This is a genomic window from Dyella sp. S184 (genome assembly GCF_009766065.1).
Lineage (GTDB): Bacteria > Pseudomonadota > Gammaproteobacteria > Xanthomonadales > Rhodanobacteraceae > Rhodanobacter.
This window is the reverse complement of the sequence record NZ_LMUE01000005.1, coordinates 1-57,671: the sequence shown is the minus strand read 5'-3', so window position 1 is coordinate 57,671 and position 57,671 is coordinate 1. Positions and strand designations below refer to the sequence as shown.

Annotated in this window: 47 protein-coding genes (1 of these 47 running past the window's edge); 17 read left to right on the top strand and 30 right to left on the bottom strand. The window is 64.2% G+C overall.

Annotated features, from left to right (window positions below):
* From tkt to GSQ75_RS10160, 7 genes are all read right to left on the bottom strand, one after another.
* Positions 1 to 1,535: the 5' portion of a transketolase gene (tkt, locus tag GSQ75_RS10190; RefSeq protein WP_158754646.1), read on the bottom strand. It extends 514 nt beyond the left edge of the window; 1,535 of the gene's 2,049 nt are visible here — the first part of the coding sequence; the start codon lies at positions 1,533 to 1,535; its stop codon lies off the left edge, out of view.
* A gap of 37 nt (positions 1,536 to 1,572) precedes the next feature.
* Positions 1,573 to 3,219 (bottom strand): phosphoglucomutase (alpha-D-glucose-1,6-bisphosphate-dependent), encoded by a 1,647-nt coding sequence (gene pgm / locus GSQ75_RS10185; protein WP_158754644.1) that lies wholly within the window; start codon positions 3,217 to 3,219, stop codon positions 1,573 to 1,575.
* Positions 3,216 to 4,880: a glucose-6-phosphate isomerase gene (gene pgi, locus GSQ75_RS10180; protein ID WP_158754642.1), complete on the bottom strand. Its 1,665-nt coding sequence runs from the start codon at positions 4,878 to 4,880 to the stop codon at positions 3,216 to 3,218. The genes pgm and pgi overlap by 4 nt, the downstream gene beginning before the upstream one ends.
* Entirely contained in the window at positions 4,877 to 5,980 is a 1,104-nt protein-coding gene (gene tal / locus GSQ75_RS10175) for a transaldolase (protein WP_158754640.1), read from the bottom strand. Before tal ends, pgi begins: the two co-directional genes overlap by 4 nt.
* A gap of 35 nt (positions 5,981 to 6,015) precedes the next feature.
* Complete coding sequence (locus GSQ75_RS10170; RefSeq protein ID WP_158754638.1) at positions 6,016 to 6,729, bottom strand: HAD family hydrolase; 714 nt, start codon at positions 6,727 to 6,729, stop codon at positions 6,016 to 6,018.
* On the bottom strand, positions 6,723 to 8,129 hold the full coding sequence (gene zwf / locus GSQ75_RS10165; protein WP_158754636.1) for a glucose-6-phosphate dehydrogenase: 1,407 nt from the start codon (positions 8,127 to 8,129) through the stop codon (positions 6,723 to 6,725). The genes GSQ75_RS10170 and zwf overlap by 7 nt, the downstream gene beginning before the upstream one ends.
* A 202-nt stretch (positions 8,130 to 8,331) precedes the next feature.
* Entirely contained in the window at positions 8,332 to 9,867 is a 1,536-nt protein-coding gene (locus GSQ75_RS10160; protein ID WP_158754633.1) for an MDR family MFS transporter, read from the bottom strand.
* A gap of 82 nt (positions 9,868 to 9,949) precedes the next feature.
* Between GSQ75_RS10160 and GSQ75_RS10155 the strand changes: the two genes are divergently transcribed.
* Positions 9,950 to 10,687, top strand: coding sequence for a TetR/AcrR family transcriptional regulator (locus GSQ75_RS10155; RefSeq protein WP_158754632.1), 738 nt, complete (start codon positions 9,950 to 9,952; stop codon positions 10,685 to 10,687).
* A gap of 51 nt (positions 10,688 to 10,738) precedes the next feature.
* Here GSQ75_RS10155 and GSQ75_RS10150 read toward each other — a convergent pair whose 3' ends face one another.
* The 6 genes from GSQ75_RS10150 to GSQ75_RS10125 all read right to left on the bottom strand — a co-directional run bounded on the left by GSQ75_RS10150 (position 10,739) and on the right by GSQ75_RS10125 (position 22,701).
* Positions 10,739 to 11,299, bottom strand: coding sequence for a sugar O-acetyltransferase (locus GSQ75_RS10150; protein WP_158754630.1), 561 nt, complete (start codon positions 11,297 to 11,299; stop codon positions 10,739 to 10,741).
* Complete coding sequence (locus tag GSQ75_RS10145; protein WP_158754628.1) at positions 11,289 to 11,798, bottom strand: GNAT family protein; 510 nt, start codon at positions 11,796 to 11,798, stop codon at positions 11,289 to 11,291. Before GSQ75_RS10145 ends, GSQ75_RS10150 begins: the two co-directional genes overlap by 11 nt.
* Before the next feature lie 43 nt (positions 11,799 to 11,841).
* Positions 11,842 to 12,171: a DHCW motif cupin fold protein gene (locus tag GSQ75_RS10140; protein ID WP_158754626.1), complete on the bottom strand. Its 330-nt coding sequence runs from the start codon at positions 12,169 to 12,171 to the stop codon at positions 11,842 to 11,844.
* Positions 12,172 to 12,254: 83 nt separating this feature from the next.
* Positions 12,255 to 13,379, bottom strand: a complete 1,125-nt coding sequence (locus tag GSQ75_RS10135) for an SEC-C domain-containing protein (protein WP_158754623.1) — start codon at positions 13,377 to 13,379, stop codon at positions 12,255 to 12,257.
* Positions 13,380 to 13,461: 82 nt separating this feature from the next.
* Positions 13,462 to 13,986 carry an excinuclease ABC subunit C gene (locus GSQ75_RS10130; RefSeq protein ID WP_158754622.1) on the bottom strand — a complete coding sequence of 175 codons (525 nt, stop codon included), beginning with the start codon at positions 13,984 to 13,986 and terminating at the stop codon, positions 13,462 to 13,464.
* Positions 13,987 to 14,067: 81 nt separating this feature from the next.
* Entirely contained in the window at positions 14,068 to 22,701 is an 8,634-nt protein-coding gene (locus GSQ75_RS10125; protein WP_216840662.1) for a glucoamylase family protein, read from the bottom strand.
* Positions 22,702 to 22,879: 178 nt separating this feature from the next.
* Here GSQ75_RS10125 and GSQ75_RS10120 point away from each other — a divergent pair, with 178 nt between their 5' ends.
* The gene (locus GSQ75_RS10120) at positions 22,880 to 23,338 is read left to right on the top strand and encodes a GNAT family N-acetyltransferase (RefSeq protein ID WP_174236718.1); all 459 of its coding nucleotides are present in this window, start codon (positions 22,880 to 22,882) and stop codon (positions 23,336 to 23,338) included.
* Positions 23,339 to 23,344: 6 nt separating this feature from the next.
* Here the strand turns inward: GSQ75_RS10120 and GSQ75_RS10115 are convergent, their stop codons facing one another.
* On the bottom strand, positions 23,345 to 25,747 hold the full coding sequence (locus tag GSQ75_RS10115; protein WP_254058528.1) for a GGDEF and EAL domain-containing protein: 2,403 nt from the start codon (positions 25,745 to 25,747) through the stop codon (positions 23,345 to 23,347).
* 183 nt (positions 25,748 to 25,930) lie between these two features.
* Positions 25,931 to 27,073 (bottom strand): hypothetical protein, encoded by a 1,143-nt coding sequence (locus GSQ75_RS10110; protein ID WP_158754616.1) that lies wholly within the window; start codon positions 27,071 to 27,073, stop codon positions 25,931 to 25,933.
* A 118-nt stretch (positions 27,074 to 27,191) separates the two neighbouring features.
* Between GSQ75_RS10110 and GSQ75_RS10105 the strand changes: the two genes are divergently transcribed.
* Positions 27,192 to 28,478, top strand: a complete 1,287-nt coding sequence (locus GSQ75_RS10105) for an acetyl-CoA C-acetyltransferase (protein WP_158754614.1) — start codon at positions 27,192 to 27,194, stop codon at positions 28,476 to 28,478.
* Between the two features lie 49 nt (positions 28,479 to 28,527).
* Positions 28,528 to 29,079, top strand: coding sequence for an energy transducer TonB (locus GSQ75_RS10100; protein ID WP_158754613.1), 552 nt, complete (start codon positions 28,528 to 28,530; stop codon positions 29,077 to 29,079).
* Positions 29,080 to 29,082: 3 nt separating this feature from the next.
* Here GSQ75_RS10100 and GSQ75_RS10095 read toward each other — a convergent pair whose 3' ends face one another.
* The 5 genes from GSQ75_RS10095 to GSQ75_RS10075 form a co-directional block, all read right to left on the bottom strand.
* On the bottom strand, positions 29,083 to 30,975 hold the full coding sequence (locus tag GSQ75_RS10095; protein ID WP_158754611.1) for a phospholipase D-like domain-containing protein: 1,893 nt from the start codon (positions 30,973 to 30,975) through the stop codon (positions 29,083 to 29,085).
* Positions 30,976 to 30,998: 23 nt separating this feature from the next.
* Positions 30,999 to 31,565 (bottom strand): YceI family protein, encoded by a 567-nt coding sequence (locus GSQ75_RS10090; RefSeq protein WP_158754609.1) that lies wholly within the window; start codon positions 31,563 to 31,565, stop codon positions 30,999 to 31,001.
* Positions 31,562 to 32,035, bottom strand: a complete 474-nt coding sequence (locus tag GSQ75_RS10085; RefSeq protein WP_158754608.1) for a histidine phosphatase family protein — start codon at positions 32,033 to 32,035, stop codon at positions 31,562 to 31,564. The genes GSQ75_RS10090 and GSQ75_RS10085 overlap by 4 nt, the downstream gene beginning before the upstream one ends.
* A gap of 58 nt (positions 32,036 to 32,093) precedes the next feature.
* Entirely contained in the window at positions 32,094 to 32,726 is a 633-nt protein-coding gene (locus GSQ75_RS10080) for a ParA family protein (protein ID WP_158754606.1), read from the bottom strand.
* Positions 32,727 to 32,802: 76 nt separating this feature from the next.
* Entirely contained in the window at positions 32,803 to 33,810 is a 1,008-nt protein-coding gene (locus GSQ75_RS10075; protein ID WP_158754605.1) for a hypothetical protein, read from the bottom strand.
* 160 nt (positions 33,811 to 33,970) lie between these two features.
* Here GSQ75_RS10075 and GSQ75_RS10070 point away from each other — a divergent pair, with 160 nt between their 5' ends.
* Complete coding sequence (locus GSQ75_RS10070; protein WP_158754603.1) at positions 33,971 to 34,165, top strand: antitermination protein NusB; 195 nt, start codon at positions 33,971 to 33,973, stop codon at positions 34,163 to 34,165.
* A 36-nt stretch (positions 34,166 to 34,201) separates the two neighbouring features.
* On the opposite strand, the gene speE is transcribed toward GSQ75_RS10070, so the two are convergent.
* Positions 34,202 to 35,056: a polyamine aminopropyltransferase gene (speE, locus tag GSQ75_RS10065; protein WP_158754601.1), complete on the bottom strand. Its 855-nt coding sequence runs from the start codon at positions 35,054 to 35,056 to the stop codon at positions 34,202 to 34,204.
* 291 nt (positions 35,057 to 35,347) lie between these two features.
* Here speE and speA point away from each other — a divergent pair, with 291 nt between their 5' ends.
* From speA to GSQ75_RS10045, 4 genes are all read left to right on the top strand, one after another.
* On the top strand, positions 35,348 to 37,237 hold the full coding sequence (gene speA / locus GSQ75_RS10060; RefSeq protein ID WP_158754599.1) for an arginine decarboxylase: 1,890 nt from the start codon (positions 35,348 to 35,350) through the stop codon (positions 37,235 to 37,237).
* An 87-nt stretch (positions 37,238 to 37,324) separates the two neighbouring features.
* Positions 37,325 to 38,110: a 3-hydroxybutyrate dehydrogenase gene (locus GSQ75_RS10055; RefSeq protein ID WP_158754598.1), complete on the top strand. Its 786-nt coding sequence runs from the start codon at positions 37,325 to 37,327 to the stop codon at positions 38,108 to 38,110.
* A gap of 82 nt (positions 38,111 to 38,192) precedes the next feature.
* On the top strand, positions 38,193 to 38,933 hold the full coding sequence (locus tag GSQ75_RS10050) for an acetoacetate decarboxylase (RefSeq protein ID WP_158754597.1): 741 nt from the start codon (positions 38,193 to 38,195) through the stop codon (positions 38,931 to 38,933).
* A gap of 30 nt (positions 38,934 to 38,963) precedes the next feature.
* Positions 38,964 to 40,166, top strand: coding sequence for a patatin-like phospholipase family protein (locus GSQ75_RS10045; RefSeq protein ID WP_158754595.1), 1,203 nt, complete (start codon positions 38,964 to 38,966; stop codon positions 40,164 to 40,166).
* 71 nt (positions 40,167 to 40,237) lie between these two features.
* On the opposite strand, the gene GSQ75_RS10040 is transcribed toward GSQ75_RS10045, so the two are convergent.
* The 4 genes from GSQ75_RS10040 to radC form a co-directional block, all read right to left on the bottom strand.
* Positions 40,238 to 40,993 (bottom strand): SDR family NAD(P)-dependent oxidoreductase, encoded by a 756-nt coding sequence (locus GSQ75_RS10040; protein ID WP_158754593.1) that lies wholly within the window; start codon positions 40,991 to 40,993, stop codon positions 40,238 to 40,240.
* Between the two features lie 77 nt (positions 40,994 to 41,070).
* Positions 41,071 to 41,799, bottom strand: a complete 729-nt coding sequence (locus GSQ75_RS10035; protein WP_158754591.1) for an SPOR domain-containing protein — start codon at positions 41,797 to 41,799, stop codon at positions 41,071 to 41,073.
* Positions 41,799 to 43,487, bottom strand: coding sequence for an arginine--tRNA ligase (gene argS, locus GSQ75_RS10030; protein ID WP_158754590.1), 1,689 nt, complete (start codon positions 43,485 to 43,487; stop codon positions 41,799 to 41,801). Before argS ends, GSQ75_RS10035 begins: the two co-directional genes overlap by 1 nt.
* A 505-nt stretch (positions 43,488 to 43,992) precedes the next feature.
* Complete coding sequence (gene radC, locus GSQ75_RS10025; protein WP_158754588.1) at positions 43,993 to 44,664, bottom strand: DNA repair protein RadC; 672 nt, start codon at positions 44,662 to 44,664, stop codon at positions 43,993 to 43,995.
* Between the two features lie 96 nt (positions 44,665 to 44,760).
* On the opposite strand from radC, the gene coaBC reads away from it, so the two are divergent.
* From coaBC to GSQ75_RS19190, 3 genes are all read left to right on the top strand, one after another.
* Positions 44,761 to 45,966 carry a bifunctional phosphopantothenoylcysteine decarboxylase/phosphopantothenate--cysteine ligase CoaBC gene (gene coaBC / locus GSQ75_RS10020; RefSeq protein ID WP_158754586.1) on the top strand — a complete coding sequence of 402 codons (1,206 nt, stop codon included), beginning with the start codon at positions 44,761 to 44,763 and terminating at the stop codon, positions 45,964 to 45,966.
* Positions 45,963 to 46,421 (top strand): dUTP diphosphatase, encoded by a 459-nt coding sequence (gene dut, locus GSQ75_RS10015; protein ID WP_158754584.1) that lies wholly within the window; start codon positions 45,963 to 45,965, stop codon positions 46,419 to 46,421. Before coaBC ends, dut begins: the two co-directional genes overlap by 4 nt.
* 64 nt (positions 46,422 to 46,485) lie before the next feature.
* Entirely contained in the window at positions 46,486 to 48,804 is a 2,319-nt protein-coding gene (locus GSQ75_RS19190; protein ID WP_158754582.1) for a phosphomannomutase/phosphoglucomutase, read from the top strand.
* Positions 48,805 to 48,906: 102 nt separating this feature from the next.
* Here the strand turns inward: GSQ75_RS19190 and GSQ75_RS10005 are convergent, their stop codons facing one another.
* From GSQ75_RS10005 to GSQ75_RS09995, 3 genes are all read right to left on the bottom strand, one after another.
* Complete coding sequence (locus tag GSQ75_RS10005) at positions 48,907 to 49,500, bottom strand: DUF4124 domain-containing protein (protein WP_343160919.1); 594 nt, start codon at positions 49,498 to 49,500, stop codon at positions 48,907 to 48,909.
* Positions 49,501 to 49,660: 160 nt separating this feature from the next.
* Complete coding sequence (gene pyrE, locus GSQ75_RS10000) at positions 49,661 to 50,308, bottom strand: orotate phosphoribosyltransferase (RefSeq protein WP_158754567.1); 648 nt, start codon at positions 50,306 to 50,308, stop codon at positions 49,661 to 49,663.
* 22 nt (positions 50,309 to 50,330) lie between these two features.
* A complete protein-coding gene (locus tag GSQ75_RS09995; RefSeq protein ID WP_174236717.1) occupies positions 50,331 to 50,825 on the bottom strand; it encodes a GNAT family N-acetyltransferase in 495 nt (164 codons plus the stop codon).
* A 69-nt stretch (positions 50,826 to 50,894) separates the two neighbouring features.
* Here GSQ75_RS09995 and GSQ75_RS09990 point away from each other — a divergent pair, with 69 nt between their 5' ends.
* The 3 genes from GSQ75_RS09990 (at position 50,895) to GSQ75_RS09980 (ending at position 53,445) form a co-directional block, all read left to right on the top strand.
* On the top strand, positions 50,895 to 51,665 hold the full coding sequence (locus tag GSQ75_RS09990; protein WP_158754564.1) for an exodeoxyribonuclease III: 771 nt from the start codon (positions 50,895 to 50,897) through the stop codon (positions 51,663 to 51,665).
* A complete protein-coding gene (locus tag GSQ75_RS09985; protein ID WP_254058527.1) occupies positions 51,655 to 52,968 on the top strand; it encodes an MFS transporter in 1,314 nt (437 codons plus the stop codon). The genes GSQ75_RS09990 and GSQ75_RS09985 overlap by 11 nt, the downstream gene beginning before the upstream one ends.
* A gap of 174 nt (positions 52,969 to 53,142) precedes the next feature.
* On the top strand, positions 53,143 to 53,445 hold the full coding sequence (locus GSQ75_RS09980; protein WP_254058556.1) for a hypothetical protein: 303 nt from the start codon (positions 53,143 to 53,145) through the stop codon (positions 53,443 to 53,445).
* Here GSQ75_RS09980 and GSQ75_RS09975 read toward each other — a convergent pair.
* Entirely contained in the window at positions 53,391 to 54,545 is a 1,155-nt protein-coding gene (locus GSQ75_RS09975; RefSeq protein WP_158755131.1) for an anhydro-N-acetylmuramic acid kinase, read from the bottom strand. The two genes, GSQ75_RS09980 and GSQ75_RS09975, sit on opposite strands and share 55 nt — an antisense overlap.
* 11 nt (positions 54,546 to 54,556) lie before the next feature.
* Positions 54,557 to 55,999 (bottom strand): peptidoglycan DD-metalloendopeptidase family protein, encoded by a 1,443-nt coding sequence (locus GSQ75_RS09970; protein ID WP_158754559.1) that lies wholly within the window; start codon positions 55,997 to 55,999, stop codon positions 54,557 to 54,559.
* 185 nt (positions 56,000 to 56,184) lie between these two features.
* Here GSQ75_RS09970 and tyrS point away from each other — a divergent pair, with 185 nt between their 5' ends.
* Entirely contained in the window at positions 56,185 to 57,396 is a 1,212-nt protein-coding gene (gene tyrS, locus GSQ75_RS09965) for a tyrosine--tRNA ligase (RefSeq protein WP_158754557.1), read from the top strand.
* A gap of 46 nt (positions 57,397 to 57,442) precedes the next feature.
* On the top strand, positions 57,443 to 57,671 hold a 229-nt coding region (locus GSQ75_RS19030; RefSeq protein WP_216840661.1), incomplete at its 3' end, for a hypothetical protein.

Genomic DNA, 57,671 nt, shown 5'->3' with positions numbered 1-57,671 from the left:
TTCGCGTCGGCGGGGCGGATCACGGTGAGGTTGGGGATCGCGCGCAGGCTGGCCAGCTGTTCCACCGGTTCATGCGTGGGGCCGTCCTCGCCTACCGCGATGCTGTCGTGGGTGAATACATGCACCACGTGCACGCCCATCAGCGCGGCGAGGCGGATCGCCGGGCGCATGTAGTCGGAGAAGATCAGGAAGGTCGAGCCGTACGGCAGGAAGCCGCCGTGCACGGCCAGCCCATTGCTGATCGCGCCCATCGCGTGCTCACGCACGCCGAAATGCAGGTTGCGGCCGGCATAGCTCCAGCCGGCGCTATCGGAACCTTGCGTATCTTGTCCCGGCGCAGGAGCCGGGTTGAAGTCACCGAACCCTTTCAGATTGGTATGCGTCGACGAGTCGAGGTCGGCGGAACCGCCAAACAGCGCGGGTAGTTTCGCCGCAAGCGCATTCATCACCTTGCCGCTGGCGACGCGGGTGGCGAGGCCCTTGGCGTCGGCAGGGAACACGGGAATATCCGCGTCCCAACCAGCCGGCAATTCGCCGCGCAGGCGACCCTGCAGTTCTTTGGCCAGATCGGGGAACGCCTTGGCATAGGCGTCCAGACGTCCATTCCAATCGGCTTCCGCCTTGGCGCCTTGCTCGAGTGCCTCGCGGAAATGTGCCAGCGCGGGCTCCGGTTCCAGGAAATCGGGCTCGAGTGGCCAGCCGAGGTTCTGCTTGGTCTTCTTGGTGTCCTCGATACCGAGCGGCGAACCGTGCGCCTTGAAACTGTCCTGCTCGGGCGAACCGAAACCGATATGCGTGCGCACCAGAATCAGCGACGGCCGCGTGGTGTCGGCGCGGGCGGCCTCCAGCGCGGCGCTGATCGTATCCACATCATTGCCGTCGGCCACGTGGATGATCTGCCAGCCATACGCCTCGAAGCGTTTGGCGCGATCCTCGGAAAACGTGATGTCAGTGCCGGCGGCGAGGGTGACGTAGTTGTCGTCGTACAGGCAGACCAGCTTGCCGAGTTTCAGATGCCCGGCGAGCGAGGCGGCTTCGCTGGCGACGCCTTCCATCAGGTCGCCATCGCTGACGATCGCCCAGGTGCGGTGGTCGATCACGTCATGGCCGTCGCGGTTGTAACGCGCAGCCAGATGCGCCTCGCCGATCGCCATGCCGACCGCATTGGCCAAGCCTTGGCCGAGCGGTCCGGTAGTCACTTCAACACCGGACGTGTGGCCGTATTCGGGATGTCCCGGTGTCTTGCTGCCCCACTGGCGGAACTGCTTGAGGTCATCCAGCGACAGCGCGTAACCGGTCACGTGCAGCAGGCTGTACAGAAGGGCCGAGCCGTGGCCGGCGGACAGCACGAAACGATCGCGGTCGGGCCAGTGTGGATTCGCCGGGTGATGCTTCAGCTGTTTTGTCCACAGCGCATACGCCATCGGCGCGGCACCGAGCGGCAGGCCGGGATGGCCGCTGTTGGCCTTCTGCACCATGTCCACCGACAGGAAGCGAAGCGTGTTGATGCATTGCTGATCGAGCGCGCTGGACATGGTGGTTCCTTGGATGACGTAGGGTAGAAAGGGTTGTTCAGGCGAGCGCGGCGTCGACGATCTTCTGAGCTTCGGCGAGCAGGCTCTGCAGGTGGTCCGGGCTCTTGAAGCTTTCCGCGTAGATCTTGTAGATCGCCTCGGTGCCGGACGGTCGCGCGGCGAACCAGCCGCTGGCAGCCACGACCTTGATGCCGCCGATCGCCGCGCCATTGCCCGGCGCCTTGTCGAGCACCTGTTCGATCTTCTCGCCGGCGAGCTGGTCGCTCTTCAATTGATCGGGCGACAGCTTGGCCAGCTTCGCCTGTTGCGCCGGCGTGGCGGCCGCTTCGACACGATCGGCGAACGGTTCGCCGAGTTCCTTGGCCAGCTGCGTGTACAACTCACCGGGATCCTTGCCCTGGCGCGCGGTGATCTCGGCCGACAACAGTGCAGGCACCAGACCGTCCTTGTCGGTGGTCCACACCGAGCCGTCGTGGCGTAGCAGCGACGCACCCGCGCTCTCTTCGCAGCCGAAGCCGAGCGAGCCATCGAACAGGCCTTCGGAAAACCACTTGAAGCCGACCGGCACTTCATACAGCGATCGACCCAGCCGCTTCACCACGCGGTCGATCAGCGCAGTGGTGACCACGGTCTTGCCGACCGCAGCCTTGGCATTCCAGTTCGGCCGATGCTGGAACAGATAGTCGACCAGCACCGACAGGTAACGATTCGGTTCCATCAGCCCGCTGCTGCGGGTGACAATGCCGTGGCGGTCGTGGTCGGTGTCGCAGGCGAGCGCGACGTCGTATTGGTCCTTCAGCCCGATCAGCCGTTGCATCGCGTACTTCGATGAAGGATCCATGCGGATCTTGCCATCCCAGTCCACCGTCATGAACGCGAACTGCGGATCGACTTCCTTGCTGACCACGGTGAGATCGAGTTTGTAGCGATCGGCGATGGGTGCCCAGTAGTGCACGCCGGCACCACCGAGCGGATCGACGCCCATGTGTACGCCGGCGCTGCGGATCACATCGAAGTCGATGATGTTGGCAAGGTCGGCGACGTAGTGATTGAGGAAGTCGTGTTCGTGTGTCGTGGAGGCTTTGCGCGCCTGCGCGAACGGCATGCGTTTCACGTCCTTCAGGCCGCCTTCGAGCAAGGCGTTCGCGCGGTTCTGCACCCAGCCGGTGATGTCGGTGTCGGCCGGCCCGCCATTGGTCGGGTTGTACTTGAAGCCGCCGTTGTCCGGCGGATTGTGTGACGGGGTGATCACGATGCCGTCGGCCAGGCCGCTGGTGCGGCCCTTGTTGTAGACCAGGATCGCGTGCGAGATCGCCGGCGTGGGAGTGAACTCGCCGCCGGTGGCGATCATCGTTTCCACACCGTTCGCCGCCAGCACTTCCAGCGCGTTCTCGAACGCGGGTTGCGACAGCGCATGGGTATCGAAACCGATGAACAACGGACCATCGATGCCCTTGCTCTTGCGGTATTCGCAGATCGCCTGGCTGATCGCCAGGATGTGCCACTCGTTGAAGCTGCGATCGAACGAGCTGCCGCGATGGCCGGAGGTGCCGAAGGCGACGCGCTGTGCGGACACCGACGGATCAGGTTTCAGGTCGCTGTAGGCGGCCAGCAGCTTGGGAATGTCGACCAGGATCGACGCCGGCGCCGGCTTGCCGGCGAGTGGACTGATTTTCTGACTCATGCTTTTCCCGAAGTCGCACCATCGCGCAGCTGGCGATAGCGATGGATCAAGGCGTTGGTCGAACTGTCGTGGGCCAACTTAGGTTCGTCCTTCGCGGTCAGCTCGGCGATGGTGGTCTTCGCCAGCTGCTTGCCCAGCTCTACGCCCCACTGGTCGAACGAGTCGATATCCCAAATCGTGCCCTGCACGAACACGCTGTGCTCGTAAAGCGCGATCAGGGTGCCCAGCACGTGCGGTGTCAGTTTCGCCGCGAGAATGGTATTGCTGGGGCGATTGCCCTCGAACGTGCGATGCGGCACCAGCGCTTCCGGCGTACCTTCGGCGCGCACCTCTTCCGCGGTCTTGCCGAACGCCAGCGCCTCGCCCTGCGCGATCAGGTTCGCCATCAGCAGGTCGTGCTGGTCGCCGCCGCCTTGGGCAGGCAGCGGGTTCAAGGTATGGCCGAAGCCGATGAAGTCACACGGCACGATGCGCGTGCCCTGGTGGATCAGCTGGTAGAACGAGTGCTGGCCATTGGTGCCCGGCTCGCCCCAGTAGATCGGTCCGGTGTTGTAGTCCACAACCTTGCCGTTGAGTGTCACGTGCTTGCCGTTACTCTCCATCGTCAGCTGCTGCAGGTAGGCGGGGAAGCGTTTCAGGTACTGCTCGTACGGCAGCACCGCGACCGTGGCCGCATCGAGGAAGTTGTTGTTCCAGATCGCCAGCAGGCCCATCAAGGCCGGCAGGTTGGATTCCAGCGGCGCGCTACGGAAGTGCTCGTCCATCGCATGGAAGCCGGCCAGCATTTCATGGAACTGCTCCGCGCCGATCGCCAGCATGGTCGACAGGCCGATCGACGAATCCATCGAATAACGGCCACCGACCCAGTCCCAGAAGCCGAACATGTTGGCGGTGTCGATGCCGAACTTCGCCACGCCTTCGGCATTGGTGGAGACCGCGACGAAGTGCTTGGCGATGGCGCTCTCGTCACCTAGCGTCTTGAGACACCAGGCGCGTGCCGCGTGCGCATTGGTCAGCGTTTCCAGCGTGGTGAAGGTCTTCGAGCAGATGATGAACAGCGTTTCGGCCGGGTCCAGGTCGCGCACGGCTTCGGAGAAATCGGTACCGTCCACATTCGAGACGAAACGAAACGTCATGTCGCGTCGGCTGTAATCGCGCAGCGCCTCGTAAGCCATCACCGGACCGAGGTCGGAGCCGCCGATGCCGATGCTGATCACGTTGCGGATGCGCTTGCCGGTATGGCCCAGCCATGCGCCGCTGCGCACCCGTTCGGAAAACACGGCCATGCGATCCAGCACTTCGTGTACGTCCGGCTCCACATCATGGCCGTCGACCAGGATCTTTTCCGTGGTCGGTGCGCGCAGCGCCACGTGCAGCACCGCGCGACCCTCGGTGCTGTTGATCTTGTCGCCGCGGAACATCGCCTCGATCCGCTGCGGCAGTTCGCAGGCCTCGGCCAGTTCGCGCAGCAGGCGCAGCGTGTCGGCGTCGACGCGCTGCTTGGAATAATCCAGGTACAGGCCGACATCCTCGACGGTCAGCTGCTTGCCGCGTTGAGCATCCGCAGCGAACAACTCGCGCAGATGTTTAGTGCCGATCGTGGCGAAGTGCTGCTTGAGTGCCTGCCATTGCGGGAGTGTGGTGAGAGGGGCGTGGCTCATCGCAGGGCGGGTCCTTTCGATTTGTCGGCCAGTGCGCTGGTCTTGTCGGCGATCCGCTGCAATAGCTGCGTCCACGATTTGACGAAGGCCGCGGCGCCGTCGACCTGCAGCTTGAGTGCCAGCGCATCGACATCGACGCCTGCCTTGCCGATCTGCGCCAGCACGCTGTCGGCATCACCACCGTCGGTACGCATCACGCCATGCAGCTGGCCGTGGTCGGCGAACGCGAGCAGGGTTTTTTCCGGCATCGTGTCGATGGTATCCGGGGCGGCCAGCGCGCTGATGTACAGCGTGTCCGGCGAGGACGGGTCCTTGGTGCCGGTGCTGGCCAGCAGCAGGCGTTGCGGCTGTGCACCAGCAGCTTCGAGCTTCTGCCAACGGGGCGAGGCGAGCAGTTCACGATAGGCGCGGTAGGTCTGCTGGCCTACCGCGATGCCGAGCTTGTTGTGCAGCTCGGGCGGCAGTTGCGGGTTGCTGGCGACGTCCCAGCGGCTGATGAACAGCGAAGCGACCGAACCCACGCGCGAACCGAGCCCGGCGGCGATGCGCCGCTCGATGCCGCGCATGTAGGCCTCGGAGACGGCCACGTACTGTGCGCAGGAGAACAGCAGGGTCACGTTGATCGGGATGCCGAGGAAGATCGCTTCCTCGATCGCCGGGAGGCCTTCCGGCGTGCCGGGAATCTTCACGAACAGGTTGTCGCGCTGCGCCTGGCTATGGATCTGTTTGGCCGCGGCGATCGAGCCGGCGGTATCGGCTGCCAGCAATGGCGAGACTTCCATCGAGACCCAGCCATCGACGCTGTCGGTGGCGTCGAAGATCGGCCGGAACAGGTCGGCGGCGCGGCGCAGGTCTTCCAGTGCCAGCTCGGTGAAAAGCGTCTCGCCGGACAGACCGGCCAACGCCTTGGCGTGCACGCCGGCGTCGTAGGCATCACCGTCGCCAATCGCGGCATCGAAGATGCTCGGGTTCGAGGTCAGCCCGGTGACCGAGAGATCCGCGATGTAGCGCGCCAGCGTGCCGTCGTCGAGCAGGGTGCGGGTGATGTTGTCCAGCCACAGGCTCTGGCCGAGTTCGTGCAATTGCTGGGTCGCTTTCATGCTTGCTCCATGACTTCGGTTCAATTCGGTTTGTTTCAGTTTGCCGGAAGGCTGATGACGGGCGTGTCTGGCAGGAAGTCTTCCAGCTTACGCCCCCGCAGATCGCCGATGCACGCAATCGTGAGGTCCGGCGCGGGCTGCAGGTCGGCCGGCGCCGCGGCCGCGTAATGGCCTTGGCGCACGAACACCGTGGTCAGCTTGTCGCCAAGGCGCTGCTTCATCTCGGCGAGGATCTGCGGCTTGTCGTCGACCATCACGTAATGCGCAGCCGGGTAGCGCTGCTGCATCGCCACCAGCATGTGCTGCTTGTGCAGGTAGATCAGCACCTCGCCATCAAGTGCATCCCACAGTCCCGCGTGCTGGATCTTGCGCGGCTGGAACACCACGTCGCCATCGGACAGTATCGCCGTCGGGCCCAGCGTGCGCAGGTGCGCGACGGTGTCCAGCGCGTGCGGATACAGCCGCGCGGCAAACGGATACTCCAGCAGGTAGGCCGACATCTGCAGTAGCGCCGGGTTGTTGTCGAGACCGGCACGGAAGAGCTGCAGTGCACCGAGGTAGTCGGCATAGCCCAGCTCGTCACGCAGCTGCGCATAGATCGCCCAGTAGCGGTCGCGTTCGGTGGTGCCGAACGCCTGCTCGAGTTTTTCGCCGAGGTCGGTGGCAAAGCGGTCGTTGTCGAGCAGAGTGTTGTCGACATCGAGCAGGAAGACGACGAAAGCGACACCACTGGCGTTGTCGCTCAGCATGGTTCGCTCGCTTCGGCGACGGGGTCATGCCAGCCCTCGGTACTGCTGACGATCTTCGCGGCCTCGGCCGGTCCCCAGCTGCCCGGCTCGTAGAAGGTCACGTTGCCCTCATGCTGCAGTACCTGGTCGACCACGGCCCAAGCCGCCTCGACGCATTCGTCGCTGGTGAACAGCGCGTTGTCGCCACGCATCGCGTCGGCGAGCAGCCGCTCGTATGGCGGCTTCTCCACCGCGGCATGGTGATGTGCGACCAGCTCCACGGGTTCGCCCTGCATCGCCTCGCCCGGCTTCTTCACCCGCATGCCTTCGGCAATGATCACCTCGGGACTGAGCCGGAAGCGGAAGTAGTTCGATTGCGGCGGCGTGATCTCGTCGAACACCGACAGCGGCGGCGTCTTCATGTCGACGATCACCTCGGTGGTGGTGATCGGCAGGTTCTTGCCTGTACGGATGTAGAACGGCACGCCGGCCCAGCGCCAGGTGTCGATGTGCAGGCGCAGCGCGACGAACGTCTCCACGTTGGAATCCGGCGCCACGCCGTCGACCTGGCGATAGCCGTTGAACTGGCCGCGCACCACTTCCTTCGGATCGAGCGGGCGCATCGCGCGGAACAAGCGCAGCTTTTCCGCATTCAGCGAGGCGGGGTCGTTGCCGATCGGCGCATCCATCGCCAGCAGCGAGGTCACCTGCAGCAGGTGGTTCTGCAGCACGTCGCGGATCGCACCGACGCCTTCGTAGAAGCTGCCACGGCCATCCACGCCGAACTGCTCGGCCATGGTGATCTGCACGCTGTCGACATAGCGGTTGTTCCATACCGGCTCGAGCACGCTGTTGGCGAAGCGGAAATACAGCAGGTTCTGCACCGGCTCCTTGCCCAGGTAATGGTCGATGCGGAAGATCGCCGATTCCGGGAACACCTCATGCAGGGTGCGGTTGAGCGCCTGTGCCGAGGCCAGGTCGCGGCCAAAGGGTTTTTCCACCACTACCCGCGCATTGTCGGCACAGCCGGCCTGGTGCAGGTTCTTCACCACCACGCCGAACAGGCTCGGCGGAATCGCCAGGTAATGCAGCGGTGCCTTGGCGCTGCCGAGCACCTGTTTCAAGTGGGTGAACGTGGCCGGATCGTTGTAGTCGCCATCGACGTACTGCAGACGTGCCGAAAACTTCGCAAACGCGGCTTCATCGACATCGCCGCCATGTTGCTTCGCCGCCTGCGCCAGGCTGTCGTGGGCGCGCTGTCGCAGCTTTTCGACGTTCCAGCCGGAATGCGCCACGCCGATGATCGGCAGATCCAGCCCATCGCGCAGCATCATCGCCTGCAGGGCGGGGTAGATCTGCTTGTAGGCGAGGTCGCCAGTGGCGCCGAAAAAGACCAGGGCATCCGAACGGGGTATCGGCATAACGATTGCTCTCTCCATGGAGCTGGCGGACGCCGTCAAAAACACGGCGCAAGGGGTAGACGATGCAGCGGTCACTTGGTCGCCCAAGATGCCGGACATCGGGTCTACTTTCCAGCCTGCACGCAGCGAGGTTAAACCGATGCATAAGCCTCCTCGCCCGCGGCTTGACGCGACGGCCGCAGGAAGCTGCGTCCCTGGCCCGTCAACGCTTCTTCAGCGGTACATCCTCGAGCAGCCATGCCAGCGCGAAAGCCAGCACGATGATCCCGGCGGCCACCAGGTAGACCATGTGCAGCGATCCGCCGAAAGCCTGCAGGTAATCCTCGCGCAACACCGGCGGCAGCTGATGCACCGTGGTCGGTCCGAGTGTGCGGGGCAATTCGGTCCCGGCGGGAATGAGCTGGTCCAGTCGCGCATGCAAGCCGTTGGTGAAGATCGCGCCAAAGGCCGCCACGCCGATCGAGCCGCCGATCGAGCGGAACAGCGTCGCGCCGGAGGTCGCCACGCCCATGTGCTTGAAATGCACGCTGTTCTGCACGGCGAGGATAAGCACCTGCATCACCATGCCCAGCCCGAGGCCGAGCATGCCGACATAGACGTACAGCACCTCGACCGGCGTCGAGTTCTTCAGGGTGCTGAGGAGTGCCATCGCAACAAACGCAACTCCGGTTCCCGCGATCGGGAAGAGGCGATATTTTCCGATCCGGCTGATGATCCGACCGCTGATGATCGAGCTCACCATGACGCCGCCCATCAGCGGCAGCAGCTGCATGCCGGCCTGCGAAGGCGTGGAGCCCTTGACCACCTGCAGGTAGAGCGGCAGGAAGGTCACCGAACCGAACAGCGACATGCCAATCACCAGCCCGATCAGGCAGCTCAGCAGAAAGGTGCGTTCGCGGAACAGTTCGAGCGGAATGATCGGCTCGGCCGCGATGCTTTCCTCATAGATGAAGCCCACGATCGCGATCAGGCCAAATGCGAGCGTGCACCAGAGCTGCGCCGACGACCACGGCAGAATCGTGCCGCCCTGGGTCGTGAACAGCACGATGCAGGTCAGCGCCAGTGCGAGGTAGGCGGCACCCGGGTAGTCGATCTTGTGCTTCACGTGGGCGACGTGCGGCTTGAAGACCGCCCCGATCACCAGCAACGCGATGATGCCGAGCGGCAGGTTGATGTAGAAGATCCAGCGCCACGAGAAATGCTCGACCAGGAAGCCGCCGATCAGCGGCCCGACCACCGTGGCCAGTCCGAACACGCCACCGAACAAGCCTTGATAACGACCGCGCTCGGCCGGCGGTATCACATCGCCGATCGCCGCCATGGTCACCACCAGCAAGCCGCCGCCACCCAGGCCCTGCAGGGCGCGCATGAAGATGAGCTCGGCCATGTTCTGCGCCAGCCCGCACAGGGCCGAGCCGAGCAGGAACAGCACGATCGCCACCTGCAGGACGATCTTGCGGCCGAACAGATCACCCAGCTTGCCGTACAGCGGCACCACGATCGTCGATGCCAGCAGGTAGGACGTGACCACCCACGACAGACTTTCCAGACCGCCCAGCTCACCGACGATCGTCGGCAACGCGGTGGACACGATCGTCTGATCGAGCGCGGCAAGCAGCATCACCAGCAGCAATGCCGAGAACAGCAGCCGGATTGGCGGATGCTCGCGAGTCGGTGCCTGCGGCGAAGCCGAAGCCGTGTCTACGGCCTCGACGGGTGCGGAAATATCGGCGCTCATGGGTGTGCCTGGTCTTGATATTAATTAACTAGGTAATTAATATACGGGGAAGTATCCCGACCGGTCAACAGGCCAGCTCAAGATGGCAGCGCGAAATCCCGACAAGCCGGCGGCACGCGAGCCGAAAGCAGTGAAGAAACGAAGCGCCTTGCCACGTCGTCCGGGCCGACCGACCGGCGGCGCCAGCGCCGTCGATCAGCGCAACCGGCTGATCGACACCGCCTTGATGCTGTTCGCGCAGCAAGGTATCGCCGATACCACGCTCGCCGCGATTGCCAAGGCGGCCGGGGTGACGCCGGCGATGCTGCATTACTACTTCAAGACGCGTGAGCAGTTGCTCGATGTGCTGATCGATGAACGTTTCTTGCCGGTCCGGAAATCCATCGAGGAGGTGTTCGAGGCCAACGCGGACGATCCGACGGCGGCGATCACCCAGCTGGTGCAACGCTTCATGAGCATCGCGGAGGAATACCCGTGGTTTGCCTCGATCTGGATGCGCGGCGTGCTCAGCGAAGGCAGCCTGCTCAGGGATCGGATCCGCGAGCGTTTCGGCGACGCCCACCAGAAATCCGCGTTTCAATGCATCGTGCGCTGGCAGGCCGAAGGACGGTTGAATGCGAATCTGGAACCTTCACTGGTGTTCATGTCCCTGCTCGGGCTGACCATGCTGCCACTCACCGCGGTGAAGATGTGGCGCGATGACCCGCTGCGCCGCGAGCTGGGTGCCAAGGAGATCGCGCGGCATGCGCTCGCGCTGCTGATGCACGGCGTAGGGCCACAGTTGCCTGCCACGAAGAAGCTCAAGAAGCAGGTTTCCTGATCGAGGAACATGCCTCTGATTATTGGGTAGTCAGCTCGCTGGATTGTTTCTTCAGTTGTCGCCAATCGAACGAATGACCCGCGCCGGATTTCCTCCGACCAGGGTATTTGGGGGAACGTCCTTGGTGACGACCGAACCCGCAGCCACCACCGAGTTTTCGCCTACCGTCACCCCGCCGATAATCATTGCGCCGGCTGCGACCCAGACGTTTTTCTCGATCACGATGGGCTTGCCAATGGTGGTCGAGCGTCGCTGCGAAGGTTCAAGCGGATGGCCCGCCGTGATGATGCTCACGTTCGGCCCGATCATCACATCGTCCGCGATGTCGAGGCCGCCGAGGTCATAGAACGTGCAGTTCTGATTGACGAAGACATTGCGCCCGACGCGGATTTCGTCCCCGCCGGCGGTATAGAACGGCGGGATCAGCGAAAAGCTCTCGTCGACCTTTTTACCGATGAGTTCGCTGAACAAGGCCCGGATTTCGTCGGCATCGTCGAACGTCAAGCGGTTAAGTGCGGTGGTGATCGCCATCGCTCGTTTGACGTTTGCCACCATGGCCGCCGATTCCGGCGTCCTGCGGTGAATGACCTTGGTGCGATCGTCATTTGGCATTCGTTATTTCCCCGAGCTCCTTGAACATCACCAGCGCATCGACCAAGCCGAGGCGCTGGTGCCGGAAAGCCCGCGGCAGCGTGCCGACCACGCTGAAGCCAAGCTTCTTCCACAGGCGCACGGCGCGTTCGTTGGTCGATACGACCAGGTTGAACTGCATCGCGAGAAAGCCCATCGACAGCGCTTCCACTTGCGAGTGCACGCACATCACCGATGCAATGCCCTGACCTTGTGCCTCAGCGGCGACCACATAGCCACAGTTGCAGACGTGACTGCCAAGACCCGGCTGGTTGGGCTTGAGGATATAGCTGCCCAACACCTGCCCGTTCGGCGCACAGGCCACGAAGGTCGCGGCCGGAAGCTCTACCCAGGCCCGGCGCGTTTCAGCCTCGGTGCTTTGCGGTGAGTTGGCGAGTGTGTCGCCGGACTGGAAGGTCGCGTGCAGGATCGACCAGACGGCGGGCCAGTCGGTTTCCTGGAAGGGGCGGATGAGGGTCATGGGTGAAGTGAGTCTGCTCGATGAAAGGGTGTGCGCGTGGTCTTCAATCGACAATGAAAAGCTTAGCCCCGACTTCGGTGAACGACCGGTGCGGCTCCGCGTTGTCGGCGACTTGATAGCTCATGCCAGCGGTCAGGGTGAACTTGCGGCCGTCTTCCAGTTCGGTGTGAAGCTCTCCATCGACACACAGCAGTACGTGCCCCTTAACGCACCAGTGATCCGCGAAGTAGCCAGGCGTGTACTCGACCATCCGAACGCGGATGCTTCCAAGCTGCTGTGTACGCCAGTAGGCGATGCCGCTGACGCCTTTGTGTTCAGTTCGTTCGATCGTCGACCAGTCAGTCGTGCCGAACGGGATGCCTGACATCTGCATGTTGAATCCCGATGTGTTTGGCGATCAAAGTTTGACTCAAGCGCACCTGTCATAGGTAGGTACGCTTGAGGGAAAGGTTAGCTTCACGGATGAGCGCCGATCCATTCGCGCTTTACCACTGCCCATGGTGAAACGCTCCACTCGTCGGGGCGCAGGCAATCTGCCGAACGCTCGAGTTGAGGATTGGCGGAAGCGGCCATGCGGCGGATGAGCGCCTCTTGGTGTGCTTGCGACAGCCCACGCCACCAAGAGGGATTTATGTGTACGTTCTCAAAGAACTCGAACATGAATCGAACCAGTGCTGAAGAAAGGTCGGAATCTGGAATAGAGGCTAAGCTCCTTACGAAAGGAAGGCAGACGGGGTCGTCATCCGGAAGCCACACAAAGACGACATGCCCGTGTAGTCCGCCAAAGAATGATGTCACGCTTATCAAGTGAGGAATGACAGACAAGTCAGCGAGATCTTGAAGCGTCAAACCGGCGAAATCCTGCTCAGGCGCGAAACTTCCGCTGCACATAACTGGAGGCGGTGCATCGAACGAGATGACATAAGCTCGTACAGCCGAGTAGTCGCCCGAGAGTAGTGGTGCTTCAAACCTTGGCTGGTGGTGCTCGATATCATTAAGCGCAGCGGAAAGTCCCAAACCATAGGCCGCGCTGGTGGCCTGAATGCCAATCTGTTCGATGACTGGCTTGCCGCGATCCAATATCAAGTGTTGTTTTGCCGAGGCTGCTGCGGCTTTCTTCGTATAGACCTCGCGGGCGTAAGCTCGGTAGGAAAGCAAGAAACACTGATCGGGTCGACTCGAAAAGTTCTCCTGTTCGACAGGTGCAAATAACTCGTTGTCGTGCTTTGAGCAAAAACCGGTGAATGTTGAAGCCCCATTAACACCCACCAACTTCGGTGGAAGGACGCCGTCATGCTTGATGAGGTCTTCGAGTGTTGGGACGAATGCGTATACATGACCGTTCTCTGCAATCTTTGCGAGACTTCCAGACTTTGGGACGGTGTGTGCTCGAACAATGAGACCTGTGCAATCGGCATGCATTGCGGCAGGGGCAGAACAAAACTTTACGGCGAACGCCTTCTTCGATATGGCGCTTGCTTCCCATGATTTAACCGGTGATTGTGACTCACGTCCAAGGTGGCACTTTTTGAACTTGACGCCTGAGCCGCACCAACAACGGTCGTTCCTTCCGAGTTTCATCGTTGGTTCCCAAACACATAAACGCCCGAATTAAGCCGAGCCACGAAGCGGCTTCGGCTTGAATGAATTGTTAGTACTCAACTCAGTGAGTCCTAAACGAGTTCCACTGATGAGTGTCGAGTTTGAGTGCACAGTAAGGCTCGAACAAATACAGCTCAAGCGGATTCTCGATCGCGACGTATGCGACTTGCAACGAGCGTAAGTAAGCTTGGGCTTCAGCGAATGAAGTGCCAAACAGCGGGTTCAACATTGCGTCGGAGCGAGTGAGCTTGGCAACGGTTTCGTCGGGATGTTTTTTCATTGCGATTCGAAACGCCAAGCTAGCATCAAAGTGAGTCTTTCCGAATACATGTTGCCTCAGGCGGCCAATCACACCCCTTGAAATTCCGACGTAAATTGGCTTTCCGTTTTCTTGCAGGACATAGCAGCCCGGGAAATCTTGAGTAAGCTCGAACTCATTGAGTAGTGCTTTGACACCTGCGCCGGGTTGCGCAAATGCTTCCATTTGTCGCGGGTCGGCGAGTGCGGATTGCATCTTAGCCATGAGAGCGGGAAGAACAGTTATAGCTAGTTCTTCAAATGTGTGGGCGCAATCGTGAAGTGCCATTGGGTGCTAACGCTAAGTAGATTTCAATGTGCAGTGTATTCCTGCAACCTGACCCACAGCCATCAAAGGGATCAGAGACATTTACGCGCGCGGATGATTGAGCTCCACGCTGTGCTCCACCCCATCATCCACAAGCGCAATGCAGCCATCCGCCTGCGCCACACCATCCAGCCACACAGTACTCACTGTGCCGACATCGCTCTGTCGCAGGTTGATTCGGTACAGCGTGTCGTGATGGCGATAGTCCAGCGAGAACCCTTCCCACTCGGCGGGCAACACCGGTGCGAAGCGCAGGCGGGTGGCTTCCAGCCGCAGGCCGAGTAGCGACTCGACGATCAGCCGGTACATCCAGCCGGCCGAACCGGTGTACCAGCTCCAGCCACCGCGGCCCACGTGCGGCTCGACTCCGTAGACGTCGGCGCTGACCACGTAGGGCTCGACCTTGTAGACATCCATTTCAGTCGCGTCGCTGCCGTGGCTGACCGGGTTGATCATGCGCAGCAGTTCCCAGGCGCGTGCGCTGTCGCCGAGTTCGGCGAAGGCCATCGTGGCCCAGATCGCGGCGTGGGTGTACTGGCCGCCATTCTCGCGCACGCCGGGGACGTAGCCCTTGATGTAGCCGGGGTCCAGTGGCGACTTGTCGAACGGCGGATCGAGCAGTTGCACCAGGCCGGCATCGCGCCGGACCAGATGCTGGTCGAGCGAGGTCATCGCCTGTTGCTGGCGTTCGGGTGAGCCGGAATGGGACAGCACCGACCAGCTCTGCGCGATCGAGTCGATGCGGCATTCGTCGTTGCTGCTGGAACCGAGCGGTGTGCCGTCGTCGAAGTAGGCGCGGCGATACCAGGCGCCATCCCAGGCGTGCTGCTCCAGCGCGTTGCGCAGCTTGGCGACTTCGTCCTCGCAGCGCAGTGCGAAGGTTTCATCCGCATGCAGCCGGGCCACTTCGGCGAAGCGCGTCAGCACTTCGCAGGAGAAGAAACCCAGCCACACGCTTTCACCGAAGCCCTTTTCGCCGACCCGGTTCATGCCGTCGTTCCAGTCGCCGCTGCCGATCAGCGGCAGCCCGTGTGCGCCGCGTGGCAGGCTGTGCTCGATCGCGCGCATGCAATGCTGGTACAGCGTTTCGCGCAGGCCGGAATGTTGCGGCAGGTCGTAGTAGGACTCCTCGCCCGGATGCAGCGGCCGACCTTCGATATAGCCAACCTTTTCATCGAGCACGCCGGTGTCGGCGGTGGCCAGCACGTAGCGGCTGGCGGCCAGTGGCAGCCACAGGTAGTCGTCGGAACAGGTGGTGCGCACGCCGCGATCCAGCGGCGGATGCCACCAGTGCTGCACGTCGCCTTCGGGGAACTGGTGGGCAGCGCATAGCAGTACTTGCGCGCGTGCCAGTTCGGGCGCGGCATGGATCACCGCCATCGAATCCTGCAACTGGTCGCGGAAGCCGAATGCGCCGCCGGACTGGTAGTAGCCGCTGCGTGCCCACAACCGGCAGGCGATGGTCTGGTACAGCAGCCAGCCGTTGGCCAGCACATCGAGCGCTGGCTCCGGCGTGCGGACCTGCACTGCGCCCAGCGTGCGCGCCCAGTGCGCACGCACCCTGGCCAGCGCATCGGCGGCCGAGCCGTTGCCGCGGAAACGCTGCACCAGCGCGCCGGCGTCGGTGGCATTGCGGCCCAGCCCGAGCCGGAAGATCACCTGCCGCTGCTCACCGTCGTCCAGCGTGAGGTTCGACTGCAGGGCCGCGCAGGGATCGAGTCCGGTGCCGAGGCGGCCGGACAGATGCGTGCGGCCCAGTGCGGCGGGTGCGCCCATGCTGCCGTTGCGGCCGAGGAATTCGCCGCGGTCGCCGTCGATGGTGCGCGATGGATCTTCGAGGTCGAAGAACGCCACCCGGTTCGGGAACTCGCTGTTGTACGCGTTGCGCGCGAACAACGCGCCGCTGGCCGTGTCCGATTCGGTGACCACGTGCATCGCTGTCTTCTCGCGCAAATCGCCCAGCAGCCACTCGACGTAGCCGGTGACGCTGAGCTTGCGCGGCTGGCCGGAGTCGTTGCGCAACTTCAGCACCGAGAATTTCACCGAGGCATCCAGCGCCACATACACCCACAACTCGGAATGGATGCCGTCCTCGGTGTGCTCGAATACGCTGTAGCCGAAGCCGTGGCGGGTGATGTACTCGCCGTTGCCACGCGCGGGCAACGGCGTCGGCGACCACACCTGGCCGGTTTCCTCGTCGCGCAGGTACAGCGCCTCGCCGCCGGCATCGCCGACCGGATCGTTGTGCCACGGGGTCAGCCGGAATTCGTGCGCGTTTTCGGCCCAGGTATACGCGCTGCCGCTCTCGGAGATCACCGTGCCGAAGTGTGGGTTGGCCAACACGTTCGACCATGGCGCGGGCGTGCTGTCGCCATCCGCCAGCACGACCACGTATTCGCGGCCGTCGGCGGTGAAGCCGCCATGCGGATTGGCCAGCTGCAGCGTGGGCAGCGTGACTGCGACCGGCGCGAGTGCGCTGGCGATACGTTTCGGCCGGCTCGGTTCGAAGCGTGGCGCATGGGTTTCGACCAGGCGCCGGCTGATCTGCTCGGCGAGGCTGCCACGGTTGTCGGCCAGGATGATGCGCGCGCTGGCCTGCACTACCATCCGGTCCTCGCTGGACAACTGCTGCGCGGGGCGCACGAAGATGCCACCGGGGCGATCGAGCAGGCTGGCCTCGCTGCCGGAGGCGATCAGGCCCATGATCGCGTCCTGCAACTCCTGCCGGTAGCCGGCGCGATCCTCGTTCCAGATCACCAGATCGACCGCCAGCCCTTTCAGCCGCCAGTACGCATGCGCCTGCACCAGCTGGCGCACCAGCTCGATCCGTGCCGGGTCGCTGATCTGCAGCAGCACGATCGGCAGATCGCCGGAGATCGCCTGCCCCCACAGGCCGGACTGGCCGCGGCGGTTGCCGCGCAGCACGGCGGCTTCGGCGCGCAGGTTCGCGTTCGGGTAGATGATCGAGGTGGCCATGTGCTCGTACAGCTGCGCGTCGGCGAGGCTGGCGTTGAGCTGGCGCAGCAGCACCTGGCTGTGCGTCCAGGCCAGGTCGAACACGCGGTCGGCGAGATGGCGGTCGCGGTATTTGCCGATCAGCTGCACGCAGGCGTCGCGACTGTTGGCCATGCCGGTGACCAGATCAATCGTGGCCGACTGCTCCGGCTCCAGCGTGATGCGGCAGCGGATCGCGACCACCGGATCGAGCACCGAACCGGCGCTGTTGGACAACCGCGCCTGCTCGCGATCCAGCATCTGCGGTTGCGCCGCGCTGCGGCCACGGCCGATGAAGCGCGCGCGATCGGTTTCATACGAGATCTCGTCGATGTCGGCGTCGTGCACCGCCAGCAGGTGGCACATCCACGGCACCGCTTCGTCGTGCGCGCGTGGCCGGCGGGTGCACACGATCGCCTGCAGCTCGCGCACCAGTTCGGTCTGCACGAACAGCTTGCTGAAGGCCGGATGCAGCGCATCGGCCAGGGCCGGCGCCAGCACCACTTCGGCGTAGCTGGTCAGCTCGATCGTGCGCCGCGTGCGGCTGCGATTGGTGATGCGGGTGCGGCGCAGTTCGATATCGTCTTCCGGCGATACCACGATTTCGGTGTGCGCGTCGAAGTCGCGTTCGCGCACGCGGAACTCGGCGCGTGCATCGGAGAAGATCGCTTCGAACAGCTCGGTCTTCTTCAGCGTGGGTTGATACGTGGTGGACCAGTACTCGCCGCTGGCGACATCGCGCAGGTAGCAGAACATGCCCCAGTGGTCGCGCGTGATGTCCTCGCGCCAGCGCGTCACGGCCAGTTCGCCGCAACGGCTGTAGCCGCCACCGGCGCTGCTGAGCATGACGTGGTAATGGCCGTTCGACAGCAGCTGCACCGCCGGACGCAGCCGGTCCGGATCGGCGAACACACGCAGGCGCGCTTCGGCGGCGCGCGAATGGCTGTCCGTTTCGGGGACACTGGACGTATGTATGTATTCGGCGGCGGTGCGCGGAATGCGCTCCTGCAGCAGCAGGCTGGTGGCCTGGAACTGTGGATCGGATTCGAAGCGCCGCTGCATCGGCTTGCCCAGCAGCGCGTAGTCCAGCGCCAGCAGGCTCATGCCCTGGTGATGCACCATGAACGAGCGCACCAGCGCCGAGGTCTGCCCCAGCGGCAACCGCGCCGGGGTGTAGTCGATCGCTTCGTACAGGCCGAAGCGCCCTTGCGCGCCAACCTCCGCCAGCCGCTGCAGGTTCCGGGTGGCCGCAGCCGGCGCCACCATCATCGCCATGACGCTGGCATACGGCGCGATCACCACGTCGTCGCCGAGTCCGCGTTTCAGGCCGAGTCCAGGCACGCCGAACGCGCGGTACTGATAGGTGAAATGCGCATCGAGTGTGTTGTAACCGGATTCGGAAACACCCCACGGCAGGTTCAACTGGTTGCCGTATTCGATCTGCCGCGCCACCGCGGCGCGGCAGGTCTGGTCGAGCAAAGTGCCTTCGTAGCTCGGCATCACCAGCATCGGCATCAGGTATTCGAACATCGAACCGGTCCACGACAGCAGCACCGGTTCGCCGCCACTGGTGGTCAGCAACCGGCCCAGCGAGAACCAGTTGTCCTGCGGCAACTGGCCTTGCGCGATCGCGACGAAGCTGGCCAGCCGTGCCTCCGAGGCCAGCAGGTCGTAAAAGCCCGCATCGAGCCGGCGCTCGTCGACGTTGTAGCCGATCGCCAGCAAGTCGCGCGCGCTGTCGTACAGGAAGCGGTAATCCATCAGCGCCAGTTCGCCGGCCTGCTGCGCGAGGTGTTCGATCGCGGCGATGCGCGCGTTTGCCCGTTCACGCAGGGTGTCGGCGTCGTGTGCGGACGGCCAGCACAATGGCTCGATCCGCGCCAGCTGCCGCAGCGTGGGGATGCCGCTGAAGCCGCCGTCATCATCGGATGGCGGATCGAGATTGAACGCGATCGCTTCGTCGTATAGGTCGCTGCACTGGACCAGCAATGCATCAAGCCAGAATTCCGCATCGCTGCCGGGCTCGACAGCGATTGTCTGCGCCAGCGCATGGGCATCGTCGAGTTGGCGTTGCAGCACGGCCAGGGCCGCGCTGGTGGTGGTCAGTGGCGTGGCCAGCGCAGTTTCCAGTGCCTGCTGCATCGGCTTCAACGCATCGAGTCCGACGCTGTCGAGCGTGTCGTGCAGCACGCCGAGGGTATCGAGCAGGCCTTGCAGCGCGCTTGGCTGGAATACTGGTTCGTCGAGCAGCCCCAGCAGGCCCGGGCGCAAGGTCAGCAGATGGCCGGCGAGGTTGCCGCTGTCCACCGCCGAGATATACAGCGGCGCCAGCGGCTGCAGGCTCAGCGTGTCGTACCAGTTGTAGAAATGGCCGCGATGGCGCGGCAACGTGTGCATCGTGGCCAGCGTCTGGCGCGTGCGTTCGAGCAGCCGGCCGGTGCTGAGGAAACCGAAATCATGGCCGGCCAGATTCGCCAGCAAGGCCAGCCCGATATTGGTGGGCGAGGTGCGGTGGGCAATCGCTGGCGCGGGCTGTTCCTGCAGGTTGTCCGGCGGCAGCCAGTGATCGTCCGGGCCGACATGCGCGTCGAAGAAGGCCCAAGTCCGTCGCGCCAGTGTGCGCAGGAAGCGCAACTGCACTGTGTTCGGCGCAAACGTGGTGGGCACGCGTGGTTTGCTGATCCACCAGGCGATCGTGGGCGACAGCAGCCACAGCACCAACAGTGGTGCAGCGAGGATCAGCACCAGCGGACGTTGCAGCGCCAGCGTCACGGCCAGCAAGACCGCCAGCAGCGGGCCGACCCACATCAGGCGCCACAGCGTTCCGGGCGCGTTATTGCTGTGCCGTTCCACGTCGCTGGAGGTCTGCCATTGCAGCAGCAGGCGTCCACTGACCAGCATCCGCCATAGCGTGCGCACGATCGCATCGAGGCTGTACAGCACTTCATGCGGCAACCACGCGAGCGCCAGCGCCATCCGCGCAAAGTGCTGGCCCATCGCGCGCAGCGCGGCGCGCAGATGCTGATCCAGCTGCACCTCGGTCGGCTTCTGCACCAGATCCAGCAAGGCCGACAGCAATGGTGGAATCAGCACCATCGCCAGCACCGCCAGCATCCACGACAGCGCCGGCGAGATCACCAGCCAGCCGATCATCAGCAACAGCAGCAGCGAGGTCGGCACCAGGCTGCGGCGCAGGTTGTCGAGAATCTTCCAGCGCGACAGCGCGGTCAGCGCATTGCGGCGCCAGCCGTCGTGCGCGGTCGGTGCCCATGGCAACAGCCATGGCATCAGCTGCCAGTCGCCGCGGATCCAGCGATGGCGGCGCTTCACATCGGCGCTGTAGCGCGACGGATATTCCTCGTATAACTGCACGTCGCTGAGCAGGCCCGCGCGGGCGTGGCAACCCTCGACCAGGTCGTGGCTGAGAATGCGGTTTTCCGGGAAGCGGCCGTCCAGGGTGCGCTCGAACGCATCGATCGCATAGATGCCCTTGCCGATGAACGAGCCTTCGTGGAACACATCCTGATAGACGTCCGAAACCATCTGCGTATACGGATCGATGCCGGCGTCGCTGCCGTACAGCTGCGCATAACGTGACCGCGCGGTGCTGGGCAGGCTGATGCCCACGCGTGGCTGCAGGATCGCGTAGCCGGCAACCACGCGCCGCAGTTCGGGGTCATATACCGCACGGTTGAGCGGGTGATCGATGGCGCCGACGAACTTGTGCGCGGAATCGCGCGGCAGCTGGGTGTCGGTATCCAGCGTGATGACGTATTGCACCGGCGGCAGCGTCGCGATGTCGCCAGCGATCAGCAGGAAGCGGTCGTGCGCGTTGCCACGCAGCAGCCCGTTGAGATCGGCCAGCTTGCCGCGCTTGCGCTCGTGACCCATCCAGCACTGTTCGGCCGCGTTCCACAGGCGTGGCCGGTGGAACAGGAAGAAGCGGTCGGCCTGCGCGGTGGCGTATTGGTCGTTCAGCGCCTCGATACGCCGACGCGCCAGCCGCAGCAGCGCCGCATCATCGGGCAGCGTTTCGCTATCCGCATCGGTGAAATCGGTGAGCAGCGCGAAGTGCAAGTGTTCGTCGCGGTTGGCGAGAAAGCGCACCTCCAGTGACTCGACCAGATCCTCGATGTCCTGCGCACCGCCGATCATGCTCGGGATTACCACCAGCGTGCGTGCGCTGGCCGGAAGGCCCTTCGAATAATCCATCCGCGGCAACCGCTGCGGCGCCACGGTCAGCGTGGCCAACCAGTTGAGCAGGCTCAACCCCAGTTGGCTGGCGAGGATGGTGGCCGGTATCGCGATCACGATCAGCGTCCACAGTGGCAGTTGATCGTGCGCAGCCGCCTGCACCAGCGGGCGCGCGAACAGGAAGGTGAGCAGGGCCAGCAGGCCGAGGTAGATCGGCAACGGTGCCCGGTCGAGCAAACGACGCAGCGTTTCGGCGAGCGGAGGCCGTACGCCGAGCTTTTGCTCGAGTGTTCGTCGACCCCGGTCGACCAGATAGAAGCCGACATGCCGCTGCAGCGATGCGGCATCCCTTGTCAGCGCGTCGTCCTCACACAGCTCGATCACCGCGTCGGCCACCTGCTGTTCGCTCGGCACCTGTTTGCGCGCCAGCGCTTCGACTACGTGGCGGTAATGATCGCGGGTGGCGAAATCCATCGTGGCATACACGCCGGCCGGATCCTCGCGCAGTCGTTGCTCGACGAGGCTGGTGTGCTCGACGAAGTCGCGCCAGTCGATTGCCGACAGCGCGCGCAAGCTGCCGATGCTGTTGCCAACCGACACCTGGTGGGCGGCCTGCTGCTGCGCCTCCAGCTGCACCAGATGCTCGATGCTCTGGCCCGACTCGGACAGGCGTTGCTCGATCCAGCTCAGTGGCAGTGCCAGCGCAGGGCTCTGCCCTTGCAGCCGGCGCGCCATCTCGGCGACGAACGGGCCGGTCATCGGCGGGTTCGAGCGTGCCATGTCGGCAACCACCAGCACCACGCTCTTCGGGTCGCGCTCGGCGGTGCTGGTCATCGCGTCGGCCCAGCGCGCCGCCTTGCCGCGATAGCGCCAGTCCGCCATCACCCGTGCGGCGACCCGGCGCAGGTTCTCGATCAACGCCAGCCGCAACATGATCGGGATCGCCCACAGCTCGCCCAGCTTGAGCGGAGTGACGGTCTGATAGGCGTTGATGAAGCGGCTCAGGCTGCTGATGTCGACGCGGCCATCGCCATGCGAAATGATTTCCAGCGCGATGTCGTAGACGCGCGGCAGATCGACCGACGGACCGTTCTGCAGTCGCGGCAGTTCGCGGCTGTAGCCCTTCGGCAGATGCCGGCGGGCGATGCGGATCTGTTCCTCGATCAGGTAGAAGTTGTCCAGCAGCCACTCGCCGGCCGGGGTGATGCGTCGCCGCAGCCGGGTCGCTGCGGTGAGTCGTTCGCAGGCATGGATCAGCACCGACTCGTTGTCGGCCAGTCGCGCCAGCAGCAGGTTCGCGCTCACACGCGTGCTCAGCCGGTGCTGGCCGGCCAGGGTCTGGCCATGACGCTCCATCTGGTCGGCGCTTAAAAGTTCCGCGCGCAGGGCCGGCTCCTGCTCGGGCTTCGTACGCAGGGCTGCACGATGCCGGCGGAACGCGCGCAGGCGGCGCAGTTTGAGCAGATCGAGTGTGCTTCCAATATTCAAAATTCGAGCTTTCCTTGGGTGTACACGCAATCGGGTCGCGGGCAGGCCGTTGCAGTTATCGCCGGGCATGTTCTTGCTGTCCCGGGCGTGCCGATACCGGCCCCGACCCTACGCGACAGCATGTGAAGACGGCGCACGCTAGGATGTGCGGCATCGTTCCGCTCACTGGAGTCGCTCCGTGCCATCGCTGCTGATTCGCGCCGCCACACCCGCCGATCTTCCCGAACTGCTTGCCTGGAACGCCGCGATGGCTTGGGAAACCGAGCAGAAGCGGCTCGATCCGGCGGTGCTGGAGCGTGGTATCCGCGGCGTCTTCGAGCGCGAGCAGCGCGGTTTCTACCTGGTCGCCGAACGTGATGGCGCCGCCGTGGGCAGCCTGCTGGTGACTTACGAATGGAGCGACTGGCGCTGCGGCGATTTCTGGTGGATCCAGAGCGTGTATGTCGCGCCTGCTGCCCGTCGCGGCGGCGTGTTCCGCGCGCTGTACGCGGAGGTCGAGCGACGCGCCGGTGCCGCCGGTGCGGTCGGACTGCGGCTGTACGTGGAAACCGAAAACCAGCGCGCGCAGGCGACTTATGCCGATCTCGGCATGCAACGCTGCCATTACTGGATGTACGAGAGCCTGACGGGCGAATGAGACGGCTCAGGCAGGCCTGACCAGCAACTCCTGCAATTCGGCGGCTGGCATCGGCTTGCCGTACAGGAAACCTTGCAGCTGCGAACACCCGGCATGGCGCAGGAAGGTGCCCTGCTCGCGCGTCTCCACGCCTTCGGCGATCACTTCCTTGTTGAGGCTGCGCGCCATCGCGATGATTGCGCGGGTGATCGTGGCGGTGTCGTGGTCGGCGGGCAGGTCGCGTACGAACACGCGGTCGATCTTCAACGCATCGATCGGGAAATGCTTCAGGTAGGACAGGCTGCAGTAGCCGGTGCCGAAGTCATCCAGCGACAGCCGCACGCCACGCTGCCGGATCCTTCGCAGCAGCCCGGTGGTGGCGTCGCCGGACATCACCATGCGCTCGGTCAGCTCCAGTTCGAGCAGGTCGGCATCGAGCCCGCTTTCACTCAGCACATCGTCGAGCCAGCTGTAGAAATCCGCATGCTGGAACTGCAATGGCGAGACGTTCACCGAAATCGGCACGATGTGGCCCTGCTGCTGCCACAGTCGCGCCTGCTTGCAGGCCTGGCGAAGTACCCAGGCGCCGATCGGCAGTATCAGCCCGCTGTCCTCGGCGACCGGGATGAACTGGTCCGGCTTGTGCAGTTCGCGCCCGTTGACATGCCAGCGCAGCAACGCCTCGGCGCCGACAATGCGGCTGCTGTGCGCATCCACCTTGGGTTGGTAGTGCAGGCTCAGCTCGTGGCGCGGCAACGCCTGCCGCAGCGCCACCTCGATCCGTCGCCGTGCGCGCATCCGCTCGTTCATCGACGCGGTATAGAAGCGGTAACCGTGCTGCCCCTGCGCCTTGGCGGCCACCAGCGCGGTCTCCGCGCACTGCAGCAGGTTCTCCGGTCCGGTGGCATCGTCCGGATAGACGCTGATGCCGATGCTGACGCGCAGGGCCAGCTCGGGCAGGCCGTCGACGCGGGTCTGTTCGCAATGGTTGATCAGCGTCTGGCACAGGCTGGCCGCTTCGCCGACACCCTCCAGATGCGGCAGCACCACCACGAACTCGTCGCCGCCGTAACGGCTCATCAGCTCGTCGCCAGGCAGGCAGCGACGGATCTGTGTCACCAGCGCGCGCAGCACGCGGTCGCCGTCGGCCTGGCTGTAGAGCTCGTTGACCTGCTTGAAATTGTCGATGTCGATGTACAGCAGCGCGGCATGCTGCTGTCGCCTCGCCGCGACCGCCAGCGCCTGCTCGATGTGGCCATGCAGCTGGCTGCGGTTGGGTAGTCCGGTGAGCGTGTCGTGTTGGGTCAGGTGGATCATCTTCAGCGCCAGCGAGCGGGTCTCGCTGACATCGTGAAACACCAGCACGCCGCCGATCACGTTGCCGGCATGGTCGTGGATCGGTGCGGAGGAATCCTCCACCGGTGTATCGAAACCATGTCGGTGTCGCAACAAGGTCTTGCCGGCGAGATCGACGATGGTGTTGTGCTCGATCGCCGCGCGCAGCGGATTGGCCACCGGCTCGGTGTGCTGGGGGTCGAACAACTGGAAGATATCCTCGATCAGCCTGCCCTGCGCCTCGCCGCTGGTCCAGCCGGTCATCGCCTCGGCGATCGGGTTGAGCGAGGTGATGCGCAGCTGCGGATCGGTGGTGATCACCGCGTCGCCGATCGAACGCAGGGTTACTTCGGCCAGTTCGCGCTCGCGGTGCAGTGCATCCTCGAAGGTCTTGCGCTGGCTGATGTCCTGGATCTGCACAACGAAATGGCGTGGCGCATCGTCGTCGCCGCGCACCAGCGATACACTCAGCTGCGCATGCACCACATTGCCATTCTTGTGCAGGTAACGCTTTTCCAGATGGCACGACTCGACCCGATCCACCAGCATCTGCGCGTGCAGCTGGTCGCTATAGGCCACATCGTCCGGATGCGTGATGTCGCGCGTGGTGAGCTGCCGCAACTCGTCCTCGCTGTATCCCATCATCGTGCAGAACGCGGCGTTGGTCTGCAGCCACAGGCCATCCGGCGCGACCAGGGCCATGCCGATCGCGGCGTGCTGGAACGCGCCGAAGAAGCGCTGTTCACTCTCATGCAGCTGCAGTTCCAGCGTGCGCCGCTCAGTGATGTCGATCAGTGCGGTGAACACGCCGCGCACCTTGCCAGCAGTATCGAAATCCGGATGGAAATTACCGTGAGCGTAGCGCCGCTCGTCACCGTTGTAGAGCTCACCCTCATAGCTGGCCGTCTGACCGGCGTAAGCCAGATCCAGTGCCGGGCTGGCCAGTTGGTGGTTGCGCTTGCCGACCACGTCGATCAGGCGCTGGCCGAGCATGGCTTGCGGATCAATGCCGAGCCAGCTGCGATGGGTTTCGTTGGCGTAGCAAAAGCGCTGTTCGCAGTCGAGATAGGCCAACAGCGCGGGAGCGCCGTTCAAGATTCTTACGGGCCAGTCCGGTCCGTGGAGAAGCGTAGGCAATACCTCGGCAGACTTGTGCGGCCGCATGGTCATTCCGTCAGCTGGAGAGCGCCCCCTGTCGGCGCCAGTCCATCATGCGCCGAGTTTCCGCCACAGTACAAATGCCGCGGCGGTAAACCGTTGGCTGAAATCATTGCAGAATCAATGCAGCGCGGTCGCCGGGGCGCCGAGCTGGCCGCGGTCATCCAGGACGATCCGGCCCAGCGCGTGCAGTTCGGCGGCGATGCCGTAGCGGTCGGCCAGCAGCGCCAGCAAGGCCCCCAGCGCCTGCGGTTGCAGTGGATAGCCATGCGCCAGCGCACGGGCAGCGCCACCATCGCCGCGCTGCGCCACGGTAAGCGCGACCACGCCCAAGCCGGGCGCTTCATGTGCGAATAGTGCCGGCGGGTCGTAACCGGGCTCGACCGCGGCCAGGGTCTCCAGCAGATAGCCGGTCGCGGCCTCGGCTTCGCGCCCAGCGACCGATTGCAGCAATAGCGGCAACTGATGCGCATCGAGCAGCGCGGCGTACTGGCGCAGCTCGAATACGATGCCGGCAAACCCGTGCCTCCGCTGCGCGGGGTCGCCTTCCTGCTCGGCCAGCCACTGTGCCGGCGACTGTGCCTCTACCCTGCCATCGGTGTAACGCAAGCCGAGGCCGCGCGCGCTGAGCGCGGATTCGGCCAGGTCAGGTCTCAGCAGTGCCGCTTCCAGCAGCGTCCACAGCGAAGCCAGGTTGACGTGCTCGTACTGCACGCAGGTCAGAGCCAGCAGGTCATTGCGGCTGAGATAGCGCACATGCTCCAGCCGGATGCCGAGCGTGCGCATCAGCCAGTCGGCGGTGCGTGTACCGGCTTCGCCGCGGCCGACTAGCTGGATCTCGATTTGCTCGGACAACTCGTCGGCCAGTGCCGCGGGCGCGAGGAGGCTCATCGGCAGCAGTCGCATCGGGCCATTGGCGAAGACTGTCGAGGGTTCCAGTGGCTGGGCCGGCATGCGACCGTCGTGGCTGCCAAAGGCGACCACGTTGTCCAGCCGGCCACGCGGCACGCGCCGGGCCAGTTCATCCAGTGTCGCCCAGACCGGGAAGCCCGGCCGCAACAGCTCGGCCTGGTCGAAGAATGCCCCGGCCAGCGCCAGCCGCACGGCATCGACCTGCGGCACCAGCACATGCAGGTCGGCGGCAATCAGCTCGGCCAACTCGGCGGCTTCGTCGCGGCTGAGCGTCATGCGCGCTGGCGTTTCGCCGGCGACCGGTTCCAGCGCGAGCACCACAGGCAGGGCGAGCAGTGTTTGCGCTTCCACAGGCAGTCATCCGAACGATTGGTAAAGAAGCCGAATTCTACCATTCAGCGTTTTGGGCTTTCGCCGCACGGCATGGCGGGTTAGCCTTGCCGGACTTGAGTTACGGACTGTTTCGAGCATGGAAAACACGCAAAAGCGCGTCGGAGTGATCGGTGGTGTGCGCATCCCGTTCTGCCGCAACAACACTGCGTATGCCGATGTTGGCAATTTCGGCATGTCGGTGAAGGTGCTCGGCGCGCTGGTCGAACGGTTCGGGCTGCATGGCGTGGAGCTGGGCGAAGTGGCGATGGGCGCGGTGATCAAGCACGCCTCGGACTGGAACCTGGCGCGCGAGGCGGTGTTGAGTTCCGGGCTGGCGCCGACCACGCCGGGCATCACTACCGCGCGTGCCTGCGGTACTTCGCTGGACAATACGATCAATGTCGCCAACAAGATTGCGGCAGGTCAGATCGAGGCCGGTGTCGCCGGCGGCTCGGATACCACCAGCGATGTACCGATCGTCTACGGCACGCGCCTGCGCAAGCGCCTGCTGGCAATGAACCGGGCGAAGACGCCGCTGGACAAGTTGAAGGTGGCGCTGCACGGGTTTTCCTTCAGCGAGCTGAAGCCCTCCTTCCCCGGCGTGGCCGAGCCACGCACCGGCAAGTCGATGGGCGACCACTGCGAGCAGATGGCGAAGGAATGGCGGATCACCCGCGAGGCGCAGGATCAGCTGGCAGTGGATAGCCATCACAAGCTGGCCGCCGCGTACGCCGACGGTTTCTTCGACGATCTGATCGTGCCGTTCCGTGGCCTCAAGCGTGACGGTTTCCTGCGGCCGGATTCGACGATGGAAAAGCTGGCTTCGTTGAAGCCGGCGTTCGACAAGACCTCCGGCCACGGCACGCTCACGGCGGGCAATTCCACCGGCCTGTCCGATGGCGCGGCCGCCGTGCTGCTGGCCAGCGACGAGTGGGCCGCACAGCGTGGCCTGAAGATCCAGGCCTACCTGCGCGATGCCGAAGTGGCCGCGGTGGATTTCGTCCACGGCGAAGGCCTGCTGATGGCGCCGACCGTCGCGGTGCCGCGCATGCTGGCGCGGCAGGGACTGACCCTGCAGGACTTCGACTACTACGAGATCCACGAGGCGTTCGCGGCGCAGGTGCTGTGCACGTTGCGCGCGTGGGAAAGCGCCGACTACTGCAAGAGCCGGCTCGGCCTGGATGCGCCACTGGGAGCGATCGATCCGGCCAAGCTCAACGTGCACGGTTCCAGCCTGGCAGTGGGCCATCCGTTTGCCGCCACAGGTGCGCGGATTGTCGCCACGCTGGCCCGGATGCTGGAGCTGAAGGGTTCCGGCCGCGGCCTGATCTCGATCTGTACCGCCGGCGGCATGGGCGTGACCGCGATCCTCGAGCGGCCGTGACCGCGAACATCAAAGCACCGTACAGCGTCATCCTGCTGTCTGGCACGTCATGCTGCGCCTGCGAACGACCAGCAGCCTGAGCCTGCTGGCATTGGTGATCGGTATCGCCGGCACCAGCTGGATCAGTGCGCAGACTGCCGAGTGGCGTGGTGCGGCACGCCGCATCACCGCGGCTCATCATGTGGTGACGCACGTACGGCATTCCCCGCTCGCAACATCGCGTTGGCATGCCCCACGCGGCGTGGTGCAAACACATCGCACAAGCACGAACGGAACCATCCGCGTGATCGTGGCGGCTACGCATGCCGAGCCAGTGGAACTGTTGCCGCTGACGACGCCGGTCGATGCCTCGATGTCGTGGGACGAGTTGCGCGGGCATCTGGATGGTCGCGTGCTAGTGCACGTCGCCGTCGACGGCAGTGGTCGCGTCAACGCGGCCAAGCTGGTTGAATCCAGTGGCGACCCGGTCCTCGACGAGCATGCATTGCGCAGCGTGCGCAACTGGCACTTTGCCGTGCCGAGCGATCACCCCGATGGTTTGAGTGGCGAGTTGCCGATGCATTTTTCCAGCCGTGGCGAGCACATCGCCAGCGCGCCGTAGCGCTCACAGCACGCCGGTCACTCCCGAGCCGAACGCGGCGATAAATCGGGTGATGATCAGCTTTGGTGACACGGCCACGTCCGGGAAATCACCGACCGGCTGATAGCAGCTGTAGAAACCGGGATTACTGGCGAGCAGCGGCTGGCAGCCGGGCTTGAGTTCGTAGTCGGTGGCGTAGCGGAATGGCCAGATGTCGAACAACGGCAGGCTTTCGGAGACGTCGCCGATTGCCTGGTTGATATCGGTCAGCACCGGTATCACCGCTTGCCGCGGCGCCATCACCCAGGCGTTTTCCGGCTGCGTGTCGCGCATGATGCTCTGGCGCACCTGGGCGGCGAAACGCGTGTCGTAGACGATCACCCCGGCTTCGGTGTTGTAGTGATCCGAACGTGGATCGAAGTTGTGCGAACCGACCATCGCAATGTCGTCGTCGATCACGATCGACTTGGCGTGCAGGCCGAAGCGGCGTCCTTCGCTGAGCAGCGGAACCGGTCGCTTGCTGCTGCCGTGGCTGCCGAGCAGATGCAGGCGCATGCGCACACGTTCGGCGCTGGCAGGGCTGGCGGTTTCCGGCGACGGCACCGCTGTGTCTGTGCCCAGGTTGGCCAGTTCATAGTCCTCGGCGGCCCCTGGCGCATGCGGCTTCAATTCGTGGATCTCGAAACCGAACTTCGTCAGATAGCGCTTGCGGTGCTTGTACGACAGTGCATACACCGCAAAGGCATCGGTGGAAGCGAGTGAATTGGTGGAGACGATCACTCTCGGCGCGTCGGGACGCTGGTGCAGCCGCTTGAAGATGCGCTGTGCTTGCTTGCTCATCACCAGATACGGTGTCTGCAACAGCACCTCGTGCTTGGCATCGCTGACCATGCGCATCACGTGACGGGTGAATTCGCGCGCATGCAGCTTGTTCGGCTTGTCGGTCTTCGCCGGCAGGTCGCTGAAATATTCCACCGAGCCCGTCTGCAGTGATGGCTTGACCAGCCATGCCCGCAGCCACGCAGGATCTTCGGCGGCCTGCTCGACCTGGGCCACCCGCAACGGATGGCGATAATGCGGCGCAGGCCATGCGGGCGCCGCGCTGTCGGCGAGCATGCGGCGGTTCACATCGCGCAGATGGGTCAGTGGCACCGCTCGCTTGTGTTGCCAGAACAGCGCGAAGCTGGCGGCCATCTGGGTGGCGGCCGGGCCGCCGACCATCACATCGCGATCGATATAGTCGAAATTGTCGTCCCAGTTGAAATAGCGGTCCTCGTAATTGCGTCCGCCGGTGATGCCGATGCTGTCATCCACCAGCAGCAGCTTGTTATGCATGCGCTGGTTGAAATGGATGAAGCAGCAGAGCAGGCCGGCGGCGAATTCCACCGGCTGGGTCTGGGCTTTGTGGAAGGTCGGGTTGTACAGCCGCACCTGCAGGTTGGCGCTGGCCCGCGCCAGGCGATCGAGCAGGTCCGGGTCGTTGAAGGAGTTCAGCTGATCGGCGAGGATGCGCACCTGCACGCCGCGCCGTGCCGCCTGCACCAGTTCGTTGAGGATCAGCTGGCCGGTATCATCTTTATCCCAGATATAAGTCTGCACATCGATCGAACGCCGCGCGGCGCGGATCAGGTTGATGCGCGCGGCCAGCGCAGGTTCGCTGTCATCGAGCAAGGTCACCACATGCACCGGCTGCTGCGGGGTGGACACCGCGAGCGCCCTGGTCGCCGCATCCAGCAATGGCGATGGCATGGCGCAGCGATCGGCACTGGCACAAGTCAGGTTGCGATCGGTGGTGGCCGCGACCAGTGCATCGGCGCGGCGGATTTGCGCCCGCGACAGCGTGCAGCCCTGCAGCAGGAGAGCTGCAGCGAGCAGGCTGAACAGAGCGATCCGATGGGTCTGGTACGGGCGTGGCATCCGCGCATGATACGGGGATGGGCTCAGTCCGTTGTGGGGTCGAAGCTGATCCACAGGCCCAGTTGCACCTGGTCGGAAAGGGCGGCGGAATGACTGTTCATGCCGAACGCGCTGCGCGACACGATGCCATGCGCCTCGATCACGCAATCCGTCATGGAGATCGTGCTGCAGACGGCGGGCATCAGCTCGAAACGCACCGGCTGGGTCACCCCGCGCAGGCTGAGCCGGCCGTCCAGCACGCCGCCGGTGGTCAATCTGGTCAGCGCGATCGGATCGGATACGAAGTGGACCGTTGGATATTGCGCGACATCGAAGAATTCCCGTGCCAGCACCCAGCGGCGGAAGCGGGCGGAATCCATCACGAGGCTGTCCACGGTGATGCGCGCGTCGACCGTCGCCAGGCCGCGCGGATCAACCTGCAGCTGACCGGCGATCTGGGTGAAGCGTCCGTTGATCGTATGCACCCACAGCAGGCGCACGGCGAAATCCGCGTGCGAACGGTAGGCGGCGATGTGGTATTCGGTGGGTTGTGCCGCCGGCGCGGTGAGCGCCAGGCCGGCCAGCAGACATGCGGTGAACAGCGACCTCACGGCGACCAGAACGCATCCAGCCGGGCATTGCCCGGTTCCAGCGCGCCATCCAGATGCAGCACGGCGAGCGCGCCGGGTGGCATGCCGCGGAACTCGTCGGAGCGGCCCTCGACCAGCAGAGCGACCAGTCGCTCGATGCCGGGATTGTGGCCGACCAGCATCAGCGTGCCGGTCTCGGCATGCTGGTCAAGCAGGGCCAGCAGTTCGCCGGGGGAAGCATCGTAGATTTCCGCGGCGGCCTGCGGCGGCGGCGCGCCCGTCATCGCGGCCAGCGCCAGTCGGGCGGTTTCGTCGGTGCGCCGGGTCGGCGAGCAGAGTACACGGTCGGGCCGGACGCCATGCGCGGCCAGCCAGCGCCCTGCCGCCTGCGCCTCCTGTTCGCCACGCGGGCTCAACGGGCGTTGCTGGTCATCGCCGGCGGTTTCTATCGGCACGGCTTCGGCATGTCGCAGCAGGATCAGTTCGTGCATGTGAAGACTCCAGTGGGGGTGGACGCGCGAAGGTGGCTTCACGACAGGTGCGGTTGCTTCAATGCTGGCGCTTGATCCAGCGCAGCAGGGCCTTCCAGTCCTGCTGGTGGTTGCGTACCTGTTCGGACTGGTAGTCGAAGATGCCCTTGCCCAGTGCGCTGAGCAGCACATAGGCCTGGCTGTCGCGCAGCTGCGCGACGATCGGGAATGGAGATTGCTCGGCGAGCTGGGCGATCGCGTCCTGGCTGGCGTGGGTCCACGGCTTGAGCCGGTTGGCAACCAGTCCGACCGGCAGCTTGCCGCGGCGGATCCGGTTGATCGACTGCAGCTCCTCGATGAAGTGGAGCGTGGCATGCAGATCGAACGATGAGGGCAGCACTGGCACCAGCAGCACGTGGGCCTGTTCCAGGTACGGTTCCAGCTCACGCTCGCCGGAGCCGGCCGGTGTGTCGATCAGCAGTTGCTGGGTATCCGGGGGCAGTTTCTGCAGGGATTTGCGGCCGCCCTCGAATCCCAGTACGCCGGGGACGTTGTCCGGCCGCAAGGTAGCCCAGCGGTAGCTGGAACCCTGCCGGTCGGCGTCGATGATGGCGGTGTGCTGCCCTGCCTGTGCCCAGTGCGAGGCCAGCTGGGTTACCAGCGTGCTCTTGCCGCATCCGCCCTTGCTGCTTGCCACCAGCGTCGTAAGCATCGACTCACCCTTGTCGCGGAAGGTGGCCCAAGCCTACACGGCTGCGGATGCTGCGCAAAGCGGCGTTGCGGCAGCGCTATTGCGGTTTCGCATCGGCCGGCGGATCGGCCGGGATGCTCTCGTCGCGCAGGGCCGCCAGCACCAGGCTCATCTCGGTGCCGCCATTGCGGGCCAGCGCCAGCAGGTGTTGCGCCAGTGCCTTGTCGTCCGCTACGCGGGCCAGCAGCCGGTCGAAGCTTTGCACTTGCCAGACCAGGCTGGCACGAGCGCGTTTGGCATCCTCCTGCTGTGCCGGATCGTCCGCCAGCACTTCACGCAGGTGCAGGCCGAGCGAGCGCGACAACGGGCTGGAGCCCCATTCGAGAATCTTGCCCAGCTTCAGGCAGTCGTCCTTGATCGAGGCGTCACTGCCGGCGTTTTCGCACAACTTGGCGGTGATTTGCAGGCCCGGTTGCGGCTGGGCGCTGGCGAGGCCATAGACCAGCATGGCCTGCATGCCGACCGCACCGGCCGCATGGGCCGGATCGAAAGTGTCGGCCGGCGGCGGCAGCACGCCGATCGAACTGGCCAGCGCCTTCAAACTGGTGCCGGTGTAATCGTCGTACAGCTTGGCGGCGGCGGCCTTGGCCAGATCCTGGCGCGCGGCATCCGATTTCATGTTGCGCGTGTCTTCACCGAGCTTGAGCAGCCATACCGCGGCGTTGTCCGGCGCCTGCGTCTGCAGCTGCTCCAGCGCGGCGGGATTGGGGCAGGCGTCGGCCTTGGCATCGCAATCGGTCAGGCGCAGCCAGCTGACTGCGGCGTCCGCATCCTCGGCCTGCGCCGCGCGCCCGATCAGGGCATGGAAACTGTTGGTAGGCGACTGGTTGACCAGCGGCCGCGCCAGCAAGGCAGCGGCAAGCAGCGGCAGCGCATCGACGCGCGGCGCCAGCACGCTGACCAGATCGCGCTGGAACGCCAGCTGCGCCTTGTTGCGGACCTTGGCCGCGCTGTCCGGCGCGGGGCTAGGGGTTTTGCCGGCAAAGGCCGGCGCAGCAACGAGCGACAAGGCGCAAGTCAGGGTGAGATAACGCAGTCCGCGCATGGGGCTACCGTCCGCAATCTAAAGCGTTCAGCATAGCGCCCGCAGATTAAGCGCGCCTGATCCAATGTCAGGCAGCGGCCGGCAGGCGCGGCAAGGCTTGCTAGGATGGGCGTTTATGGCGCAAGCCTGCGCCCCAAGATCACAGTTCGGGAGACGCGTAGTGGATCATTTTTCGACATTTGCCAATGGCGCACCCTGGTTTGTCGGCTGGGGCACGCTGGCGCTGATCAACGCCGCGCTGGCACAGGGCAAGAACCGCAGCGGCTTGCTGTGGTTCCTGCTCTCCGTGGTGTTCGGTCCGTTTGCCACCTTGCTGCTGGTGCTGTTGCCGAAGGTGCGCGGCAAGATGTTCTAGGCTTGCCGGTGCAGTTCGCGGCCTCTGAAGCCGCGATTACTCGCCGAGCGCCTCGCGCATGAATTCCGGCTGCGCCAGCGCACCCTTGTGGATGTCGGCGTTGTAGTAGCGGGTAGGGAAATTCTTGCTGATCGCGCCGCGCTCGCGGAAGCCGGACAGGTCGCCGCCCTTGCGTGCCATCGTGCAGCTCCACCAGCCGGTGGGGTAGCACGGCTGCGGGAACGGCAGCGTGCGCACGGCGGCGAAACCGGTGGTGCGCATCGCCGAGCGCATCGACTTGATCAGGTCCAGGTGCGCCAGCGGTGATTCGCTCTGCTGTACCAGCAGGCCGCCATGGCGTAGCGCCTTGTGGCAGCTGGCGTAGAACGCAGCGTTGAACAGACCCTCGGCCGGACCGACCGGGTCGGTCGAATCGACGATGATCAGATCCAGCGACTCGGGTTCCGCTTCAGCCATGTACTTGATGCCGTCGATGAACAGCAGTTCGGCGCGCGGATCATGATTCGAGTCGCACAGCTCGGGGAAATATTCCTCGGCCAGCCGCGTGACGCGCTCGTCGATCTCCACCTGCACCGCCGATTCCACTTCCTCATGCTTGAGCACCTCGCGCAGCGTGCCGCAATCGCCGCCGCCGATGATCACCACACGCTTGGCACGCGCATGGGTGAACAGCGCCGGATGGGTCATCATCTCGTGATAGAAAAAGTTGTCGCGGGTGGTCAGCATCACGCAGCCGTCGATCACCATCAGGTTGCCCCAGTCGGTGGTCTTGTAGATCTCGATGGTCTGGAACGGCGTCTTCTCCGCATGCAGCAGTTGTTCGGTGCGGAAACCGATGGAGGAGCCGGAAGCTTGATGGGCTTCGGTGAACCAGCTGATCTGCTGCGACATGGCGGGGTGTTCCTGGCGAACCGGATGGAAGGATAAAGACCGCCAATTGTAGCGATAACGGCGGTGAACGTCCCGGCACGAGGACGGGGCGGCATGCGCCAATTGTCACAGCGGACCATTACAATGGCGACCTGGCATCGCCGGCGCAGCGCGTCTGGTGGCCGACAAGCCCGATCGACCCCGCGGCGTGCGAGGCTTCCGGTCGCTCGGGCTTCGTGCTCTCTCGTCGAGCAACACCGTCAAGGCTCGCCGCTGCGACGACATCATCCGTTGGTAAAAGGAGCTTCGCTGATGTCGAACCATTGGAATACTGACTCTGCCCGCCATACCTACGCCGTGCCGCATTGGGGCGATGGCTATGTGGACGTGAACGCGGCCGGCGAGATCGTGATGCGCCCGCGCGGCGCCAGCGGCCCGGCGTTGTCGCTGCCCGGCATTGTCGAGCGGGCCCGCGCCGAAGGTCTGCGGCTGCCGCTGCTGGTGCGTTTTCCGGACATTCTGGCCGACCGCCTCGCACGGCTGCAGGGTGCGTTCGCCAAGGCCATCGGCGAGTGGAACTACGCGGGCGGCTATACCGCGATCTACCCGATCAAGGTCAATCAACAACGCGGCGTGGCCGGCGAACTGGTCGCCGCGGGCACCCAGGGTTTTGGCCTGGAAGCGGGTTCCAAGCCGGAACTGATGGCGGTGCTGGCGATGGCACGGCCCGGCTCGATCGTGATCTGCAATGGCTACAAGGATCGTGAATACATCCGCCTCGCACTGATCGGGCTGAAGCTCGGCCTGCGCGTGCACATCGTGATCGAGAAGCTGTCCGAGCTGGATCATGTATTCACTGAGGCGAAGGCGCTTGGCATCGAACCGCTGCTCGGCGTGCGCGTGCGGCTCGCCTCGATCGGCGCCGGCAAGTGGCAGAACACCGGCGGCGACAAGGGCAAGTTCGGCCTGTCACCGCACCAGGTGCTGACCCTGATCGAGCGGCTCGATGCGGCCGGCCTCAAGCACACGCTGAAGCTGCAGCATTTCCACATGGGTTCGCAGATCTCCAACGTGCGCGACATCGCCAACGGCATGCGCGAGGCCACCCGCTATTTCGTCGAACTGAAACGGATGGGCGTGCCGCTGGAGATCGTCGACGTCGGCGGCGGCCTTGGCGTGGACTACGAAGGGACCCGTTCGCGCAGCCACAACTCGATCAACTATTCGATCGAGCAGTACGCCGCCACCATCGTGCAGTCGCTGGCCGAGGCGGTCGAAGCCGAGGGTCTGCCGGCGCCGCATATCCTCACCGAAGCCGGTCGCGCGATGACCGCGCATCACGCGGTGATGGTGGTCAACGTGACCGAGGTGGAGGAAGTGCCGGCCGGCGCGATTCCCCCACCGTGCGCAGACGAGCCGGCCGTATTGCGCCGGTTGCGCGAGACGCATGAGGAACTGGATCGGCGCCCCGCGCTGGAGTTGTTCCACGAAGCGCAGCACCACCTGCAGGAAGGCCAGACGCTCTACGCGCTGGGCCAACTCGCGCTGGCCGATCGCGCGCGATTGGACGAGATGTATTACGCGATCGCCAATGCCGTGCGTGCGCGCCTGCTGCCGGCTGAGCGCTCGCACCGACCGGCGCTGGACGATCTGGACGAGAAGCTGGTCGACAAGTATTTCGTCAACTTCTCGGTGTTCGAGTCGGTGCCGGACATCTGGGCGATCAAGCAGATCTTCCCGATCACGCCGATCGCGCGGCTGGACGAGGAGCCGACCCGCCGCGGCGTGATCGTCGACCTCACCTGCGATTCGGATGGCCGTATCGACCACTACGTTGACGCCGATGGCGTCGACGTGAGCCTGCCGCTGCATGCGTTGAAGGAAGGCGAGAGCTACCGGCTCGGCATCTTCATGGTCGGCGCCTATCAGGAGACTCTGGGCGACATCCACAACCTGTTTGGCGACACCGACGCAGTGAACGTCCGCGTCGATGGCGATGGTTATGTGTTCGCGCACAAACGCCGTGGCGACACCACGGATCTCATGCTCGACTACGTTGGCTACGACCTCGAAGTGCTGCGCCAGAGTTATCGCGAGCGCATTGCCAGTGCGGGGCTGAGCGGGGCCGAGGCCGAACGGCTGTATGACACGCTCGACGGCGGGCTGACCGCCTACACCTATCTGGCGGAAGAAACACACTGATCCGCAAGCCGATCTTCCCTTCCTGACCCGGTCGGGGTTCAATGGTGCGCTGCAAAAAATCCCCCCACATCGATCAAGGAGCAACTCATGGCAAGTCTTGATGGCAAGGTGGCATTGATCACTGGCGCGGCCAGTGGTATCGGCAAGGCGATCGCCGAGCTGTATGCAAAAAACGGCGCGGCGGTGGGCATTGCCGACATCAACCAGCAGGCCGCCGATGCGGCGGCGGCCGAGATCATTGCGGCCGGTGGCAAGGCGATCGGCGTGGCGATGGACGTTACCGACGAGGCCGCGGTCAACGCGGGTACCGAGAAGGTGGTAGCCGCGTTTGGCCGTCTGGACATTCTGATCTCCAATGCCGGCGTGCAGATCATCAACCCGATCGACCAGTTCGCGTTCGCCGACTGGAAGAAGATGCTGGCGATCCATCTCGATGGTGGTTTCCTCACCACCAAGGCCGCCCTGCAGCACATGTACAAGGGTGACCAGGGCGGCATCGTGATCTACATGGGCTCGGTGCATTCGCACGAGGCATCCAAGCTGAAGTCGGCCTATGTCACCGCCAAGCACGGTTTGCTCGGCCTGGCGCGCACGCTGGCGAAGGAAGGCGCGGCACACAATGTGCGCTCGCACGTGATCTGCCCGGGTTTCGTACGCACGCCGCTGGTGGAGAAGCAGATTCCCGAGCAGGCCAAGGAGCTGGGCATCAGCGAAGCGGACGTCATCAAGAACGTGATGCTGAAAGACACCGTCGACGGCGTGTTCACCACCGTCGAGGACATCGCGCAGACCGCGCTGTATCTGGCGACCTTCCCGAGCGCCGCGCTGACCGGCCAGTCGTTCGTGGTCAGCCACGGCTGGTACATGCAGTAACGACGTTGCAGCTGGATTCGTGGCGGCGTGGTCGCAGCGATCGCGCCGTCTCCATTGTCATGCCGTGCCAGGACATGTCCCCATGAAGATTGCCGACGTGAAGGCGAATGCGTTCGCCATGCCGCTGACCAGCCCGGCGTTTCCGCCCGGGCCCTACCGCTTCATCAACCGTGAATTCCTGGTAATCACCTACCGCACCGACATCGATGCGCTGCGTGCGGTGGTACCCGAACCGCTGGAAATCACCGAGCCGTTGGTCAAGTACGAATTCATCCGGATGCCAGATTCTACCGGTTTCGGTGACTACACCGAGTCGGGCCAGGTGATCCCGGTGAGTTTTCGCGGACAACGTGGCGGTTACGTGCATTCCATGTACTTGAACGACCATCCACCGATCGCCGGTGGCCGCGAACTCTGGGGTTTCCCCAAGAAGCTGGCCAGCCCGGTACTGGAGACAGAGATCGACACCCTGGTCGGCACCCTCGACTACGGCAAGGTGCGGGTCGCCAAGGCCACGATGGGTTTCAAGCATCGCGAGGCCGACCATGCCGCGGTGCTGTCCGGACTCGCGGCACCGGGTTTCCTGCTGAAGATCATTCCGCACGTGGACGGCACGCCGCGCATCTGCGAGCTGGTCCGTTACTACACCACTAACGTCACGTTGAAGGGCGCATGGAGCGGACCCGGTTCGCTTGAGTTACACCCGCATGCCTTGGCGCCGGTGGCGGATCTGCCAGTGCTGAAGGTGGAGTCGGCGCTCCATTACATCACCGACCTCACCCTCGATCTGGGCGAAGTCGTGCATGACTACCTTGCTGATTGAGCCGCCTCGCCGAATGAACGGAGCCAGCGCGTGAATTCTCGCAAACCCAGCCCACCCGCCAACGGTGGCGGCAAGTCCGCTCCCGCCAGGCCGGCGCAGGAGTACCACACCACCGCCTTGGTCCTGCAGGGCGGTGGTGCGCTCGGTGCCTACCAGGCCGGCGTATACGAAGCGATGGCCGAGGCCGGTCGCCATCCGAACTGGGTGGCCGGTATCTCGATCGGTGCGTTGAACGCAGCGATCATTGCCGGCAATCCGCCGGAGCGGCGGGTCGAGCGGCTGCGCGAGTTCTGGCAGACCATCTGCCAGCCACCGCTGCTGCCGGCGCTGGGACTGCCGGCGTTGCCGGATGGGCATGGCTGGCCGGCATCCACGCTGAGCGCGATGAGCGGCTGGGCTGCCTGGCGCGCACTTACCGAAGGTCAGGCCGGCTTCTTCACGCCGCGGTTGTCGCCGTCCTACCTGAAGGCTCCGGACGGACCGGCCAACGCCAGCTACTACGACACCGCGCCTCTGCGCGGTACGCTGGAGCATCTCGCCGATTTCGACCGGATCAACGACCCGCGCACCTTGCGTGTGTCGGTCGGCGCGGTGAACGTGCGCACGGGCAACTTCGCCTACTTCGACAGTGCGCAGCAGCGCCTGCGGCCCGAGCATTTCATGGCCTCCGGCGCGCTGCCGCCGGGCTTTCCCGCGGTGGAGATCGACGGCGAGTTCTACTGGGATGGAGGCATGGTCTCCAACACGCCGCTGTACCGTGTGCTGACCGAGCAGCCGCAGCGCGACACGCTGGTGTTCCAGGTCGATTTGTGGAGCGCCGCCGGCGCGCTGCCGCAGGACATGCTGCAAGTCGCCGAGCGCAGCAAGGAGATCCAGTTCTCCAGCCGCACACGGCTCGTCACCGAATACATGCGCACCGCGCAGGAGCAGCAGCGCCTGCTGCACGACCTGATGGCGCTGGTGCCGGCTGATCGCCGTGGCGATCCGGCGTTCCGCCGCGCCGAAGCGCGCGCCAACGGCGCGCTGGTCAACGTGGTGCACCTTATCTATCGCGACAAGCCGTACGAAGGCAACTACAAGGACTACGAGTTCAGCGCGGCGACGATGCAGGAACATTGGCGCAGCGGCGTGGATGACATGCGGCATACGCTGGGGCATGCGCACTGGCTCGACCTGCCCGATCCCGCGCGTCCGTTCGTGACGCATGACGCTCATCGCGGCGAGGCCAGCTGATTGGTCCGCGCGTGCTTGCCTGGGAAGCACGGGTTGGGGGAGCGTGTTGCCCGCCCGTCGGGCGTATTCGCTCAGCTGTCGCGGGCAACCTGCAGTCCGGCCGCCGACTGGCTGACCGGCATCACCTCGACGCGGTTGATATTCAGGTGCGGCGGCTGGTTGGTGACCCACCAGATCGTGTCGGCAATATCACCGGCGGTGATCGGGTGGGCGCCAGCGTAGAGATTCTCTGATGCGGCCTGGTCGCCGCCCGTGCGCACCAGGGTGAACTCGGTTTCGGCCATGCCCGGCTCGATCGAACTCACCCGCACGCCGGTGCCGTGCAAATCACAGCGCAGGTTCTGCGAGAACTGGGTGACGAAGGCCTTGGTGCCGCCGTATACGTTGCCGCCGCGGTAGGCGTAGCTGCCGGCGATCGAGCTGATGTTGATGATCGTGCCGCGGCGCTCGATCAGTTGCGGCAGCAGCAGATGGGTCAGCGACACCAGGGCGGTGATGTTGGTGTCGATCATCTGCTTCCACTGCGCCAGATCCGCCTGCTGCGCTGGCGCAGTGCCCAGGGCCAGGCCAGCGTTGTTGACCAGCAGGTCGATGCCGGCGAACTCAGGCGGCAGAGCTGCATGCGCCGCACGCATCGCCGACTCGTCGCGGACGTCGAACGCCGTCGCATGCACGCGCTCGGCGCCGTGCTGCGTCACCAGGCGTTGCAGCCGCTCGGCGCGGCGGCCGCTGGCGATCACCCGCCAGCCCCCGGCCACGAAACGTTCCACGGCGGCGGCTCCAAACCCGGAGGTGGCGCCGGTAATCCATGCAGTCTTCGTTGTCATGCGTGAGAGTCCAGCCAGGCGGGTCGTAACTTTGCGGTCAGACAGGGTCGCTTGCGCGGCCGCCGGTTCGCTGCGCGCTATTTGCCTTCCTTCAGCGCGATCGCATTGATGCCGGCCGACGCCAGCCGCTGCTTGGTCGATTCCAGTTCGGTGGCCGAATGGAACGGGCCAAGGCGGACGCGGTGGTAGGTCTGACCATTGATGCTGACCGATTGCACGTTGGCAATGAAGCCCTGCAAGGCCATCTTCGCCTTCAGGGTTTCCGCATCGGCGGCATTCGGGAACGCACCGACTTGCAACAGGTAGCCGCTGCCGGTCGTGCTGGGCGGCGGCACCGCACTGGCGGGAGCGGCGACGATGTTCTGGCTGACCGCTGCCGGCGCATTCACTGGCTGCGACGGTGTTTGCTGGGCGGCGGGCTGCGGCGGCTGCTCGGTGGTCGCCTGCTGCTGCGCGGCGAGCTGCTTCTGCTGCTGCTCCGCACGTGCCTGCGCGCTGATCACGGCATCCGGGATACGGACTTCCTTCTCCGACAGTACCGAGTAGAAGTCGTACTGCGGCTTCTTCGGCGCGCTCTCGCTGGCGGCAGGCGCGAGGCCGGCATCGCTGCCGTTCTGGGCAGTCGCCTGCGGATTCGCCTGCGGGCCCGCAGGCTGCTGGCGCAAACTGGTCAGCAGGCTGCCGCGCATCATCAACGCCATCAGGATGGCGCCGACCACGATACCGATGACCACATAACCCCAGCCCGGAAAACCACCGCTGTTGTTGCGCACGGCCTGCCGGCCCTTGCCCTTGCGTGCTGCCATTACATACTCTCCGGGGCGCCCAGGCCCAGCAAATTCAGACCATTCTTCAACACCTGCCGCGTCGCCACCACCAGCGCGAGCCGTGCGTTGCGCAGCGCGGCGTCCTCGACCAGGAACTGGTGCGAGTTGTAGTAGGTGTGGAACGCGTTGGCCAGTTCGCGCAGCCAGGCGGCGATCAGGTGCGGTTCCAGGTTTGCCGCGGCGGCCTCGACCAGTTCCGGATACTTCGACAGTTCGGTCAGCAGGATCTGCTCGTGCTCGTTGTCCAGCCGCGCGAGTTGTCCAAGGCCGTCCTGCAGATCGAACGTGAAGCCCTTCTCGCCGGCTTGGCGCAACACGCTGCACACGCGGGCGTGCGCGTACTGGATGTAGTAGACCGGGTTGTCGTTGCTCTGCGAACGGGCCAGGTCGATGTCGAACACCAGCTGCGAGTCGGATTTGCGCGCGATCAGGAAGTAGCGCGTGGCGTCGCGGCCGACTTCGTCGATCAGGTCGCGCAGGGTGACGTAGCTGCCGGCGCGCTTGGAGAGCTTCACCTCCTCGCCACCCTTCATCACCGTCACCATCTGATACAGCATGTAGTCGGGGTAGCCCTTGGGAATGCCGCAATCGAGCGCCTGCAGGCCGGCCTTCACCCGTGCGAGCGAGCCGTGATGATCCGAGCCCAGCACGGTGATGGCCTTGCCGTAGCCGCGCTGCCATTTCGACAAGTGGTAGGCCACGTCCGGCACGAAATACGTGTAGGTGCCGTCGGACTTGCGCATCACCCGATCCTTGTCGTCACCGTAGTCGGTGGTGCGCAGCCATAGCGCGCCGCCCTCCTCGTAGGTGTGGCCGTGGGCGACCAGCTCGCGCACGGTCTCCTCGACCTTGCCATCGCTGTACAGCGATGACTCCAGGAAATAGGTGTCGAAGCCCACGCCGAACGCCTGCAGATCCAGATCCTGCTCGTGCCGCAGACTGGCCACGGCAAAGCGGCGGATCACGTCGAGGTCGTCGACGTCACCACTGCCAGTGACGGTTTCGCCGTCGGCCACCACCGATTCGCGGTCGAGGTAGGCGCGTGCCACGTCGGCGATGTAGTCGCCGCGGTAGCCGTTCTCGGGCCAGCCGCTGTCGTCCGGGGTGATCCCGCGCGCGCGCGCCTGCACCGAGATCGCCAGGTTGGCGATCTGCACGCCGGCGTCGTTGTAGTAGAACTCGCGCTTCACGTTCCAGCCGCTGGCGTCGAGTAGGCGGCTCAGGCAGTCGCCGATCGCCGCGTTGCGGCCATGGCCGACATGCAGCGGGCCGGTCGGGTTGGCCGAGACGAACTCCATGCCGACCGTCTTGCCGGCGCCGCTGTCATTGCGGCCATAGGCGTCACCTGTCGCCATGATCTGGCGCACTTCGGCGTGGTAGGCACCGGCAGCCAGATAAAAATTGATGAAGCCGGGACCGGCAATCTCGATTTTTTCCACCAGCGCATTCGCGGGCAGTGCCGCCACCAGTTTTTCGGCGAGTTCGCGCGGTTTCGCGCGTGCCGGCTTGGCCAACAGCATGGCGACGTTGCAGGCGAAATCACCGTGTTCGCGGCTGCGCGCGCGTTCGATCACGAAGCCTGGCAGAACAAGGTCGGCAGGCAGGGTGGCATCGTTTTGCAGGGTCTGGATCGCCTGCAAAACCAGTTCGCGCAGCTGTGCTTTCACGGTGGGGTCGGATTCGTGATGGAACCGCCAATCCTAACAGACCGCCATGCTGGCGAACGCAGCGCGATCGATCGGCGTCATGTACCGACCCTTATCGCGCGGCCGCCGTTGATTTTGATGCACTGCGATGGGTCGCCTTGTGGATAAGTCTGTGGGAAATGCTGGAGACGAGTGCTTGGAATCTGTTGTATTTCCGCAGAAACCAGACTGTCTTGATAAAATATACATAAATATCAATCAATTAAATGATCAATCTAGCGTGAAGGGCACGATAGTCCCGGCAAGTGCCGATCTCGGCACTTTGTGCATAAGTTTCGGCAACTTGCCGGCGCCTGATTCGGCGAGCTGGAGTCATCGGCTTGTCATGCGGCGCTGCGACACTGGCGGCGCCTGACATGACTCCCCTCCATGAAACGGCACTTGGAGACGCCGCTCTCTCCCCTCCCAAATCGGCTCCGCGGCGTGGTTCATCCCACGCCGTTTTTTTATGCCGGTAGGTCTGGGATCAGAGCAGGCCGCGGGCCGCCATGGACACGGGCTCGCCGCTGCCGATCACCAGATGATCGAGCACGCGCACGCCAACCAGTTGCAAGGCATTGCGCAGTTCGTGGGTGATCGCGCGGTCGGCGGCGCTCGGTTCGGCGACGCCGGACGGATGGTTGTGGGCAAAGATCACGGCGCAGGCGTTATGCCTGAGGCATGACCGCACCACCTCGCGCGGATGCACGCTGGCACCATCGACGGTGCCGCGGAACAGTTCCTCGAAGCCCAGCACGCGGTGGCGGTTGTCCAGCCACAAGCAGCCGAACACCTCGTACGGCAGATGGCGCAGTTGCGCGCGCAGATAGTCGCCGCTGTCACGCGGGCTGCCGAGGCTGGGTTTCTGCTGCAACTGCTCGGCCAGACTGCGACGAGCCAGTTCCAGGGCAGCGGTGATGCGTGCGCGCTTGGCTGGCCCAAGTCCGACGATAAGCAGCGACTGCTCGGGCCGGCCGAGCAGCGCATCCAGGCTGCCGGCACTGGCGAGCAGTTCGCGACCCAGCGCGATCGCATCCTTGCCGCGGCTGCCGCTGCCCAGCAGCACGGCCAGCAATTCGGCGTCGGACAGCGCGGCACTCCCGCGCGCCAGCAGTTTTTCGCGGGGACGCTCACCTTCGGGCCAGTCGCGGATACTCATTTTCACAACTTGCCGGATAGCTCCCATTCCGGGCAGCGGTAGCTGCGAATGAATCCGGTAAGCTACGGGTCTGCCCGATTGTCAGGCCTGTCTTACATGAGTCTTGCCCAACGCCGCATCCTGCTGGGAGTATCCGGCGGCATCGCCGCTTACAAGTCCTGCGAACTGGTTCGCCGCCTGCGCGACCTCGATGCCGAGGTGCGCGTGGTGATGACCGAGGGTGCCACCCATTTCGTCAGCCCGACCACATTCCAGGCGCTGTCTGGCCAGAGCGTGCGGGTCAGCTTGTGGGATGCACAGGCCGAGGCGGCGATGGGGCATATCGAACTGGCGCGCTGGGCCGAGCGCATCCTGATCGCGCCGGCCAGCGCGGATCTGCTGGCGCGACTGGCGCACGGTCTGGCTGATGACCTGCTGACCACCTTATGCCTGGCCAGTCCCGCGCCGTTGTACGTGGCGCCAGCGATGAACCAGCAGATGTGGGCGCATCCGGCCGTCCAGGCGAATATCGATACGCTGCGCCAGCGCGGCGTGCAATTGCTCGGCCCGGCCGTCGGCGATCAGGCCTGCGGTGATGTCGGCAGTGGCCGCATGCTGGAGCCACATGAGCTGCGAGATGCACTGGTGGCTTCCTTCGGTAGTCAGGCGCTGGCCGGCTTGAAGGTACTAGTAAGTGCCGGCCCAACCTACGAGGACATCGATCCGGTGCGTTTCATCGGCAATCGCAGCTCTGGCCGGATGGGTTTTGCGGTCGCGCAGGCGGCAGCGCAGGCCGGCGCCGAAGTGACCTTGGTCGCCGGCCCGGTGAGCCTGGCCACGCCCATCGGCGTGACGCGTCGCATCGATGTGCGCAGCGCGGCGCAGATGCATGCGGCGGTGCTAGCGGCCGCCGCGCAGGCGGACATCTATATCGGCGCGGCGGCTGTCGGCGATTACCGGCCACAGGAAGTGTCAGCGCACAAACTGAAAAAGCACGATGGCACCGCGTTGACGCTGCAACTCGACGAGAATCCGGACATTCTGGCCAGCCTGTCGGGACAAGCCAAGCATCCTTTTCTGGTCGGTTTCGCCGCCGAGACGCAAGAGGTGGCGAACTATGCGCAGGGCAAACTGCAACGCAAGGGACTGGACATGATTGCCGCCAACCAAGTCGGAGAGGGTCTCGGTTTCGAGGCTGCTGACAATGCATTGAGCGTGTACTGGGCCGATGGCGCGGTCGAACTGCCGCGGGCGGCCAAGCCGGAGCTGGCACGGCAGTTGATCGCCCACGTAGCGGCGCGCTACCGGGCGGCGCGCGGATGACGATCGACGTCGAGCTGAAGATCCTCGATGCGCGCCTGGGCGACAGTATTCCCTTGCCTGAAGTCGCCACTGCCGGGAGTGCCGGCATGGATCTGCGCGCCGCGCTGGAGGCGCCGCTGACGCTGGCGCCGGGTGAGAGTGCGCTGGTACCCAGCGGCATCGCGATCCATATCGGCGACCCGGGCTGGTGCGCGCTGATCGTGCCGCGTTCGGGGCTGGGGCATAAGCATGGCCTTGTAATGGGCAATCTGGTCGGGGTGATCGACGCCGACTACCAGGGTCCATTGATGATTTCATGCTGGAATCGCGGCACGCAGTCGTACACCATCGCGGTGGGCGATCGTATTGCCCAGTTGCTGCTGGTGCCGGTGGCGCAGGCGCGACTGAACATCGTGACCGATTTCGCACCGAGCGAACGCGGTAGCGGCGGATTCGGCTCGACCGGTATCAAATGACAGGCTGGGCCGGCGCGAAAAATGCGCTGGGTCGATTCACCGGGCACAACCTGCGGGGCGGGACATGGTGATAAACATCGCAAAGGAACGGTTGCGACAATGGCAGATTGACTGGCGCAACCTGCTGCCATTGGTCGGTGGCACGCTGTTGCTGCTGCTGGGACTGTTCAGCGCATGGCAGACTTGGTTGATTGCCGACAAAAGCAATGCAATCGAACAAGTCCACATGGCCCAGGATCAGGCCGTGCATGCGCTGGCCGACGAGATCGCCACGCAGCGCGGCAAGGTGGTGAAGGTACTCGCCGTTACCGATCCGGCAACCCTGATGAGTGACCCGGCACAGTCCGCGGCCGCCCTGCGCCAGCAGTTGCCACAGGTGAAGAAGCTGGAGCTGTACAGCGGCGATCTGAACGAGGTACTGAAAGCCAATTACCGCGAGTTCGGTTATGCCAAGGCGGCCCAGCTGATGGCCGCACAAAGTGCTGACGGGGTGCCGCTGGCGCAAAGCGTGTCTTATGGCAATGGCGATCGTCGGCTCAGCCTGGTGATTCCGCTGGGGCCACCGCAGCAGGCGCAGGCGTGGGCCTGGGTCGAGTTGCCTTTCGAGCCGCTGCTACAGCGCTTTGACGCGATCTCACCGGCTGGCGGTCGGCTGGATCTGCGACAGGGTGATCAGCTCGGCGACCTAAGCCTGTTTTCACATGGTGCCACCTCAGCCGAATCGGAGACGACGGGCAAACCGGTGGCTGGCAGCGTATTCAGTGTACGTGCCGGCTTGCCGGGCGCCTTCATCGTGCTGCCGGACTCCTGGTTGCTGAGCGGACTGCTGACCTTGCTGGGTTTGGGCGGCGGGTTCTTCCTGCTACGCCTACGCCAGCGTTTACGTCAGGTTCCGGCTTCCAAGCCCGAGGAAATTGATTTGCCAGCAAGAATCGAGAGAACCCCAGTTCCGCCTGTTCTGCCAGCGACCCCGGCGCCTGCTTCGGCCCCTGTGCCGATGGTGAGCGTGGACCCGAGCATCTTCCGCGCTTATGACGTGCGCGGCGTGGTCGGCAAGACCTTGAGCAAGGAGGTCGCGCACGCGCTCGGTCAGTCGATCGGTGCGTTGATGGGCGAGAAAGGTTTGCGCGAAATCGTGATTGGGCGTGACGGACGACTGTCCGGGCCGGAACTGGCCAGCGCACTGGCCGATGGCCTGCGCGCCGCCGGCATCGACGTGATCGACGTGGGTGCGGTACCGACGCCGGTGGTGTACTACGCGGCGTACCGCTTCAATACCGGCTGCGGCGTGGCCGTCACCGGAAGCCACAATCCACCGGACTACAACGGCTTCAAGATCGTGGTCGGTGGCGAGACCTTGTCCGAAGGCGCGATCCAGGACCTGTATCAGCGCATCGCCAGTGGTGCGCTGGAGAGTGGCGGTCAGGGCAGCTTGCGCCAGGTCGACGTGGCGTCGGATTACATCGAGAAGATCGTCTCCGACGTGCTCGCAGAGCACCGCCTGAAGGTCGTCGTCGACTGTGGCAACGGCATTCCCGGTGCGATTGCGCCGCAGGTGCTGGAAGGGGTCGGCTGCGAGGTGATCCCGCTGTATTGCGACGTTGATGGCACGTTCCCGAACCATCACCCGGATCCATCGGATCCAGACAACTTGGAAGACCTGATCCTTTCGGTGAAGCAGACCGGCGCTGATCTGGGGCTGGCGTTCGACGGCGATGGCGACCGCCTCGGCGTGGTTACCCAGTCCGGCGAGATCATCTATCCGGATCGGTTGCTGATGCTGTTCGCGCGCGACGTGCTGTCACGGCAACCCGGCGCCACGATCATCTACGACGTGAAGTGCACCAATCACCTGAAAGGCCAGATCCTCGACGCCGGCGGCAGCCCCCTGATGTGGCGCACCGGCCATTCACTGATCAAGGCGAAGATGCGCGAGACTGGCGCGGAGCTGGCTGGTGAGATGAGTGGCCACTTCTTCTTCAAGGAGCGCTGGTACGGTTTTGACGACGGCATCTACGCGGCCGCGCGGCTGCTTGAAATACTCGGCGGCGACCTGCAGGGGCGTTCGCCGGAGGAAATCTTTGCCACGTTGCCGAACAGTGTCTCCACCCCCGAGTTGAAGATCGAGCTGGCCGAGGGCGAGCACTATTGCTTCATGGACAAGTTGCGCCAGCAGGCCAGTTTCGACGAGGCCACCCTGATCACCATTGACGGTGTGCGCGCGGACTGGCCGGACGGCTGGGGTCTGGTGCGCGCCTCCAACACCACGCCGGTGCTAGTGCTGCGTTTCGAGGCGGACAACCCGGTCGCGCTGAAACGCATCCAGCAGGTCTTCCGCAAGCAGCTGCTTGCGGTGGATTTCAAACTCAAACTGCCTTTCTGAAAAGCTGTGAGCCTCGGCTGGCCGAGGTCGGCGATGAATGGCTTCTCCCCGCGGAGGGACGCTGTACGCAGGGTAGATGAGGGGCGGTCGCGATAGCGCGCCCTACTGCGCGGGCTGCGCCTGCGCGGCCTTGAGTGCACGATAACGCGCAAGCTTCCCGGCCTGCTCCTGCACGGTCTGGGCGCGCGTCGCCTGCTGGCGTTGCAGTGTATTGCGCTGTCCCGTGACGACGTCACGTTGCTTGGCAATGCTGTCGGTCAGATATTTCGGTACCGGCGCCTTGGCTCGCTCAAGGTCAGCCGCACGGGCGAGCAGATCGGTCAGCGCCTTTTCCTGGCTGCGCAGATTGATCTGGGTGGTGTGGATCTGCTGGTCCTGGCTGTCCAGCTCCTGCTGCTGCGAGATCTTGTACGACTCCTCATCCGGATACGCTGCCAGCATCTGCGCCTCGGCATTGGCGAGTTCCTGGGCAGCCCGTTGCTTGATGGCCTGTGCAGCAGCCAGCTTGTTGGCGGCGTCTCGTTCCGCCGGGGTCATCTGGCGTGGCACATGCTGGATGACCAGGCCCTGGTCGTTGACCAGGTCGTAGCCGTACTTCATGGCTTCGTCGTTGAGACTGTCGCTGAAATGCAGCTGGCCCTGGCCATCAAGCCATTTGTAACGGATGCCGCCGCTGATGGTTTTCTGAGCGTGCACCGAAAGACTCGCGAGCAGCGCGACAACGGCTAAGACAGACAGTAACTTTCGCATGAATTCTCCCTTGTTTGACAGTATAGCCGCCGTCACCGGGCTGCGTCGGCGGCAACTGTCGCCATCGTGACCGGGTTCGCCTGAGCTTACCGGTTCGACAGTGAACTCAGCGCTGAACCCCGTAGCGCTCGCGGTAGGCCAGCAAACGGACATGCTCGGTTGCCAGTTGCGGCTGTTCGCCGGCGTACGCCAGCACATCGTCGAGGCCGGTGATCGCGATCACCGGAATACCGTAATCGGCGGCCACTTCCTGTGCGGCGGAGCGCTCGCCCTGTCCGCGCTCCTGCCGATCCAGCGCGATCAGCACGCCGGCCGGAGTGGCGCCGTGCGCGCGGATCAAGGCCAGCGATTCGCGCACCGCGGTGCCGGCGGTCATCACGTCATCGACGATCAGCACGCGACCTTTGAGCGGCGCACCAACCAACACGCCGCCCTCGCCATGATCCTTCGCCTCCTTGCGGTTGTAAGCCCATGGCAGGTCACGTTGATGCTGGTCGGCCAGTGCGATCGCGGTCGCCGCGGCCAGCGCGATGCCCTTGTAGGCGGGGCCGAAAAGCATGTCGACGTCGACGCTGGCGTTCATCACGGCGGCGGCATAGGCGCGACCCAGTTGGGCCAGCGCAGCACCGGAGTCAATCCGCCCCATGTTGAAGAAGTACGGGCTTTGCCGGCCGGATTTCAGGGTGAATTCGCCGAAGCGCAGCACTTCGCGCTTGAGGGTGAGTTCGATGAAGTCGCGCTGGTAGTCGTGCACGGGTTGTCTCGTGATGTGAAAGTCAGGGCAGCGTATGCAACAGCAGATGTTGCGCGCCGGAACGGTCGCCATGGTACAGCTCGCCGACGTCGGCGAAGCCGGCGCGTTGGTAAAGACGCATGGCAACGGGATTGTCGGCATCCACACTCAGCACCAGTTGGCGTGCCTGCCGGTGGCGTTGGGAAAGATCTGCAATCAGCGCATGGAGCGCGAGCGCGCCGATACCCCGGCCCTGCCAGTCGGCGTCGATGAAGAACGAGCACAGGCCCAGTGCCGGCGACTCGAAATCGCGCCCGGCCACGCTACGCGCCGACGGTTCGATGCGGTAATAGCCCACCGCCGTGTCATCGCGCAGTATTGCCATCGGTTCGCTGCCCTGGCATAGCGCGACATCGGCCAGCAAGTCGGCGATTGCGCCGATCCAGCGGCGCTGCGTCGGCAGCACGCGCAAACCGAGCAGTGCCTGGCGCAGCCTGGCATCGACCGGGGCGACACGAATGACGGGATGTTCCAGCATGTTTGCTGCTGTCGGCGGCCGTGAGTGGCTGTGGTTGATATGATCGCCCATCACCAGCCCGGAGACGCCATGCGCATTATCAGCCTCAACGCTAACGGCATCCGCTCGGCCGCGACCAAGGGCGTGTTCGACTGGTTGCGTACGCAGCATGCCGACGTGGTCTGCCTGCAGGAGACCAAGGCGCAGGAGGATCAGCTCAGCGATCCGATGTTCCGTCCGGACGGTCACCACTGCTTCTATCGCGATGCCAGCAGCAAGAAGGGCTACAGCGGTGTGGCGATTTACGCCAAACGCGAGCCGGACCAGGTGCTGACTGAGCTGGGTTGGGACGAGTTCGACAATGAGGGTCGTTACATCGAGGCGCGCTTCGGCAACCTCTCGGTGGTGTCGCTGTACTTTCCGTCCGGCTCCTCCGGCGACGAACGCCAGCAGTTCAAGTTCAAGGCGATGGAATGGATCACGCCGATCTTCGACCAGTGGCTGAAGAGCGGTCGTGATTACGTGATCTGCGGTGATTGGAACATCGTGCACACCAAGAACGACATCAAGAACTGGAGCTCCAACCAGAAGAACTCCGGCTGCCTGCCGGAAGAGCGCGCGTGGCTGGACCAGCTGTTCCAGCAGCGTGGTTGGGTCGACAGCTTCCGTGCGATCAAGCCTGAAGCCGTCGAATACACCTGGTGGTCGAACCGTGGCCAGGCGCGGGCGAACAACGTGGGATGGCGTATCGATTACCAGGTGGTGTCGCCGTCGCTGCGTGAGCGTCTCAAGCACTGCTCGATCTATCGTGACCAGCGCTTCTCAGATCACGCGCCGTATACCGTCGATTATGCCGACTGAATCGCGCGCGCCGACGGCGCGCAAGCCATCGATCTGGCGGGCGTTCTCGCAGCCCGCCGCAGGGACCATGTGCCTGCTGGGATTCTCCTCCGGCCTGCCGTTCCTGCTGGTATCCGTCACGCTGGCGCTGTGGCTGAAGGAAAGCGGCATCGTGCTGAAGGACATCACGATGATCGCCAGCGCCGGCATGACCTATGCCTTCAAATTCGTGTGGGCGCCGCTGCTCGATCACTGGCGGCTGCCGCTGTTCGCGCGGCTGGGTCAGCGCCGCGGCTGGCTGCTGTTCGCGCAGCTGGGCGTAATCGTCGGGCTGCTCGCGATGGCGTTGCTCACGCCGCATCGGCTGGAACCGTTCGTTATGGCGACCCTGCTCGTGGCCTTCATGGGCGCGACCCAGGACATTGCGGTGGACGCGTACCGCATCGAGATCGCGCCGCCTTCCGCGCAGGGTGCGCTGGTGGCCACTTATTCGCTGGGCTACCGGTTGGGCCTATTGGTGGCCGGCGCGCTGGCGCTGATCCTGGCCGACCACATCGCTTGGGCCTGGGTCTATGCACTGATGGCGGTGGCCATGCTGTTGCCGGTTGCCACCACGCTGACCATGCGCGAGCCGGACGTGTATCGAGCGGTGCCCGCCACCTGGCGTGCAGCGATGCGTGAAGGCGTGATCGACCCGTTCGCGGATTTCTTTCGCCGCTACGGCTGGGCTCTTGCCGGGGTGACGCTGTTGTTCATCTTGCTGTTCAAGTTGCCCGAGCAATCCATTGGCACCATCTTCAATCCGTTCATGCGTGACATGGGTTTCAGCAAGACCGAGATCGGCGCGGTCACCAAGATCTATGGAGTATGGATCGGCATCGCCGGTGCCTTCGTCGGTGGCGCATCAGTGGCGCGCTGGGGCGCGTGGCGCACGTTGGGTGTGGCGATCGTGCTGGAAAGTTGCAGCAACCTGTTCTACCTGTTGCTGCTGAATCATCACGGCAGCCTGCCGATGCTCACCGTGGCGATCTCCGGCCAGAATTTCGCCGAGGGTCTGCTCGGTCCGCCGACGGTGGCGTTCCTGTCGTTGCTGGTGAATCGTCAGCACACGGCGACGCAATACGCGTTGCTGAGTTCGCTGGTGAACCTGCCCGGCAAGGTGCTGGGCTTCTTTGCCGGCGGCATTGTTGCGGTGCTGGGATATGGCGGCTATTTCGCCATTACCGTGTTGTCGATCCTGCCGGCCATGGCGCTGTTCGCGTATCTGTCGCCACGTTTTCGCGCGGTGGAGCGCATGTGTGAGGCCAGCGAAAACATCGCTTAGCGCGGTCTGCGAAGGGCCACACGCCATCCGGATGCCGGGTTGCACCGGCTGTCGATGCATGGAGATTGCCAACCAGGCCACGGAAGCGATTGCCGGATCGGTCAGAATCCTAGCCAGCATGAGGGACTCCCCCAAGTCCCTGCGTGACGATAAGGAGTGACGCCTGTGCCGGACATGATCTTGCAGCACGTTGACACCTTGCTGGTCGAGCGCATTCATGCGCTGGCCAGGGATCGGCAATGGGCGATCAACGATGTCCTGCTGTTTGCCTTGCGCAATGGCCTGGGTATCTCGGCAGCGCAGCAGTTCAGTGAATCTCTGCGCGATCCGCAGGCATTGACGGAGCTCGGTGGTCACTGGGAAGCCGAGGAAAAAGGCGCTTTTCAAGAAGCCATACGCGCCTTGGCACAGACGCGCCCTACTCAGCTGGCGCCCGAAAGTGTCCGGGTCGGGGGTTCAGTGGTGGGTGCGGAGTAAATCGCGCCCAGTACCCGTGGACCGCGTGCACCGGTCACATCAGGCAGATTGCCAGGCAGCCCAAGCAGGCGCTGGCGTGCCAGCCACGCGAACGCGGTGGCTTCGAGAAAGTCCGGATCGATGCCAAGGTGCGCAGTACTGCACAGGGTGCGTGGTGCCAGCAGTTCGCCCAGCCGATGCATCAGCGCGCCGTTGTGTACGCCACCACCACAAACCATGATCTCGCCGGCAGTAGGTGCCTGCTGATCAATGGCCATGACGACGCTGCGTACCGTCAGCTCCAGTAAGGTCGCCTGCACGTCGGCCGGGTTCAGCGCGGCAAGTTGCGAGTAAGTGGCCAGCCACGCCAGATGGAAGTGCTCACGCCCGGTACTTTTCGGCGGCGGCAGCGCGAAGTAGCTGTCGGCCAGCAAGGCATCGAGCAGGGCCGGATCGACTCGGCCGCTCGACGCAAACGCGCCGTCGCGATCAAACGGTTCACCGCGATGGCGCAGGCACCAGGCATCCAGCAGACCATTGGCAGGGCCGGTATCGAAACCGTGCACGCTGCCGTCGGCACCGAGCACGGTGATATTGGCAATGCCGCCGAGATTGAGCACCACGCGCGCATGCCCCGGTCGAGCGAGCAGCATGGCATGCAGCGCCGGCAACAGCGGCGCGCCCTGCCCTCCAGCGGCCATGTCGGCGCGCCGGAAGTCCGCCACGACGTCGATGCCACAGCGTTCGGCAATGACATTGGGGTCGCCCAGTTGCAGCGTGAACGGATACACGCCGGCAGGGCGATGGCGAATGGTTTGGCCATGCGAACCGATCGCACGCACCGCGTGTGCAGATGTGTCGCTGTGTTCGAGCAGCTGCAACACGGCATCCGCGAAGTGATGCCCGATTTCGACGTCCAGCCGTCCAAACGCATCCAGGTCCAGCGCGGCCTCGCCTTGCGCCAGCGCCAGCATGCGTTCGCGCAAGGCCGATGGCCACGGATGACTGTGCGCCGCCAGCAATTGCGGCACGCCACGGCTGAAACTGACCAGGGCGGCATCGATGCTGTCGGCACTGGTGCCGGAGATCAACCCAAGATAGAGCGCCGAGGCGTCATCCACGCGCGTGGGTTTCAATTGTCGTTGTTGGCGGGAGCGTTCGCGTGTGCCAGCTGGATGCGGGCATCCAGCTCGGTCAGCCGCGCCAGCTGGGGCTGCACCACCTGCGCCTTGAACTTGGCCAGCTGGGTGGCCGGCAACGGCTCGGGCGGCGGCAAGGTCACCGTCTGCGGGTTGCGCTGCACGCCATTGACGCGGAATTCGTAATGCAGGTGCGGTCCGGTGGCCAGGCCGGTCATGCCGACGAAGCCGATCACCTGGCCCTGGCTCACGTGCTGGCCGACTTTTTCAGTGGCGAAACGCGACATGTGGCCATAGGCCGTGCTGATCGTGCTGCTGTGCTGGATGATCACGAAGTTGCCGTAGCCGTTCATCCAACCACGGAACTTGATCACGCCATCACCCGCGGCATGGATTGGCGTACCGGTCGGGGCCGCATAGTCGACGCCCTTGTGAGCGCGCATCAGGCCGAGGATCGGATGCAGGCGCGCCGCGCTGAAGGTCGAGGAGATACGGGTAAAATCGACCGGGATGCGCAGGAACGATTTCTGGATTGGCCGGCCATCCTCGCTGAACCAGCCGTCACTGCCGTCGGCCTTCTTGAAGCGATAGGCGGTGTAGCGCTTGCCCTGGTTGATGAATTCAGCCGCGACGATGTTGCCTTCGCCATAACGCACGCCGTCGCGGTAAAGATCGTCATAAATCACGGTGAAGCTGTCACCGACGCGCAGGTCCTGCACGAAGTCGACGTCGTACTTGAACAGGTCGGCCAGCTTGCCGACCATCGCGGCGTTCATGCCGGCCTGGTCGCCCGCGGCGTACAGGCTGCTGCGGATCACTCCGTGCGCCACCTGCTCGCGTACATCCATGTCACGCTGCTGGATGGAGACGGTGGGATGTGCGCCATCGAGCCGCACCGTAGCGCGGCTGGCCTGGTCCTGGTCGAAGCGCAAGCCCTTGAGGCTGCCGTCACTGCCGAGCAGAAAATCGAACTCTTCACCGGGACTGATATGGTGCAGCGCGGATTTGGCGCTGCCCGCTGCGTCCACCACCTTCTGCAGGTCGGTCAGGCCGAGACCGCGACCGGTGAAAATATCCGACAAGGTCTGACCCGGTTGCACCCGTATGACCTGCCAGTCGTCCACGGTGGGTACGACAGCGCTGATGGGCTCGACCTTGGGCAGTGCCAGCGGCAGCAGGGCGTGTGCTTCGGGTGCCGGCGCGGGGCGCATCGCGCTAGCCCAGGCGGGCATGATGAAGCCGGACAACAAGGTGATTAATAGAGCGGTGCCGGCGAGTACCAGACGTTCACGATGCCAATGGATCGGTTCGACTTCGGCCGAACGGTTGAATGACCAGTGTGCACAGCGTTCATAGAAGTGGGAGTGTCGACGCTGCGCCTTGCGACTGATCGCCTGCTTGCGCGCATGCCGCGCCCCCTTTTTTTCTTCAGTCATGCCGTGCGCGCCCCGCGGTACAAAATAACAAACAGGGCGTACCATAACGGTCATGTGTAAATGGCGTCAACGCCTTTTCCATCAAGGGTTTGCGCGATATTCCCGGTTAACGCACAATTAACGCAGACGGCACGGCTGCGTTTCCCGCCGCTGCCCGCCAATGCCACTTACCTAGAGAGAGATACATGAGCGAGCTTGAGCAGGCGCTGGCCACGATTGCGCGTGGCGCCGACGAAATCATCAAGCGGGAGGATCTGGCGGAGCGCCTGAAAAGCGGCCGTCCGTTGAGGATCAAGGCCGGTTTTGACCCGACTGCGCCGGATCTGCATCTGGGTCATACCGTGCTGTTGAACAAGATGCGCCAGTTCCAGGATCTGGGCCACCAGGTGATTTTCCTGATTGGCGACTTCACCGGCATGATCGGCGACCCCACCGGCAAGAACATCACGCGCAAGCCACTTACCCGCGAGGATGTGCTGGCCAATGCCGAGACCTATGCCGAGCAGGTCTACAAGGTGCTGGATCGGGAGAAGACCGAGCTGCGCTTCAACTCCGAGTGGTTCGGCCAGATGACGGCCGCCGACATGATCAAGCTGGCTGCCCAGCACACCGTGGCGCGCATGCTCGAGCGCGACGACTTCGCCAAGCGCTATGCCGCGCAGCAGCCGATCGCGATCCACGAATTCCTTTATCCGCTGGTGCAGGGCTATGACTCGGTCGCGCTAAAGTGCGACGTCGAGCTCGGTGGCACCGACCAGAAATTCAACCTGCTGATGGGCCGTGGCCTGCAGGAGCATCACGGCCAGCCGCCGCAGATCGTACTGACGATGCCGTTGCTCGAAGGCCTGGACGGCGTCAACAAAATGTCCAAGTCGCTCGGCAATTACATCGGCATCAATGAGCCGGCGATCGACATCGTCACCAAGACCATGAAGATCGGCGACGAGCTGATGTGGCGCTGGTTCGAGCTGCTCAGCTTCGAAGTGTCGCTGGATGAGCTGACGCTGATGAAGAAGGAGATAGCCAGCGGCGCGCTCAACCCGCGTGATGCCAAGCTGCGCCTCGCGCGCGAACTGACCACGCGCTTTCACGGTGCGGCGGCTGCCGAACTGGCGATCGCCGGCTGGCATGCGGTCGTGCGTGGCGAGGGCGATACCTCGCTCTTGCCGCAAGCTGACATCGTTGTGCCCGCCGAAGGCCTGCGGCTCGGTGCTTTGTTGACGGCGGCCGGGCTGACTGCGAGCAATTCCGAAGCCAGTCGCAAACTGAAGGAACGGGCCGTGCGCATCGACGCCGAAGTTGTGGAAGACGCGCAGCGTATATTCAGTGCCGGTTTCGAGGGCGTGCTCCAGGTGGGCAAGCGCAACTTTGCGCGCGTGAAGCTCGTATCGGCGTGATCCGAAGTGTTGTTCGACCCCGTATGACGGGGTCGAAACCGGGCACGTGGAAAAGAAAATTGCATGCCAGTACAGCCGTTTGCGGCACATCTGCAAAACCGGCCTCAAGAAACGCTTGCTAAAAAAAACACAGATCGTATTATTCGCGGCCCGCAGTCGCCCAGTCGTCGCAAGACGGACCGCCGGGACCTCGAAAAAAGCTTCAACGAGGGTGTTGACGGTCGTTAAAAGCGATGTAGAATGGGCGGCTCACCTAGGACGAAACGTCTTGGGGC

Excerpts from the sequence above, each read along its gene's own strand:
- zwf (WP_158754636.1), bottom strand. The coding sequence starts at position 8,129 with ATGCCGATACCCCGTTCGGATGCCCTGGTCTTTTTCGGCGCCACTGGC.
- GSQ75_RS10155 (WP_158754632.1), top strand. The coding sequence starts at position 9,950 with ATGGCAGCGCGAAATCCCGACAAGCCGGCGGCACGCGAGCCGAAAGCA.
- GSQ75_RS10040 (WP_158754593.1), bottom strand. The coding sequence starts at position 40,993 with ATGACAACGAAGACTGCATGGATTACCGGCGCCACCTCCGGGTTTGGA.
- GSQ75_RS10095 (WP_158754611.1), bottom strand. The coding sequence starts at position 30,975 with ATGCCACGCCCGTACCAGACCCATCGGATCGCTCTGTTCAGCCTGCTC.
- GSQ75_RS10105 (WP_158754614.1), top strand. The coding sequence starts at position 27,192 with ATGGAAAACACGCAAAAGCGCGTCGGAGTGATCGGTGGTGTGCGCATC.
- coaBC (WP_158754586.1), top strand. The coding sequence starts at position 44,761 with ATGAGTCTTGCCCAACGCCGCATCCTGCTGGGAGTATCCGGCGGCATC.
- GSQ75_RS10130 (WP_158754622.1), bottom strand. The coding sequence starts at position 13,986 with ATGGCACTTCACGATTGCGCCCACACATTTGAAGAACTAGCTATAACT.
- pgm (WP_158754644.1), bottom strand. The coding sequence starts at position 3,219 with ATGAGTCAGAAAATCAGTCCACTCGCCGGCAAGCCGGCGCCGGCGTCG.
- radC (WP_158754588.1), bottom strand. The coding sequence starts at position 44,664 with ATGAGTATCCGCGACTGGCCCGAAGGTGAGCGTCCCCGCGAAAAACTG.
- GSQ75_RS10075 (WP_158754605.1), bottom strand. The coding sequence starts at position 33,810 with ATGCGCGGACTGCGTTATCTCACCCTGACTTGCGCCTTGTCGCTCGTT.
- GSQ75_RS10100 (WP_158754613.1), top strand. The coding sequence starts at position 28,528 with ATGCTGCGCCTGCGAACGACCAGCAGCCTGAGCCTGCTGGCATTGGTG.
- GSQ75_RS10145 (WP_158754628.1), bottom strand. The coding sequence starts at position 11,798 with ATGACCCTCATCCGCCCCTTCCAGGAAACCGACTGGCCCGCCGTCTGG.
- GSQ75_RS10170 (WP_158754638.1), bottom strand. The coding sequence starts at position 6,729 with ATGCTGAGCGACAACGCCAGTGGTGTCGCTTTCGTCGTCTTCCTGCTC.
- GSQ75_RS10085 (WP_158754608.1), bottom strand. The coding sequence starts at position 32,035 with ATGCACGAACTGATCCTGCTGCGACATGCCGAAGCCGTGCCGATAGAA.
- GSQ75_RS10160 (WP_158754633.1), bottom strand. The coding sequence starts at position 9,867 with ATGAGCGCCGATATTTCCGCACCCGTCGAGGCCGTAGACACGGCTTCG.
- dut (WP_158754584.1), top strand. The coding sequence starts at position 45,963 with ATGACGATCGACGTCGAGCTGAAGATCCTCGATGCGCGCCTGGGCGAC.
- GSQ75_RS09985 (WP_254058527.1), top strand. The coding sequence starts at position 51,655 with ATGCCGACTGAATCGCGCGCGCCGACGGCGCGCAAGCCATCGATCTGG.
- speE (WP_158754601.1), bottom strand. The coding sequence starts at position 35,056 with ATGTCGCAGCAGATCAGCTGGTTCACCGAAGCCCATCAAGCTTCCGGC.
- tal (WP_158754640.1), bottom strand. The coding sequence starts at position 5,980 with ATGAAAGCGACCCAGCAATTGCACGAACTCGGCCAGAGCCTGTGGCTG.
- GSQ75_RS10035 (WP_158754591.1), bottom strand. The coding sequence starts at position 41,799 with ATGGCAGCACGCAAGGGCAAGGGCCGGCAGGCCGTGCGCAACAACAGC.
- GSQ75_RS10080 (WP_158754606.1), bottom strand. The coding sequence starts at position 32,726 with ATGCTTACGACGCTGGTGGCAAGCAGCAAGGGCGGATGCGGCAAGAGC.
- GSQ75_RS09970 (WP_158754559.1), bottom strand. The coding sequence starts at position 55,999 with ATGACTGAAGAAAAAAAGGGGGCGCGGCATGCGCGCAAGCAGGCGATC.
- GSQ75_RS10135 (WP_158754623.1), bottom strand. The coding sequence starts at position 13,379 with ATGAAACTCGGAAGGAACGACCGTTGTTGGTGCGGCTCAGGCGTCAAG.
- pgi (WP_158754642.1), bottom strand. The coding sequence starts at position 4,880 with ATGAGCCACGCCCCTCTCACCACACTCCCGCAATGGCAGGCACTCAAG.
- tyrS (WP_158754557.1), top strand. The coding sequence starts at position 56,185 with ATGAGCGAGCTTGAGCAGGCGCTGGCCACGATTGCGCGTGGCGCCGAC.
- GSQ75_RS10150 (WP_158754630.1), bottom strand. The coding sequence starts at position 11,299 with ATGCCAAATGACGATCGCACCAAGGTCATTCACCGCAGGACGCCGGAA.
- GSQ75_RS09980 (WP_254058556.1), top strand. The coding sequence starts at position 53,143 with ATGATCTTGCAGCACGTTGACACCTTGCTGGTCGAGCGCATTCATGCG.
- GSQ75_RS10055 (WP_158754598.1), top strand. The coding sequence starts at position 37,325 with ATGGCAAGTCTTGATGGCAAGGTGGCATTGATCACTGGCGCGGCCAGT.
- GSQ75_RS09995 (WP_174236717.1), bottom strand. The coding sequence starts at position 50,825 with ATGCTGGAACATCCCGTCATTCGTGTCGCCCCGGTCGATGCCAGGCTG.
- speA (WP_158754599.1), top strand. The coding sequence starts at position 35,348 with ATGTCGAACCATTGGAATACTGACTCTGCCCGCCATACCTACGCCGTG.
- GSQ75_RS10140 (WP_158754626.1), bottom strand. The coding sequence starts at position 12,171 with ATGCAGATGTCAGGCATCCCGTTCGGCACGACTGACTGGTCGACGATC.
- GSQ75_RS09990 (WP_158754564.1), top strand. The coding sequence starts at position 50,895 with ATGCGCATTATCAGCCTCAACGCTAACGGCATCCGCTCGGCCGCGACC.
- GSQ75_RS10050 (WP_158754597.1), top strand. The coding sequence starts at position 38,193 with ATGAAGATTGCCGACGTGAAGGCGAATGCGTTCGCCATGCCGCTGACC.
- GSQ75_RS19190 (WP_158754582.1), top strand. The coding sequence starts at position 46,486 with ATGGTGATAAACATCGCAAAGGAACGGTTGCGACAATGGCAGATTGAC.